This window comes from Bradyrhizobium sp. 25ACV (assembly GCF_054863005.1).
Map to the genome: position 1 here is coordinate 57,225 of NZ_JAVAYO010000007.1, position 56,832 is coordinate 114,056.

The window sequence follows — 56,832 nt, forward strand, 5'->3', positions numbered from 1 at the left end:
CATTTGATCCAGGGGCTGTCGAAATCGGTCCGCGATGCAGCAAAGCTCTGCGCCGCTCGCACCTCGACCATCGGAAAGCCCCTCTGGACAAGGTGCGCGCGGACCGCCTCGATCAGGCCGCCGACCTCGGTGCCGACCACGAAACGCAGTTGCAGCACGGCATTGGCATGGCCTGGAATGGCGTTGGCCGGCTTCTCGATATTGCCCGATGACATCGCCAGCACTTCCAGCGTGTTCCAGGCGTAAAGCCGCTCGGCGGCCGACAGCCCCTCCTCGCCCCAGCTCTCGGCAAGCGCCGGCTCGTCCTCGGTCGGCACCACCTGTACGTCGGCAAGATAGCTGCGGATCTGGTTGCTGAGACGCGGCGGCTTCAGCGCGTCGAGCTGCAGGCGGCCATGGCCGTCGACCAGCGTCGAGATCGCATTGACCAGAATGGTCGCGGGGTTGGCGAGCACGCCGCCCCAATTGCCGGAATGGTGGCCGCCATCGCGCAGGTTCACATCGAGATGAATGCGGATGCCGCCGCGGCATCCCAGGAACAGCGTCGGGCGGTCGGCGGACAGGCGCGGCCCGTCGGAGGCCATGAACAGATCGGCCTTGAGCGCGTCGCGATTGAGGTCGCAGACCTTGCCCAGATCGGGCGAGCCGATCTCCTCGCCCATCTCGACGATGAACTTGGCGTTGAAGCCGAGCTTGCCGCCACGGGCGTCGCGCACCGCGCGGAGTGCCGCCATGTTGATGCTATGCTGGCCCTTGTTGTCAGCGGTGCCGCGGCCATAGAGCCGCGTGCCCGCAACCGTCGTGCGCCAGGGATCGCGGCCCTCGCGCCACTCGCCCTCCATGCCGTCGACGACGTCGCCATGGCCGTAGATCAGCACGGTCGGCGCGGAGGCGCTTTCGTGATGCTCGGCGAACAGGAACGGCGACTTGCCACTGGGGGACTCGACGATGCGGCTGGTGAAATCGAGCGCCGCGAAGGCCGGCACCATCTCCTGTTCCAGATAGGCGCGCAGCTCGGGACCGCGCGAGGGATTCTGGCTTTCGGTCTTGAAGGCGACGCGGCGGTCGAGTTCAGCGAGAAACGCACCGGATTTGAAATCCTCACGGGCGCGGGCGATGGCGTCGGCTCTGGTCATGACTTGCTTTTCGAGACTTTGAGACGAAGGACCCTACCCGAGACAGGGTGGCCTTCGAAAGTGGCGGGGACGTCGATAGTTCTTGGAGTTCTCTTGAACTTCTCTTGTGATTTCGTTCTTGCTCTCTTGAGACTGGCTTGCCAAGGGCGGCAGCCCGCTGATTTTGGCCTTGCCAAGCGCAGGTTATATGCAAGAACTTCGCCAAGTTCGGGCGCACATCTACCATTCGAAGAGCGCTCAGTATAGAGCGCCGGGGAACGATCATGGCCAAGCAGATCAGGCTCAACGCCTTTGCGATGAACTGCGTCGCGCACCAGTCGCCGGGCCTGTGGACCCATCCGCGCGACCGCACCGCCGAGTATAACCGCCTGCCCTATTGGATCGATCTCGCCAGGACGCTGGAGCGCGGCCGTTTCGACGGACTGTTCCTGGCCGATGTGCTCGGCGTCTACGACGTCTACGGCAACAGCCCTGACGCGGCCTTGCGCAACGCAGCACAGACGCCGTCGAACGAGCCGCTGCTGCTGCTCTCGGCGATGGCCGCGGTGACGAAAGACCTCGGCTTCGGCGTCACCAGCAATCTGTCGTTCGAGCCGCCCTACCCGTTCGCGCGGCGGATGTCGACGCTGGATCATCTCACCGAGGGGCGGATCGGCTGGAATGTCGTCACCGGCTACCTCGACAGTGCCGCGCGTGGCGCCGGCAAGGACAAGCAGACCGGGCATGATGACCGCTACGACATCGCGGACGAATATATGGAGGTGGTCTACAAATTATGGGAAGGGAGCTGGGAGGACGACGCCGTGCTGCGCGACCGCAAGCGCGGCATCTTCACCGATCCCGCCAAAGTCCATCGCATCAATCACGAGAGCGCGAACTACCGCATCAACAACACCATTCACCTCAGCGAGCCCTCGCCCCAGCGCACGCCGGTGCTGTACCAGGCCGGCACCTCGCCGCGTGGCCGCCAGTTCGCGGCCAAGCATGCCGAATGCGTGTTCATGTCGGGACCGTCAGCCAAGATCATTGCCCCGCGCGTGTCGGCGATCCGCCAGGAGGCCGCCGCGGTCGGCCGCAATCCGGCTGAGATCCTGATGTTCAACATGATGACGATCATCCTCGGCAACACGGAAGCGGAAGCTGCGGCGAAATATGCCGACTACCGGTCGCATATCAGTCCGGAAGGCGCGCTGGCCCTGATGTCGGGATGGACCGGCATCGACTTTTCCGGCTACGAGCTCGACCAGCAGGTGCGTCACGTCCAGAACGATGCCGGTCGCAGCGCCCTCGACAACGTCACCCGGGGCGATCCGGACCGCGTCTGGACCGTGCGCGACGTCATCGAGCATGTCGGCATCGGCGGCGCCGGCCCTGTCGTGGTCGGCACGCCGGAGATGGTCGCAGACAAGATCGAGGACTGGTTCGAGAAGACCGATGTCGACGGCCTCAACGTCGCGTTTGCGATCTCGCCCGGCGATTTCGAGGATATCGCCGACATGCTGGTGCCGGAGCTGACGCGGCGCGGACGTTACAAGCCGGAATATGCGAAGGGCACGCTGCGGGAGAAGCTGTTCGGCGCCGGCCACGCAAGGCTCGATGCGCCGCATCCGGCGGCGGGGTATCGAGTGGGGAAGAAGGGGTAGGCGCCACACTCCATGTCGTCCCGGCGAACGCCGGGACCCATAACCCCAGGGAGTAATTTGGCGAAGACTGGTCGTTCGGGATTGGTAGCACCCGCAATCGATAGATCGCGCGGTATGGGTCCCGGCGTTCGCCGGGACGACGCCGTGGAGGCAGCCTGCCCTACACCTTCCCGTCCACCATCACCTCGATCAGCTTCGTCCCCGGCCGGCCAAACGCCGACGCCAGCGTCGCCTTCAGCTCGCGGGGATCGCTCACCTTGATTGCCTCGCAGCCGAGCGCCTTGGCGACGCCGGCGAAATCCACGGGCGGATCGACGAAATCCATGCCGACATAATTGTCGTCGCCATGGAAGGCGAGCAGTCGCTGCTTGATGATGCGGTAGCCACCATTGTTGGCGATGACGACGTTGAGCGGCAGCTTGTGATGCGCCGCGGTCCATAGCGACTGGATCGAATACATCGCACTGCCATCGCCCGAGAAGCAGACGACGGGGCGATCAGGATTGGCGATGCTGGCGCCGACCGAGGCCGGCAGGCCCCAGCCGATGCCGCCCGAGGCAAGACCGTGATAGCCGTAGCGATCGCGATGCGGCCGCAGCGCCGTGACCTGACGGCTGGAGGTGAGGCCTTCGTCGACGAGGATGGCGTTATCCGGCATGGCCTCGACCATCTGCAGCACCAGAAAATCCGGATCGATCGGCGCACGTCCCGCGCTCTTGCCGATCTGCTCGACCAGCGCGGCACGCCGCCCGGTCCAGTTCTTCGGCGCGAGTTCGGCGAGACGCTGCTTGGCGCGGCTCGCAAGTGCTGCACCACCCATCTCCTTCAGCACCGGGATCAACGCGTGCAGCGTTTCCTTCAGATCCGCCTTGAGCGCGATTTCGGCGCCGTAATTCTTGGCGATCTCCCAATCGACGAGACCGATCTGCACGACGCCGAGTCCATCGGGCAGCGCATCGACCTCGCTATAGACAGACATCCGCAAGGGATCGCCGCCGAGCGCGATCAGGAGGTCGTATGGCGCGAGCGTATCGCGCGCGACCTTCTGCACGCGCGCCAGCGTGCCGACGAAGCTCGGGCTCTCCGACAGGAAGTGCGAGCCGTAGGGCGTCGAGGACTGGTAAGCGGCCGCGCCGAGCAGCTCGGCGAGTTCGGCGGCCTCCTTCAGCGCATCGCTCTTGACCACCTCGTCCATGGTGACGATCACGGGGCGCTCCGCCCTGAGCAGGCGCGCAGCAAACGCCTTGAGCGCTTCGTCCGACGGTCTCGTCCGCGCGTCGATGCGGGTGGAGCGGCCGAGATCGATCCCGGCTTCGCTGTTCAGGATGTCGCCGGGCAGCGAGATGAACACCGGCCCCGTCGGCGGCGTCGTCGCAATCTTGGCGGCACGGCGCACGATGCGCGGCAGATCCTCCAGCCGCGTCACCTCCACCGCCCACTTCACCAGCGGCTCGGCCATCCGCACCAGCGGCCCATACAGCACCGGCTCCATCAGGCCATGGCCCTGCTCCTGCTGGCCGGCGGTCAGGATCATCGGCGTGCCCGTGAACTGGGCGTTGTAGAGCGAGCCCATCGCGTTGCCGAGGCCGGGCGCGACGTGCACGTTGCAGGCGACGAGCTTTCCCGAGGCGCGGCTATAGCCATCGGCGATCGCCACCACCAGGCTCTCCTGCATCGCCATCACATAGGTGAGGTCGGGATGATCCTTCAGCGCATGCATGATCGGCAGCTCGGTGGTGCCGGGGTTGCCGAACAGATGCGTGATGCCCTCGTCCTTGAGCAGCGCGAGAAAGGCGGAGCGACCGGTGATCTTGTTCTTCATGTTTCCTCCAGGAGCGGACGTTGCCGCAAGGACTGAAAGCATGATGGCCGAAGTCGCGGGAGGCGCGCAAGGAAGCGTGGTCATGGCTGCGTTGCGCGGGCGCACAAACCGCGCTCTCGTGTCCCGGACGCGACGCAGCGCGAAGCGTTGCGGCGCAGAGCCGGGACCCAGTTGCTCACCGCATTCTCCGCCGCATGGGCCCCGGCTCAGCAGCGCGGCACTCCGCGCCGCACTGCGTCCGGGGCATGAGAGTGGAGCTACATTTCCTCCCGCCCCAGCTCGAACGGGTCCTCGCCACCTGCCCGCTTCTTCTTTTTCGAGCGCTGCCAGACCACGCCGGGGAAGCCTTTCAGCGGCACCAGCGGCTCGCCGGTATAGGCCCATTCCTGCAGCTCCTCGATCGCGATGTGATAGAGCGGCTGGCGGCCGGTGCGCTCCCTAAAGAGCGCACGCGGGATGTTGACCATGTGCGGACCGCGCGGACGTTCATAGGCAATCGGCGTGCCGCATTGCGAGCAGAAGCTACGCGTGGTCTTGGTCGCCTTGTCCTCGTAACGCGCAAGCGCCGTCTTGCCTGACGTGATGCGAAACCGCTTCTTCCAGCTGCCGACATAGGTCGCATAGGCCGCGCCGTGGGCACGGCGACTGGCGGCGGAGTGATCGTGCCAGGCCCAGCGCGCAGGGATGTCGATCTCGAAAGTCACCTTGCCGCAGAGGCATTGGCCGGTGGCAATCCCTGCGGCGGCTGCGGCTTTGGCCATTTGTGTTTTCCCTGCTGTCATTCCGGGATGGTGCGAAGCACCAGACCCGGAATCTCGAGATTCTCCGGTGCGCAATTGCGCACTATAGTTCGATGCTGCGCATCGCCCCGGAATGACAAGAGAACCTACGCCGGCGTCAGCTCGTCATAAACAGGATAATCCGTATACCCCTTCTCCTCACCGCCGTAGAACGTCGCACGGTTGTACGGCGTGATCGGATAGTCGTGCTGCAGGCGGCGCGGCAGATCGGGATTGGAGATGAAGATGCGGCCGAAGGCGATGATGTCGGCATGGCCGTCGGCGATCGCCGCATTCGCGGTCTCGCCGGTAAAGCCGCCGGCGGTCATCAGCACGCCGCTGTAGAGTGGGCGGAACAGCAGCATCGCGGACGGCACATTCTGCCAGTTGACCTCGGCGCGACCCGAGCCGCTGGAGCGCGGCTCGATGAAGTGCAGATAGGCGAGACCGAGCTTGTCGAGCGCCTTCACGACATGGGTATAGAGCGGCATCGGATCGGGCTCGCCGGAATCATTGGCAATGCCGTGCGGCGACAGCCGCACGGCGACGCGGTTCGCGCCCCAAACGTCGATCGCGGCCTGCGTCACCTCGAGCAGCAGCCGGGCGCGGTTCTCGATCGATCCGCCATATTGATCGGTGCGCTGGTTGCTGCGTGATTGCAGGAATTGCTCGAGCAGATAGCCGTTGGCACCGTGGATCTCGACACCGTCGAAACCGGCCGCGAGCGCATTCTTAGCGCCTTGCCTGAAGGCCTCGACGATACCCTTGACCTCGTCGGTCTCCAGCGCGCGCGGCGTCTCATAGTCCGAGATCTTGCCGTCGGCCGTCATCGCCCTCATGCCTTCCGCCTTGATCGGGATCGCCGAGGCCGAGACCGGCAGCTCGCCGCCATGGAAGGAGGAATGCGAGACGCGGCCGACATGCCAGAGCTGGAGGAAGATGACGCCGCCCTTGGCGTGCACGGCATCCGTCACCTTGCGCCAGCCGGCGATCTGCGCCTCGGAATAGATGCCGGGCGTCGCAGGATTGCCGCGGCCGTGCGAGAGCACAGGCGAGGCCTCGGCGATGAGCAGGCCGCCTTGCGTCGCACGCTGGCCGTAATATTCGGCGTTGAGCGGCCTCGGAGAAAAGCTCTCGCGCTCGGCCCGCATGCGCGTCAGCGGTGCCATCGCGACGCGATGCGCAAGCTTGTACGGACCGACCTGCAACGGTCTAAACAACGCCTCAAATTTCATGCTGACCCCGAGTTTCTTTGGAAGGATGCGGATCATATAGCGAGGGGCGGCACCCGGAAAAGGCGCCGCCCCACAAAAGCAGATATTCCCTCCCGCGGAAGGCGGGAGAGAACAAGTGCTAGGCCGTCTTGATCCAGACGGACTTCACGTTGAGATATTCCTCGACATGCTGCTTGCCGGACTCGCGGCCATAGCCGCTCATCTTGTAGCCGCCGAAGGGCACGGCCGGGTCCATCGCCTGGTAGCAGTTCACCCACACCGAGCCGGCGCGCAGCGACTTTGCAACCGCATGCGCCTTGCTGACGTCGCGCGTCCACAGGCCCGAGCCCAGGCCGAAGGTGGTGTTGTTGGCGCGCTTCACCAGCTCGTCCATGTCCTTGAACGCGATCGCGGAGATGACGGGGCCAAAAATCTCCTCCTGCGCGATGCGCATGTTGTCCTGCACGCCCGCGAACACGGTCGGCGAGACGAAGAAGCCCTTCGACAGCGCGCCTTCGGTGACGCGGCCGCCGCCGGCGAGCGCCTTCGCGCCTTCCTTCTGGCCGATGTCGAGATAGCCGGTGACGCGCTCGAGCTGCTGCTCGGACACCAGCGGGCCGATCTGCACATTGGGATCGAGACCGTTGCCGACCTGCAGCTTCTTGCCGAACTCGGCGACGCGGCCGACGAACTCCTCGTAGATCGACTGCTCGACGAACAGGCGCGTGCCGGCGCTGCAGATCTGCCCCGAATTGGCGAACACCGCCATCGCCGCGCCCGGCACTGCGGCGTCGAGATCGGCGTCGGCGAACACGATGTCCGGCGACTTGCCGCCGAGCTCGAGCGAAACACGCTTGAGGTTGCCGGCGGAGGCGCGGATGATCGACTGACCCGTGACGTGCGAGCCGGTGAAGGCGACCTTGTCGACGTCATGATGCGAGGCGAGCGCGGCGCCCGCGGTCTCACCGTAGCCGGGCACGACGTTGACGACGCCGGGGGGAATGCCCGCCTCCATCGCCAGCTCGGCGATGCGCAGCGAGGTCAGCGGCGCCTCTTCGGCGGGCTTGAGCACCACGGTGCAGCCGGTCGCGATCGCGGGACCGATCTTCCAGATCGTCGCGGTGAGCGGCCCGTTCCAGGGAATGATGGCGCCGACGACGCCGATCGGCTCCTTCAGCGTGTAGGAGAAGATCTCGCCGGGCAGCGAGTTCTCGATGGTCTCGCCATGGATCGCCGTGGTCTGGCCGGCGTAATAGCGCAGCATGCCGACGGCGCGCAGGCGATAGGCGCGGGTGCGGCTGAGAGGCGCACCCATGTCGAGTGTATCAAGCTGCGACAATTCGTCGAAATTCTTCTCGACGAGATCGGCGAGCTTGAGCAGCAGATTCTGCCGCTCAAACGGTTTCACCTTGCTCCAGGGCCCCTCGAAGGCGCGGCGGGCAGCGGCAACCGCGCGATCGATGTCTTCCTTGTCGCCCTCGGCGACGGTTGCGAGCAATTCGCCGGTGGCAGGGTTATGAGTCTCGAAGCGCTTGCCTGAGGCCGCGTCGACCCACTTCCCGTCGATCAGCATCTGCTTGTAGGACCCATTCGCGAACGGATGGCGCGTGATCGGAATAGCCTGCGACACAGCCATGGCTGCACTCCCTGTCAGGTGATTGATTGGTTCGATCTGGGCGGGATCGTTGGGATGAAGGATACAGCCGTGTCGGATAGGCGTAAAGGCAGCGCCGAACGAAGACCTCCCATGCCAACTTGTGCAGGGTCGGATTGTCGCCATGTTATAGCGCGACGAAGAGTCCTCCCCGGAGATGATCCATGTCCCATCCCGCCATCGTCAAAGACAATGTCGCCGTGATCACAGGCGGCGCATCCGGAATCGGATTTGCCGCCGCTGCGGCCTTCGCGCGTGCCGGCATGAAGGTGTGTATCGCCGACGTGGACCGGGAACGGCTGGCGGACGCCGCAGCAAGACTGTCATCCGTCACGTCTGCCACAAACGTGATGACCTCAGTCGTCGATGTCAGCAGCGCGGAAAGCGTGAGGGAACTGGAACGCGCCGTGGCTGCGCAGTTCGGCGGAACGGACCTGCTCATGAACAATGCCGGCATCCAGCCGGGCAGCACGCTGTTCGGCGAACCCGACAATTGGCAGCGCGTCATCGCCGTCAACATGTGGGGCATCATCAACGGCTCGCGCATCTTCGCGCCCAGCATGATCGCACGCGGCAAGACCGGCCTCATCATCAACACGGGCTCGAAGCAGGGCATCACCACGCCACCGGGCGATCCCGCCTACAATGTCTCCAAGGCCGGCGTGAAGGCATTTACCGAAGCCCTCCAGCACGAGCTGCGGAACACGAGAGATTGTCGCGTCACGGCACATATGCTGATCCCCGGCTTCGTCTTCACGGGCCTCACAGCGAAGGGCCGCACCGAAAAGCCGGCCGGCGCCTGGACGCCGGAGCAGACGGTCGAGTTCATGCTGGCGCGGCTTGAGGTGGGCGATTTCTACATCCTGTGCCCGGACAACGACGTGCCGCGCGCGCTCGACGAGAAGCGCATGCAATGGGCCGCCGGCGACATCGTCGAGAACCGGCCGCCGCTGTCGCGCTGGCACCCGGATTACGCGGATGCGTTCGCGAGGTTCGTGGAAGGCAGCTAGGCGCGGATCACAGCGTCTCTTGCTGGTGCCCGCAATTCTTGCAGGCGAACTTGACCCGGGTCTGGCCTTTCTCCGCCTGGACCCGGTTCGGCGCGCCGCACTTGCCGCAGACGGCCTCGATGCGGGTCGCGCCCTGCTTGACGACGATGGTCTTCTTTTCCATCGATTCGCGGATCAGGCGCTCGGCCCCTCACGCAGCGATTGTTTCGACAAAGCTCGTCTCCGCCTCTGGAAAGCGCGAGAGCCATAACGCACCTGCGTTCGAAGTACAATGCGGGATGCGGATCGGAAGGCCCGATCAAAACGTCATTCCGGGTGGTCGCGGACGTGAGAGCCGCGGAGCGACGCTCCGCGGCTCTCTTGCTCGTCGTCCGATTGGCGCAAGGCACATTTTTCAAGCCGCCTTGGAAACCTCCATCAGCAAACGCTCGGCCTTGGCATCCTCGATGCGGTTCACCAGCCGGCTGCTCTCGTGATTGTCGCGCACGGTCTTGGTCAGGGTGATGCAGGTCTGGATCAGCATGACGATGCCCATGGTGAGATAGCCCTTCATCCAGAAGTCGATCGGCAGGAAGAAGATGCCGATGGCGATGAGGAACGCGGAGGCTGCGAAGGACGCGTAAGTGAAGGTCACCCAGGCGCTGCTATGGGGTTGGCCGTTCTGGTTCATGATGGTCTCCTGTTGGTTCGAATGATGATGGGGTTGGGGATCAGGCAGTCGGCGCGCGCTTGGACTTCAACCGGACCAGCACGTCGTCCGCAGTCGTCTTCAACCGGGGGCCAAAACCCTGCTCGGCGAGTCTCTCGGCGGTGGCGAGCGGACCGGTGGCCGCATCGAGCTCGACCAGCGCATCATCGGCGGCCTGGGTTTCCATCTGCCGCTCGCGCAGGCGCCGCAGGGTGCTCTCCGCCTCCGGCAGCGTGGATTCGTAAGGGCGTGCCGCCTCGATGCCGCTGCGGCGAAGCGAGCGCACCGCCTCCGAGGCTCGGGCGACGCGGCGGCCGCGATCGAGCTCGGTGATGCGGGCCTGCGCGGTTGCGACGTGCCGCTTCAGCCGGGCGATCTCGGTCGCGAACAAGGCGCGGGCCGTCATTGCCGCATCGCGGTCGGCCTCCAAGCCTGCGATGGCTTCGGCGGCGTCCCTGGCGAGATCCTCGCGGCCGCCGTCGAGCGCCGCAACCGCGCGCGTCTCGAGATCGGCAATGCGGGCGACGGTCGCCTCGAGCTTGCGGCCTTCCTGCTGATCCTGCGCGATCGCCAGCGCCAGCGTCCGCTTGCTGCGCTCGACGGCGGCTGCCGCATCGCGCATCTGCTGGTCGAGAATGAGGAGGGCCGTGCGGTCCTCCAGCTCTTCGCCCGCGGCGGCCACGCTGCCGCGGAAAAGTGTCACGACGGTCTTGAACATCTGTTGCTCCCTGTTATGAGCGTTGCTCACAGATACTTTGTAGCAACAACCTTGAACATTGTTCAAGAGAAATTTGAGCAACGCTCAAAAATTTGACCGACGCATGTCTAAAGCCTTGGAACGTCGAGAGAAACTTCGATCCGCGCTCGTCCTGGCGGCGGAGCGTATGATCGCCGACCGCGGATTGCCGGGCCTGAAGACCCGCGATCTCGCCCGCGAGATCGGCTGCGCCAATGGTGCGGTCTATAATCTCGTGGCCGATATGGACGAGCTGATCCTGCGTGTGGGGTCGCGCACGCTGCTCCGGCTCGACGAGGCGCTGAGCGCGGCGGAAAGTGCGGGCGCTCCCTCGCCGCAGGAGACCCTGGTCCGCATCGCCATCGCCTATTGCGATTTCGCGGCGGAAAATCTCCAGCTCTGGCGCGCGCTGTTCGAGCACCGCATGGAGGCCGAGAAGGTCGTCCCCGACTGGTCCGTCGACGACCAGCTGCGGCTGTTCCGCCACATCTACCAACCGCTGGCCGCGCTGTTTCCAAAGCGCGGCCCGGAGGAGCTCGTCATCACAGCACGCAGCCTGTTCTCGGCGGTGCATGGCATGGTGGCGCTGGGGTTGGAGCAGAAGCTGGTCGCCGTGCCGCTGCCGGCGCTGCGCAAGGAAATCGCAGGCCTCGTGCGCGCGATGATTGACGGACTGATCGCGCGAGCGGCGTAGAGGCGCGAAGCGGTGGGACCGTAGAGATCTCGTCGACACCAACCAACGCGTAGACCCGCTCCGCTTCACTCCTTCGCGCAGCACCGGATCTGAATCTCGACGAGAGCTAGGAACGAACATTCCGAGGGTCGGTTGACGCGCATAGTTTCCCTCAGAGCGCGAGCCTTCCCATGTATCACCACGTCAAAAAACTGATGTTCACCGTGCGTGTCGACGAACCCGATCCTCGCTTCGGCAATATGCTGCTCGAGCAGTTCGGCGGCGCCAACGGGGAACTCGCGGCCGCGATGCAATATTCAATTCAAGGTCTGAATTGCGAGGACCCCGACCGCAAGGATCTCTTGATGGATATCGGCACCGAAGAGCTGAGCCATCTCGAAGTCGTCGGTTGTCTCGCGCGGATGCATCTTGCGCCTTCGAAGAATGACCGCCAGGCGGCGGAAGCCGATCCGCTGATCGCGATCGCCGGCGGCGGCGGCGTCAACCTGTTCAATTCGCAAGGCAATCCCTGGACCGCCGACTATCTCAAGATCACCGGTGAGCTCGACGTCGATCTCCGCAGCAACATCGCCGCCGAGGCGCGCGCGAAGATCGTCTATGAACGGCTGATCAATTTCTGCGACGACGCCGGCAGCAAGGACGCGCTCCAGTTCCTGATGACGCGGGAGATCACTCATATGAAGGCGTTCGCGCGAGCGCTCGAAAGCTTGTCGAAGCCGGCCTTCAGCGTCGGCAGGATCGCGCCGACGCCCGGCCTCGTGAACCAGTACTTCAACGACTCCACCGGCAGCGGTGACCACGGCGAAATCGACACCCGCGGTCCCTGGAACGAGGGTGAGGACTGGGTGTTCACGGAATCGCCTGCGCTGCAGTCCGCCGATCTCGGCGCCAGCATGCCGATCGTCACGGAGAGCTCACCGCCCGTCGACGAAGCCGGCCTGACCGATCTCCTGCTCCATGAACTGCGCGACATTCTCCATGCCGAGAAGCAGTTGACCAAGGCGCTTCCCAAGATGGCGCAGGCCGCGCGCTTCGACCAGCTGCGGGAATTGTTCGAGCAGCATCTGGCCGAGACCGAGAATCAGATCGAGCGCATCAACGAATGCTTCGAGCTGCTCGGCGAGAACGCGCGCGCCAAGCCCTGCAAGGGCATGATGGGCCTGATCGAGGAAGGCCAGGAGGTCATGAAGGAAGGCGAAGAAAAGGAGGACGCGGCCGCCGACCTCGCGCTGATTTCTGCGGCTCAACGCGTCGAACATTACGAGATGTCCGGCTACACCACGGCGCGCAACCTGGCGCAGCAGCTCCGGCATAGCGCAGTGGTCGCCCTGCTCTCCAAATCCCTCGCCGAAGAGGAAAACGCCGATCTCCTGCTCAATCAGGTCGCGCGATCGCTGATGTCGGTGGCGAAGATGCCTGCCGCGCTGGAGCAGGCCGAATAGGAAGCGCCGGGCGCGCGCACAGAGGCACCGAATGAAACCGTCTCGCGCCATCGCGCGGGGCGGCCGGCTACGGACACGGTACGATCATTCGTGCCGGTGGCACACACCTTGCCTCTCGATGCCGGACAATTGCCGGACAGGAGGCCCCCATGAGCAGTTCACCCTTCCATATGAGTCGCCGCAGCGTGGTGCTCGGCGGCGTGGGTGCCGCCGGCATCAGTGCCGTCACCCCTTCCTTCGCCTGGGCGCAGGGCCGGAGCGAGACGCTGCTGGTGGTGCAGGAGCTGGGTCCGAACTCGCTGGACATGCAGGGCGTCGGCTCCAACCAGACCGTGAACGGGCTATCGTGGAATTGCTACGACCGCCTGCTCTCCTACGCCTCCAAGACGCTGCCGGACGGAACGCTCTCGTATGATCGCGAGAAGCTCGCGCCCGAACTCGCCGAGAGCTGGGAGGTCGCGGCCGACGGCATGTCCTGCACCTTCAAGCTTCGCAAGGAGGCAAAATTCCACGACGGGACGCCGGTGACGGCCAAGGACGTCAAATGGTCGTTCGACCGCGCGGTGAAGGTCGGCGGCTTTCCGACCTTCCAGATGTCCGCCGGATCGCTGGAAAAGCCCGAGCAGTTCGTGGTCGTCGACGATCACACCTTCCGCATCGACTACGTCCGCAAGGACAAGATGCTGCTGTTCAACGTCGCCGTCGTGGTGCCGTTCATCATCAATTCCGAGCTGGCGAAGAAGAATGCGACGGCCGAAGACCCGTGGGCGCTGGCGTGGCTGAAGAACAACGAGGCCGGCGGCGGCGCCTACAGGATCGAGAGCTGGAAGCCCGGCAGCGAGACCGTGCTGGCGCGCTTCGACGACTGGAAGAGCGGACCGTTGCCGAAGATCAGGCGTGTGATCGCACGCGACGTTCCCTCCGGCGGGACCCGCCGCGCCATGCTGGAGCGAGGCGATGCGGACTTGTCGAGCGGCTTTGCGCCGCGGGATTTCGACCAGCTCATCAGGGAAGGCAAGGTCAAGGTGTCGGGCGTGCCCATCCCGAATGCGCTCTGGTACGTTGCTCTGAACACCGCAAAGCCGCCGTTCGACAACGTCAAGCTGCGGCAGGCCATCGCCTGGGCGATGCCGTATGAGCAGATCCAGAGCAGCGCGTTCTTCGGCCGTGCCGTTCCCATGTATGGCGGCGCCGCCGACGTATCAAAGCCGGTCTGGCCGCAGCCGTTTCCCTATGTCACCGATCTCGACAAGGCCAAGGCGTTGATGAAGGAAGCTGGCTTCGACTCCGGCCTGGAGACGACCTTATCGCTCGACACAGGCACCGCGACCGTCGGCGAGCCGACCGCGATCCTGATCCAGGAGAATCTCGCCGAGATCGGGATCAAGGCGGGAATCGAGAAGATCCCCGGCGCGAACTGGCGCACGACGCTGAACAAGAAGGAGCTGTCGCTCGCGCTCAACCGCTTCAGCGGCTGGCTCGATTATCCCGAATATTACTTCTACTGGAATTTCCACGGCAACAACTCGATCTTCAACATCTCCTCCTATCAGAACAAGGAGATGGACGCGCTGATCGACAAGGCCCGCTTCACCGCGGACGCAGCCGAGTACGACCGGTGCGTGAAGGACTTCATCGCGCTCTGCATCCGCGACCTGCCGATCGTTCCGCTCAACCAGCCGATCCACGACGTCGCCATGCAGAAGGGCATCACCGGCTACGAGTTCTGGTTTCACCGCGAGCCGGACTACCGTCAGTACGTGAAAGGCTAGTCCTGACGGGCGAGGCTGATCCCGCCCGAGCCTGCGCGTGCCTGCTCGATCGGAAATCCTCTTTCCAGCCGTGTGGCGCTTGCGCGCAGTATCGCCGCGTCGAGCCGGCCCTGCCGCAGGCCGTCCAGAGCGCAGGCGAACACGCGGTAGAACTGCGCGCCGTCATAAGCGACCAGCAGCAGGTCGACGCCAGCATTGATCGCCTCGACCACGGCCTTGCAGACGTCGTTCTGGTAGATCGCCCCCATCACGAGGTCGTCGGTCATCACCATGCCCTGGTAGCCCCATTTGTCCCGGATAATGCCATCGACGACGCGCTTGGAATGCGAGGCGGCGCGGTCGGGATCGACCGCGGTCAGCGTGACATGGCCGACCATCAGCGCGCTGCGCGAATGCGACAGCACCTCGCGGAACGGAAGCCAGTCGGTGGCTTCCAATTCCCCGACCGGCGTATCGAGATTGGCACTGAAATGATGCGTGTCGGTGCGCACGCGGCCGATGCCCGGAAAATGCTTGAGCGTGGCACCGACGCCGGATTCTTCCAGCCCGTGGACATAGGCACTTGCGATCGTGCTGACGACGGCAGGATCGGTTGCAATTGCGCGCTGGCCGATCAGCGTGTGAAAATCTAGACGGTTGCGCCTCGCCGGCGGCTTAAGGTCGAGCACCGGCGCGAGATTGAGGTTGACGCCAAGCGCACCGAGCTCGTGTCCGTGAATGCGGCCGAATTCTTCGGCTTTGGCTTGCTGGTCGTCGGGAGCCAGTCCGGTGAGCGTCGCCAGCGCCGGCACCTTGGTCAGGGGCGGGGCAAGATGCCCGACGATGCCGCCTTCCTGGTCCGCGGCCACGACCAGCGGCGGCAGGCCCGCCCCGCGCCGCTTGTCCTGAAGCGCCGAGATCTCGGTCCGCAGGGCCTCGACGCTCCGGCCCCGGATGTTGTGCCGGGTCACATAGACACCGCCGATCAATCCCTGCTCGGCAAGCCGCGCGACCTCGGGAAACGAGGAATAGCCGACCATGAAATGAGGCCCGAGCTGTCGCGCCTCGGCGGCACTTGCGCCGAGAACGTCGTGCTTGCACAGCTCGAACTTCAGATGCGCCGCGGACATCACGACCGGCGGCAGGCACCAGAGCGTGACCAGCAGCTTGCCCGCGATGGTGCGCCACCGCCCTCTGCGCAGCAGGAGGATGACGATCGCGATGCTTGCGACGACAAGCGCGATGTTTCCTGCGCCGCGCAACGGAACCAGATAGGGATCGTTCTTGTTCGCGGCCGCGAATGCGACGACAGGCGCGGCAAGCCAGAGCAGAATGAGACCGATACGGCGGAGGAATTGCATGATGCATCACGCGCTGGGAGTGGCGATGCTTCGCACCTATCAAAGTGATTTGCGCTCCGCGAGAGGCAAACGCGCGCCTGCACGAAATCTGCAAAAGACTCCTGAAACCGTGCAGACGATGATCCCGGCTTCTGCACAAGCACCGTTCAGACTTCGTGATGCCACCCATCACGAAAGGTCTTCCGGACATGACGAGCCTGGCTTCGACGATAGCAGCGGACCTCCAGCCGCTCAGGCACTCCACCATTCCGGCCAAGCTCGGCCTCGCGCTGGCGCTGGCCGCACTGGCGGACTGGCTGTTCTATGGCCACCGGATCGGCCTGTCGCTCGCCCTCTTTGCCGTCGCCACCGCTTGCGTGTCGGTGCTCTTCAATCACGCGGCCCTGAACCTGCGGCGCGCCCTGAGCAGCACAGCCATTCTCATTGCCGGCATCGCTCCGGCCGTCGAGGAGCTCAACGCGCTCTCGTTGCTGATTCTCGTCGCGGCGCTGCTTATCGCCCTGCTGCTTGCGACCAATCCGGAGGCGACCGGGCTCGCCGACCGCGTCCGCGCGCTGCGCAACTTCGTCCTGCTCGGTCCCTTCAGGTTCTTCCTCGATGCGCCCCAGCTGTTCAACGCGTCGGCGCTGACCCGCGGCATCGCGCGGTGGCTGCTCCCTGCAGCCCTCAGCACGGTCTTCGTCGCGCTGTTCGCCGCGGCGAATCCGGTGATCGAGCAATGGGTGCTTCTGCTCAATCCGAGGCTCATCCTCCAATATATCAGCATCCCGCGCGTACTGTTCTGGGCCTTGATGCTGGCGCTGGTCTGGCCGTTCATCCATGTGCGCTGGCGGCGCAAGACGATCGTCACCACCGCCGTCGCGGGCGGACCCGTGCCGCCGCCGCTCCCGCCTCTGGTCTCGGCAGAGTTTCTTGGTCCCTCCACCATCCTGCGCTCGCTGATCCTGTTCAACCTGCTGTTCGCGGCGCAGTCCATTCTCGACGGCATCTATCTCTGGGGCCATATGGCGCTGCCGGACAATCTGACCTATGCGGGCTATGCGCATCGCGGCGCCTATCCGCTGATCGTAACCGCCCTGCTCGCCGCGGCCTTCGTGCTGGTGGCGATGCGCCCGGGCGGGCCGGCGGAGAAATCGAAGATCATCCGGCCGCTGGTGTACGTCTGGGTCGGACAGAACGTGCTTCTCGTCGCCTCCTCCATCCTTCGGCTCGATCTCTATGTCGACATCTATATGCTGACCTATTGGCGGATCGCGGCCTTCATCTGGATGGGGCTGGTGGCGCTGGGACTAATCCTGATCGTCGCCCGAATCGTGCTCGACAGGTCCAACCAATGGCTGGTCGGCGTCAATCTGATCGCGCTCGCGATCGTGCTCTATGGTTGCTCGCTCGTGAACTTCGACGCCTTCATTGCCGACTACAATGTCACCCACAGCCGGGAGGCATCTGGCAACGGCGTGCAAATCGACATCAACTATCTCCTGACACTCGGACCGCAGGCACTGCCGGCGATCGACAAGACGATTGAACTTTTGACCAACTCTAACGAGAGAGATCTTTCTGCGCGGGGCTACCACCTTGTGTCACGGCGCGACCACCTTGTAGAACAGCTGCGACAGGATCTGACATGGCGGGCCTGGGGCTTTCGGAGCTGGCGACTGCAACACAGGCTGGAGGCACACACAGGCGACAAATCGGCCGGCCCAGCCGGCAGGGTGAGCGGAGAACTTTTTGGCGCATCGCATTCTCATCGTCGACGACGAGGGCCATATCCGCGAGGTCATCCGTGTTGCGCTGAAGAAGGCCGGCATGGACGTGATCGAGGCCCGCGACGGCAAGGAGGCGCTCAGCCGCTTTGCCGCCGACAGGCCCGATCTGATCGTGCTCGACATCGGCATGCCCGAATTCGACGGCCTCGACGTCTGCCGCGAGATCCGCAAGACGTCGGACGTGCCGATCCTGTTCCTGTCGGCGCGCGACGAGGAGATCGACCGCATCCTCGGTCTCGAGATCGGCGGCGACGACTACGTGACGAAGCCGTTCAGCCCGCGCGAGCTGGTGGCGCGGGTCAACGTGATCCTGCGCCGCCTCAGTCCGCGCAATGGCGAGATCAAGGCGGGTCCCGCCGCGCTGTCGCAAGGCGGCCTGCTGATCGACCCCGAGCAGCATGTCGCGACCTTTGCCGGCACGCCGCTGAAGCTGACCGCGATCGAGTTCGGCATCCTGCGCGCGTTCCTGACCCGGCCGACCTCGGTGTTCAACCGGGAGCAGCTGATGCGGGCGGCCTATCAGCTCAACATCCAGGTCTCCGACCGCACCATCGACAGCCACATCCGCAACATCCGCGCCAAGCTCGCAGTGCTGGCCTGCGACAACGCGATCGAGACCATCCACGGCGTCGGCTTCAAGCTCGGCCGCTGCGAGAAAGCGGCATGAGCGTGGCGCCCGACAAATGGCGGCCGTCGCTCGCCCTCGTGATCTTCACGGTGCTGACCACCGTTGGCGTGCTGCCGCTGGTCGGCCTGTTCTTCTTCCGCCTCTACGACAACCAGCTGATCCGCCAGACCCAGGCCGAGCTGATCGCGCAAAGCCGCGTGCTGGCGACGATCTATGCGCAGGAGGTCACGGCCAGGCTCGACAGCGGCCTGACGCTCGGCGCCGAGGTGCCGCCGAACGTGCTGCCCGATCCTGGCGACCAGGTCACCCCGATCCGCCCCGCGCTCGACCTCACCGCCAACGATCTGCTGCGGCGGCGGCCGGATGCGCAAGCCGCGTCTCATCCGGCGCAGGCGGCCTATGTCGAGATCGGCGCAAGGCTGACGCCGATCATCCGCGAGACCCAGAAGGTAACACTGGCGGGCTTCCGCATCCTCGATCCGCAAGGCGTCGTCATCGCCGGGCGGCAAGAGGTCGGCCAATCGCTCGCCCATATCGAGGAGGTCGCGGACGCGCTGCACGGGCAATACCGCGCCACCTTGCGCAACCGCGTGCCGGACAAGCCGCCGCCGCCGATCTATTCTTTCAGCCGCGGCCTCGGCGTACACGTGTTCTCGGCGATGCCCGTCATCGTCAACAACCGCGTCGCGGGCGTGATCTACACCACGCGAACGCCGAGCAACATCTTCGACCATCTCTATCAGGAGCGGGGCAAGTTCGTGCTGGCGGGGCTCGCCGTCATCCTCGGCACGATCGCGATCGGCCTCGTATTCTCGCGCACCATCACCCTGCCGATGCGCGAGCTGATCGACCGCGCCGCACGGATTGGCCGCGGCGACCGCGAGGCCTTTCAGCCGCTCCGGCATTACGGTACGCGTGAGTTCGCCCAGCTCTCACACAGCTTCCTCGGCATGGCCGAGCAGCTGGCGCGCCGTTCCGACTATATCGCGACGTTCTCGGCCCATCTCACCCACGAGCTGAAATCGCCGCTGACTTCGATCAAGGGCGCGGCCGAGCTGCTGCAGGATTCCTATCAAGGCAGGTCTGACGGACTGACGCCGGCCGAGCAGAAGATGTTCATCGCCAACATCCTGTCGGATACCCAGCGGCTGGAGGCGATGGCGCAGCGGCTGCGCGATCTGGCGCGCGCCGAGAGCCTGCCCCAGAACGAGCGCACGGAGCTGGCGCCTGTGATCGCCGACCTCAGAAGCCGGTTTCCGGCAAGCGATATCTCGGCCAGCGGCAGCCTCGACCGCCCGATCGGCATGTCCGCAGAGAAGGCGCTGATCGTGCTGTCGCATCTCGCCGACAACGCGATGCGGCACAAGGCCGGGACGATCAGGCTGGAGGCTGTGGACGAGCGCACGACCTTGCGTCTGACGGTGAGCAATGACGGCGAGCCGATCTCGGCACCGAACCGCGACAGGATTTTTGATGCCTTCTTCACCACCCGCCGCGACCAGGGCGGCACCGGGATGGGGCTTGCGATCGCGCGCGCGGTGATGGCGAGCCATGGCGGCTCGATCAGGCTCAAGCCGACCGACGAGGGCGCGGCCTTCGAGCTGCAATTCCCTGTCGCCTGAGGCGCGATGAGGTCATCGCCCCTCAGCTTTTATTTGGGCATGATCTGTTCGGAAAACCGCTTCACACTTTTCCGGATCATGCCCTAGATCGCGAATACCCACACCGCGACGATGGTGCCGATGGTGACGAGACCAGCGATGGTCCAGCCGGCGGCATATTCCAGCTCAGGATGACCGGTCGCCCGCATGATCTCTGCAGGATCGGCGGTATGCTTGTGTGCCATGACAGCCTCGCACGTTTCTTCCCGCGTCATATGTAAGTCGCATCAGCCGCCATTAGGTTCCATCACGGAAATGCGAGGAATGACGCAGCTTGGGTTGTTCGGCGTCCCTGACGAAGGCCCGACTGGACTTCGCTACACGGACAATTTTATCGAAGCCGCCGTCGAGCAATCCTTGATCGGCCGCATCGCAGCATTGCCGCTCGAGCGCTTCCAGTTCGGGGCGTTCGAGGGCAACCGCCGGGTGGCGTCGTTCGGCTATCGCTATGACTACACGCTGCAGCGGCTCACCGAGGCGGAGCCGATCCCGGACTGGCTGTTGCCCATCGCGCGTCAGGCCGAAGCCTGGGCGGGGCTGCCGGAGGCCAGCGTCCGGCAGGTGCTCTGCACCGAGTATGAGGCCGGCGTCGGCATCGGCTGGCACCGCGACAAGCCGCACTTCGACAAGATCCTCGGCCTGTCGCTCGGCTCGGCATGCAAATTCCGCTTCCGCCGCCGCAGCGGCGACAAATGGCAGCGCCACACGCTCGAGGCCCAGCCGCGCTCGCTGTACATGATGGAGGGCGAGGCGCGCTCGCAATGGGAGCACAGTATCCCGCCGGTCGAGGCGCGGCGTTACTCCATCACGTTCCGGACGATGAAGCGGGCCTAACGCGGCCGGCCAGACAAAAAATGCGAAAACAACCCCATGCAAAGTAGAACGCCCGTTCCGCCCGAGCCGCGGCGGCGCCGCACAAGGGTCTGACACATCGGTGCAAAACCGCCGCCTTGCGCAATCACCGCACGGCTTGCGTCTTGCCTTCCGAATCCGGTTGCATGCTAGATTGGCAGCACGCATTCCGCGGCAGGAGGGAAGCATGGCCGACAACAAGGCAAAGCGCGGCGGGGCCGATCGGGCGCTGATTGCGCTCACGGAAAAATATGAAGTCGCCTACTGGTCGAAGAAGTTCAAGGTGACCCCGGCCAAGCTGAAATACGCCGTCAAGAAGGTCGGCAGTTCCGCCAAGAAGGTCGAGGCCTATCTCGCCGCCCGGAAGACGGCAAAGAAGAAATCGGCCAGGAAGACGACAAAGAAGACGACGAAGAAGGCAGGCCAAGCGCAAGAGCGCCGCCTGAGACCTCGGAAGCCATGGACGCGGGGCCCGCAACCTATCCTCACATGGGCCACGTCGTCGCCAGTGCGCCCGAAGGCCGCTGGCGGCAGGCGCCAGCCGAGAATCTCGCATGCGACGGCGGTGGGGCTTTCCGGGTGATCGCTTTGCTGTCGCCGAACCAAAGGTGCCGTGAAATCGCCTCAAGGCGGACGAATAAGGCGAATTGAAAAGACAGGCCAAACCGGCGAACCAATATGGGGGGCGCAAAGGCCGGCACCAAATGAAGAATTATCTCGCTTTTTTCCTGCTTCTGACCATTACGACAGCCTCTGCGCATGGCCCGTTGCCGGCGCGGCTGGCGGCGCCCTCCGACCTTATCCCGACAGGCCTGACCGATTCCGACACCACCGCCGGCGGCACCGCGCGGCTGTGCGAGCAGGTCACCTTCTCGCGGGGCCTGCGCTACGGCGAAAACGAGGCCAACGTGCTCGACGTCGCCGCCAGCACGACCAAGGCGGATACGCCGCGGCCGGTGCTGCTGTTCGTGACCGGCGACAGTTTCACCGGCGACCGCGCCGCGCCCGAGCTATCGCGCCAGATCCAGGACCAGGCCATGTGCTTTGCCGCCCGCAACGACATGATCGGGGTGCGCGTCAATTATCGCCTGGCGCCCGCAGCGACCTGGCCGATGGGAGCGACCGACGTGGCTGCCGCGCTGTCCTGGGTCCACGGCAATATCGACCTGTTCAACGGCGATGCCCGCGAGATCGTCGCGGTCGGCTACGGCGCCGGCGCGTTCCACGTCGCAACCCTGCTGGCGCATCCCGAACTCCAGGCCGACCGTGCCGATGTCGCGGCCGTCGTGCTGGTGTCCGGCATCTACCGCGCCGGCAAGGACGCCAGCGACAGCGAGAAGGCCTATCTCGGCGGAGACGCCAGCCAGTACAACGCGCGCTCGGTATTCCCCGGCATCCTCAATGTCGATGTGCCGATCGTGCTGGCTTGGGCCGCGGACGATTCGCCTGGCCTCGTGACGCAGGGAGAGACCTTGAAGAAGACGCTCTGCGGCGCCGGCCATTGTCCACGCAGCGCGCTGCTGCGCAGCCGCGACGGCATCGCCTCCGCCTTCGGATTGGATGGCTCCGGCGACAGCCTCGCCGAGCCAACCCTGCTGCTGGTGCATCAGCTCGAGGCGCGGGGGCTGCCGTAACGCGTGTCAGCACGCCTGCCATTTCGTGCGGACCTGCGCTGTATTGAAGCGGGCTGCCAAGTCACACGATTGCCAAACGCCTGATCTAGATCAACTCGCCTTGGTGCGGACTGAGCCGAACCTCGTTGGGGGCCAACGACAAGGTGTCGAGCATGCGCGTCACCGGCAGACTGCTGTTCGTTTTGATCGCCGCACTCGCGTCGCTTGGCGCGATGTCCGAGCAACGCGCGGACCAACCCACAAGCGACAAGGAAATCCGCATCGGCAATGTCATGCCGTATTCGGGAGCGCTCTCTGAATTTGGCGCGATCGGTCAGGCGGAGGCCGCCTATTTCGACATGGTCAACGCGCGCGGCGGCATCAACGGCCGCAAGATCCGCTTCATCACGCGCGACGACAATTCCGATCCCACGACCGCGCTGGAGCTGACGCGCAATCTGGTCGAGAAGGACGACGTGCATTTGATGTTCGGATCGTTCGGCACGCCCGGCAATCTCGCCACGCGCTGGTACCTGAACGAGAAGAAGGTGCCGCAGCTTTTCGTCGCCTCCGGCGACGAGGAGCTGAGCCAGGCCAGGGCTTTCCCCTGGACCATGGGCTGGCAGCCGTCGATCCGGTCGGAGGGGCGCATCTACGCCAACTACATTCAGGCCTATTATCCCAGGAAGAAGATCGTCGTGCTCTGGCAGAACGACCAGTTCGGACGCATGCTCTACAAGGGGATCCAGGAAGGCCTCGGCGACCTGAACCGCCATGTCCTCGTCGACATCGCCTTTGACATCGGCGACGAGCATCTCGACGGGCACGTCTCGATCCTCAAGCGCGCGGGTGCCGATATCTTCGTCTTTCTCGGCGTGCCGTCGACGGCATCCAAGGTGATCAGGCTCGCAGCTTCGCTCAACTGGCGCCCGGTCTTCATCGTCAACGATACCTCCGCCTCGATCGCCAATGCGATGGCGCCCGCGGGCTTGGAGAATTCGTCTGGCGTGATCTCGGCGGCTTTTTTGAAGGACCCGAGTGATCCCGCATGGAAAGACGACCCTGCCATGAAGGACTGGTTCGCCTTCATGGACAAATATCATCACGTCGAAAGCACCAACAGCAGTGCCGCGCTCTATGGCTACGCCGCGGCCGAGGCGCTGACGCAGGTATTGAAGCAATGCGGCGACGACCTCTCACGCGAGAACATCATGCATCAGGCGGCTTCGCTGAAGGGTTATCAGCCCTCGGTCGCGCTGCCCAACATCAGGATGAACACCTCGCCGACCAGTTATCTGCCGATCAAGCAGATGCGGCTGGTCCAGTTCGACGGGCGATCGTGGCAACCGTTCGGTGAGGTGATCGAGACCGCCTTCACCGAAGGCGCGGCGCGGTAACCCCGTCCTCACGCCGGCTCCCGTCACCGGGCAGGCGCGCTATGCGGCGACACAGTGTTACCGAGTACCGGCTGGCCTGGTGCTCGGTCCAGTGGCGGATGTGGCTTTGCGAGGCCCATCGTACCGGGCGGAGCCGCATTGCTCGCCGTCCTTGTGTCGACCCCATCGAGCGTCGTGACGAACGCCGCGAGTATTGCGACGATTACCGCAAGAGCGAAAAGGACGACTGAGGTGCGGTGGCTATTCCACTCTTTACTCATGAGGGGCCTCCACAACCAACAGAAACGCAAAGCGACGTGGACGGTTCCTCATGCGCTACCGGCAGGAAGACTTCCCGCTCGATATGCAAAGGCCCCGCTCGGCTTCAGCCGCAGCGGGGCCGGTCTAGAGATAGTCTCATGTAGTTGGTGCCAAAAGTTCATTTGGTCGGATCAGGTCGCGAACTTCCGACGGTCGCCGGAATTTTGTACTCGCCGCGGAGCTCATCCCACAAGGCCGTGTCGCTGACCAGCACGACGTGGTACTCACCGCGGCCCGTGATCCCTGCATATTTTCCCGTGCCGCCCGTGAACTCGAAGGTGCCGCGGAACTCTTTCGGCTTCGCGTCTTTCAGGACGTACTTGGCAAAGACCTTGGATCCGTCTGCTTCTGTGAAGGTCTTGTGGCCGCCGCTGGAACTGCCAGCATCCGTCAGATCGACAACCTGATATCGAGCTTTGTCGAGGAATGGCTTGCCATCAGCATTGAACACGGCGCCGTCGAATTCGGTGACCGAGACCGTATGGTCAGCCCTGTCTTCCAGCTTCACGCTCTTACTGGACAGGGTGACCAGAACGGCTCGACCGAACCATTGGCCCGCTTCTTCGGCCAAGGCCGGGACAGCGGCCGACGGGACCGCCAAAGCAAGCACAACACAACCGCACATCCACGATGAATTGAGATGACACCTCATGGTTTCCTCCCAGATGGGTTGCAGGTCAAAATTTTGGTCGGAGCAAGTACCTCCATCAACGAGTTTCCACGTGCCAATCATACCACTGCTCCCAAGCAGAAATCGCACAAACGGCGTTTGGATAATGCGTCGATTAGACGCGTGATCATGCATGTTTCCATTGAGATGCGGCGCAGCCGAAGGCGATCATGATAGTCGCGGCAGGCGGCTTTTCGTTTCGTCACAGATGTTTAAGATCGGCATGAACCTGCATCCACTCCGCCGGGAGATCCCATGACCGAGACCATCCGCATCAAGCGCTTTGTCGCGCGGCCCGTGATCGTGCCGATGAACCTGCCGCTGCAGACCTCGACCGGCGCTGTCGCCAAGGCCCCGCTGGTGCTGATCGACTGCGAGACCGACCAGGGCGCGGTCGGGCACGCCTATCTGTTCTCGATCACGCCGTCGGCATTGAAGCCGCTGACGGCGATGGTCACGGAAATGTCGGACCTGCTTGCCGGCGACGAGCTGCTGCCGTTCGAGATCGAGCGCAAGCTGACCCAGCGCTTCACCCTGCTGGGGCTCGCCGGCCTGCAGCGGCTGGCGCAATCCGGCATCGACATGGCGGCCTGGGACGCGCTTGCCCGCAGCAGAGGCCTGCCGCTGGCACGGCTGCTCGGCGGCGCGCCGAAGCCGGTCAAGGCCTACAATTCGAAGGGGCTCGGCATCATGCCGGCGCGCGCCGCGGTCGAGGAGGCGCACAAGCTGCTGGCCGAGGGGTTTCAGGCCGCCAAGATCCGCGTCGGCCGGCCCGATGCGCGGGAGGATCTCGCCGTCGTCCGCGCGGTGAGAAAGGCCGTCGGCGACGAGGTGACGCTGATGTGCGACTACAACCAGGCACTGACGGTGACCGAGGCCATCCAACGCGGCGAGATGCTCGACGACGAGGGGCTGAGCTGGATCGAAGAGCCGATCCGCCACGACGATTATGCCGGCTGTGCCCGCATTGCCGACGCACTGCATACGCCCGTCCAGATCGGCGAGAATTTTGACAGCGCCTTTTCGATGCAGACAGCGCTCTCGGCTGAGGCCTGCGACTACGTGATGCCCGACGTGCAGCGCATCGGTGGCGTGACCGGATGGCTGCGCGCGGCCGCACTCGCGCATGCCGCCGGCATCGAAATGTCGACCCACCTGTTCTCGGAAGTCAGCGCGCATCTGCTCTGCGTGACGCCGACCGCGCATTGGCTGGAATATGTCGACTGGGCCGACGCGGTGCTTTCGACGCGGCTGAAGATCAAGGACGGCTTTGCGCTGCCGAGCGGGGAGCCCGGCAACGGGATTGCGTGGGACGAGGCGGCGGTCGCCAAATATCTCGTCACATAGGGCCGCCGCTACGACCTAACAGCGGCGATCATGTTCAGCTCGACCGGCGCCCCTCGCGGCAACTCGGCGACGCCGACCGACGTACGCGTATGACGACCGCGCTCGCCAAGGCGTTCGATCAGTCGGTCGGAGGCACCGTTCATGACTTGCGACTGCTGGGTGAATCCAGGCGCTGAAGCGACGTATCCAACGAGCTGCAGGACCTGGACGATCCGGTCCTCTCCGCCTGTGGCGTGATTGATGGCGGAAATGCAGAGATCAGCGCAAAGCGCAGCAGCTTCTTGTGCGGCCGCGATATCGACGCCTGCTCCGACCTTGCCCACATAAAGCAGGTCTTCGCCGCGACGCGGCAGCTGGCCACTGACATAGGCGAGCCCACCATGGATGATCACCGGCAAGTAGTTGCCGCCGGGCTTATTCACGCTGCTCATCTCAATAGCCTGCCTTCTCTTCACATCCGGCGAGGCGATGCATTTCGCCGTACGCGATAGCTCGACCGCACCAGCTCGTTGCCGTGGTGAATGAACGGACAATGGCAGGCGGCGAATGATGGATCAAGCCTGCGAAGCTGATCAGGCCTGGTGACAAGACCTGGCCTGACAAGACCTGACCGCCACGCATTGCACCACGGCGGCGCGCGGGATAACGATCCGCCATGGCCATTTGGCGCCCTCATCCCCACATCCGCGTTGTCGCGATCGGCCTCAATTGGCGGGACGGGCGGCTGCTGGCGGCCGAAATTCGCGACGATGCCGGGTGGATCAAGGGCGTTCGGCCGCTCGGCGGCGAGCTCGAATTCGGCGAAAGCTGGCGCACTGCCCTGATGCGCGAGTTCAACGAGGAGCTCGGCATCGACGTCACCATCACAAGCGAGCCGTTGGTGCTGGAGAACATTTTCGTGCACGAGGGCGCAACCGGGCACGAGGTGATGTTCGTCTGCGAGGTGGGGTTTCCTGACGGCGCCTTCGCCGGGCAGGACCGCATCGACTTCCTCGAGGACAATGGAGAGCCGATCGTCGCGCGCTGGTTCGACCTTGCCGACCTCGACGTGGACGGCGGACCGAGCCTCTATCCGGCCGGGTTGAAGGATGTGCTGCTCGCGAGCAAGGACGGGGCGAAGACCTTCATCCCGTCATCCTGAAATGTGCGCCTTGCAAAGCAGGGCAGCCTCGAAGGATGAACGGCCCGGATGGAGCCGAGCCGTCGCCCTTCGAGGGCCGCTGAAGAAGCGGCCACCTCCAGCGACAACGGCTTCGCCGTTGCGCGGGGGTGACGGTTATGGAGCTGCAGGCGTCGCTCCCTCCACGCCGTCATGACGGAGCGCTACCACGCTTCCGCGCCCGGGATTTTCTTCCGTACCGCCATGCGCTGGATCCAGATGCAGCGACGGACGGATCGGTTGGAGCGGCCGACGGCGGATATCCCCTCGCCGGCCTGAAGCAGCGGCGCCACGCTCGCGCGCAGCTCACGGCAGCGCTGAAGTTCGGCCTGCCAGTCGATGATTGCGGCATCGGCGCGCGAGGCGATCAGCGACAGCGCCGCTGCGGCAAGACAGCTCGCCCGCGTCAGGCCCTTCACTGTGATGCGCCTCCGTCGCGCCTGTAGCGGAAGTCGCAATGGGACGCGCCTTGCATGATCGTCTGCGTCCGCGTGAGCTTGATGTCGGGACCAAAGCCTTCCGCGGTCGCAAAGTCGGCCGTGCAGATCAGGAGGAAGCCGAGCTCCGGTTCGCCGAGCGCCTTGTAGAATTCGGCATAGGCGCAGCGCTTGACGTCGAAGGCAAAGGCATCATGCGACTGCTCGATGACGTCATAAGCGAGCGCGTCGTCGCGAGAGTAGGTCTTGAAGGCAGACGATACGGCCTTGCCGAGATCGGCTTCGCTCTCGCCCTGGTTCTTGGCCTTCCAGAATTCCTCGCCGAAGCCGCGATAGAGATCGCCGAGCGCCTTGCGCACCAGCGTGTTGGCGCGCGCCTCGCCGAGCTCGGCCTGGAGCGCCTTGACCAGCGGCACCAGCACCTGGGCCTGGATTTTTGCTTGCTCGATGACGGATATGCTCATGGGCGGGCTCGCGTCGGAAGGCCACATCGTAGCCAGGCTGGGGCGCAAGCATAATCCCCGCGGCGAGGATTGGCTAACTCTCGGCCGGGTAGGCCAGGCGGCCGTCAGCCACGCCCCTCGCCGCCGGATTCATTTCGGCCGGTTTGACCTGTCCCGGCCCGAGAATGTGGAACACCGTCTCGCCGGCGGCGAGCAGATAATCCGTGATGATCCGACGGTGACATCGCCACCACAATGTCTCCGCGCACATGATGGCGCAGCGCTCCATCTGCCCGACGGCGCGCAGATGTGCGAGCCCTTCGTGAAAGGCCGCGCCCATCGCGTGGTCGGCGTAATTGTGAAAGCTGCCGTTCTGCCAGAAGGCATTGGTCTCGCGCGGCACCTCGCGCTTGCGGCTGCGCAGGCCGCCGAGCGAGGCAATGTGCTCGTAGCCGATCGAAGCAGCCGCGAGCGATTGCGGCAGGGTCTCGCGATTGTACTGCGGGTTGGTACGGGAGCGGGGCACGGTCCGAACGTCAGCCACGAAGGTGACCGCGCTGTCCTGCAACAATTCGACGAATTCCTCGATCGAACGTGTGGCGTGGCCGATGGTGAAGAACGGATGAGCCATGGTGACACCTCGACCGCTCGGCTCGCGGGCCGTCAGCTTTTCAACGACCGCAATGCGCGGCCCTTGTGCAGGGCGACGTGATCGGTCTTGTCGCTCCTGATCTCGTACTGCGGATCGTCGGGCGTAGCGTGATGGACGTAGCCCTTGTAATCGACGTCGGCGGTGTGCACGCGCAGGATATGGCCGCGCACCCGGCCGGCCTCGGAATTCCAGCTGACGTGGTCGCCGACGGCAAACTTTTTTCCGGGGGTCTTGGACATGGCGGATCAATGCGCGGCAGCACCGGCCTGTTCCAGGGGGCAGCCCCCGACCGCGCGAGGGCAGGCTAAATCCCTGCGGCAATCCACCAAGGCGTGGGCAACGAAGACGTGATGCAGCGGCGACCGCGGATCGCGCGATCCTGAAAGGTCGGCGAGGCGATTGATGATATTACGACTATCATTCAAAACGAGAGGCGACCATGCCCCCTTCCGAGATGTCTCGCGGCTCGATCAGGCCACGGCCATTTGCGCGATGCCGTCGTCGTACTGCGGCAGTGACCGCCGCGCTGCTGCTCGCCGCAACGTTCGGGTCAGCAGGAGGCGCGCAAGCTGCCGCAAATGATGCGGAGGCACGAGGCATCTTCGAAAAATTCATCGCCGCGCAGAATGCGCATGATGCGAACGATGTGAAGGCGATGCTCTGGAATTCGCCCGGCACGCTGTTGTTTGCGAGAGGCATCGAGACGCGAGGCCGCGATGCGGTCGCCACCCGGTTCAAGACGTATTACGAGGGCACCTGGCACCTCGAGCCCGACATGACGAAATTCCACGTTGCGGTGATCTCGAACGAGGTGATGCAGATCCTCGTTCCCATCGCTTTCACACGCGGCCTTCCGGGCAAGCCGTCGCAACAAAATACGTTTCTGATCAGCCAGACCTACGTTCAGGATGCGACCGGCTGGCACGTCGCCTCCATCCTGCCGGTGGCGAACACGGAACTGAAGTGATGGCCGAAATGGGCCTCTGAAGGTGCATCCCGGATTGCGCTTCGCTCCATCCGGGCTACGGGCTGTCCAGCGAAACCGAGCAAGACGCCCCAGTCCGTCTACGCTCTTCGAGCTACGCCGGACACGCTTCGCCGCAATTTTCCAGGCTGTGCCACCCGAAGCCGAAGGCGAAGCGTGGTGGGCACGACAGGGATCGAACCTGTGACCCCTACCATGTCAAGGTAGTGCTCTCCCGCTGAGCTACGTGCCCTAATAGTCCACTTACGTCGGGTGGGGTCCCTATAACGGACGAGGGGACCCTGCGCAAGGACGGAACGGGGCCGATTTAGGCCGCCAGCATCTTGTTCACTTCGCTGACCAATTCGCGCAAATGCACGGGCTTGGACAGCACCTTGGCGTTCTTGGGGGCGTCCGAATCCGAGTTCAGGGCGACCGCGGCGAAGCCGGTGATGAACATGATCTTGATGTCGGGGTCGAGTTCCGAGGCCCGGCGGGCGAGCTCGATGCCGTCCATCTCCGGCATCACGATGTCGGTGAGCAGCATCTCGAACGGCTCTTCCCGCAACCGCTGATAGGCGGCCATGCCGTTGTCATGGGAGGAGACCTGAAAACCGGCGTTTTCCAGCGCCTTGACCAGGAAACGGCGCATGTCGTTGTCGTCTTCGGCGAGGAGGATCTTTGGCATGGCAGGAAAGTCGACTCCCCAGAGGATATCAGCAAAGGTTACTAAGCCCGATAGAGGGTAAATTTGGGGTGAAAATCTTAACCCCAAGCGGGCTGCGTTGCCGGTCCTTGTGAACCGGAATGCGGCTCGAAGCAATCGAGCCGCGCCGGCGCGTCCCCGCTTCCCTACCCACACGGTTAAGACATGTTCCAGCGCCAATCACATCTTTTCGCTTGGCAGAATGGTTGCGATTCCGGACAATGACGACACATAAGAGCCGCATCGATCGGCCGAATCAATTCGATCCGAGGCCCGGATCCTGCCGCTAAGGGACGAAGCCTGAGAAGATGACCCGGTTTGACGGCGAGGTGTCGCCAGCCTTCGAGATCGTTGAGCCCGCGCAATGGCGCGCGCCTGTCATCTTCAACTCGCCCCATTCCGGCTCGACCTATCCGGACGAATTCCTCGCGGCGTCCAGGATCGACCTGCCGACGCTGCGGCGGTCCGAAGATTCCTTCATGGACGAGCTGATCGGCCACTTGAGCGAGCGTGGCTTTCCGACCGTGCGGGTCAACTTTCCCCGCTCCTATGTCGACGTCAATCGCGAGCCCTATGAGCTCGATCCCCGCATGTTCAGCGGACGGCTGCCGAGCTTTGCCAATACCCGCTCGATGCGGGTCGCCGGTGGCCTCGGCACCATTCCGCGCGTGGTCGGCGACGGCCAGGAGATCTACCGCGACCGCATCCTGGTCGACGATGCGCTGGGGCGGATCGAGACGCTGTACAAGCCCTACCACCGCGCACTGCGCCGGCTGATCAACAAGGTGCACCAGATGTTCGGCACCGTGGTGCTGGTCGACTGCCATTCGATGCCCTCGGTCGGCGTCAGCAGGGACGAGCCGCGCCGGCCCGACGTCGTGATCGGCGACCGCTATGGCACGAGCTGCACCCCGCTTCTGCCCGACCGGGTCGAGGAGACCATGACCGGGCTCGGCTATTCGATCGGCCGCAACAAGCCCTATGCCGGCGGCTTCATCACCGAGCATTACGGCAATCCCGCGAGCGGCCTGCACGCGGTGCAGCTCGAGCTCAACCGCGCGATCTATATGGACGAGCGGCGACGCGAGCGGAGTGCACGCTTTGCGCAGGTGGCATCCGACTTCGGCGTTCTCGCCGACGTGCTGGCGACCACGATTCCCTTCGGCGATCTCGGCCCATTCCAGGCCGCGGCGGAATAGGCACCGGCTTTTCTTCGTCAGATCGATTGTCTGTGATTGGCGCGAGCGCGCCTTCGCTTCGCTTTCGCTGCGCGCTTCGAAACGAAGCCAGAGCAGCAAGAAAAAAGGGCCGCTCGCGAATGACGCAAGCGGCCCAAGTCTAGGGAGGAAACGCCCAAGGAGGGCAGCGGTAACGCCAAGCGCTACCGCACCGCAACAATATGCGACCGCGACGCACAAAGCGCAAGGGCTTTTGAGCCGTTTCCCATGCAATACGCACATGGCTCAATTGCTTCTATGGAAACCCAGATTCAGTTTCTTTAATAAGGAAATTCAATGGGTTGATAGCCATTTGCATACGAACAAGGCATACTCGGAACTAAGTTTTCAACTCTGTGATCGATATTTGGCCAGCAGATGACTTGGATGGGGCAGCGGGCTTCGGCATCCGAAATACCAGGGTGCAAGATCAAGACAGCGCTGCACGCGAGAGGCGAATTGAGCTAGGCAGAAGGGGAGCTTCATTCAACCTTCGCTTTGAGGATTTGGCCTGTGACGGTGATCGACTTTTCCGCCTTCATCGGACGGCTCGCCACCGCCTCCGGCGAAACCATCCTGCCGTTCTTCCGCACCTCGCTGTCGATCGACGACAAGAGCAAGACCAAGGATTTCGACCCCGTCACGGAGGCCGATCGCGCCGCGGAGGCGGTGATGCGGCGGCTGATCAAGGCCAACTTCCCTCAGCACGGCATCGTCGGCGAGGAATTCGGCAACGAGCGCGAGGAGGCCGACTATGTCTGGGTGCTCGACCCCATCGACGGCACCAAATCCTTCATCGGCGGCTTTCCGATCTGGGGGACGCTGATCGCACTGTTGCACAAGGGCGCGCCGGTCTACGGCATGATGCACCAGCCCTTCATCGGCGAGCGCTTCTCCGGCGACAACGGTTCGGCCAACTACAAGGGCCCGTCCGGCGAGCGCCGGCTCCAGGTTCGCCGCTGCGCCTCGCTTTCGGAAGCCACGACCTACACCACCAGCCCGCTCCTGATGAACGAGCGCGACCGCGCCATTTTCAGCCGTATCGAGAAGGGCGCGCGTCTGTCGCGCTATGGCGGCGACTGCTACTCCTATTGCATGCTGGCGGCCGGCCACGTCGATCTCGTGGTCGAGACCGAGCTGAAGCCTTACGACATCGCCGCGCTGATCCCGATCGTGACCGGCGCCGGCGGCGTCGTCACCACCTGGGAAGGCAAACCTGCCCAGGGCGGCGGCCGCATCGTCGCGGCCGGCGACGCCAGGGTTCACGAAGAAGCACTGAAGCTGCTCAACCAATAACAAACGCGAGCGGAGGCTTGCATGACCATCTCACGCAGGCTTCTTCTTGGATTATTGCTCCTGCTGCCATCAGTGGCGTCCGCGCAGAATTTTCCGGCGAAGCCGATCAAGCTGATCGTGCCGTTCCCGGCCGGCGGTCCCAACGACATCATCGCGCGTGTAATCGGCCAGCGCATGTCGGAGCTGTCAGGACAGCCGGTGCTGATCGACAATCGCGGCGGCCAGGGCGGCGTGCTCGGCACCGATGCCGTCTCCAAGGCCGCCCCCGACGGCTACACCATCGCGATCTCCTCAGCCGGCGCGCTCGCGATCAGCCCGAGCATGGAGAAAGTCGCCTACGACACCTTGAGCGACCTCACGCCGGTGACGCTGGTTGCGACGGTGCCGGAGATGCTCGTGGTCGCCACCAACGTGCCCGCCAAGGACATCGGCGAATTGATCGCTCTCGCCAAGGCACAGCCCGGAAAACTCAACTTCGCCTCCTCCGGCCCCGGCAGCCTGCCGCATCTGGCCGGTGAATTGTTCAAGCTGACGGCCAGGATCGACATCGTGCACGTGCCCTATCGCGGCGCCGCTCCCGCGGTGAACGATCTCTTGGGCCAGCAGGTGCAGATGACGTTCCTGGATCTTCCGGTGCTGTTGCCGCAGGTCAAGGCGGGCGCGCTGCGTCCCATTGCGGTCGGCTCGGCCGCGCGGGCGCCGACCGCGCCCGATGTGCCGACCACCGCGGAAGCAGGTTTTGCCGGCCTCCACATCGAGAACTGGTACGGCATGGTTGCGCCGAAGGGCACACCGAAGGAGATCGTCGCGGCGCTGCATGCTCTCGCCACCAAGGCAATGGCGGATCCGGCGGTGAAGGAGAAGCTTAGCCAGCAGGGCGCGACGCTGGTCGGCGACGAGCCGGAACATTTTCGCCAGTTCATCGCGGATGAGACCGCGAAATGGACCAAGGTGATCAAGGACGCGGGCGTGGAGACGGCGAAGTAGCTCCTTCTTACCCTCCCCTCACACCGCCGCCGCCCGCAAATGCTCCACCAGCATCTTGGCCGGCCGCGGCAGCGCCTTGAAGCTGCGCGCGCAGATCACGAGGCGGCGATTGGCGAAGGCATCGCGCAGGCGGACGATGGCGAGCGGCATCAGCTTGGCGCAGCGGCGGGCGGCGGATTCGGGCACGAGGGCAACGCCGACATCGGCGGCGACCATCTGGCAGATCGCGTCGAAATCGCGCAGGCGTGCGCGGAAATGCGGGCGCATGCCGAGCCGCGCCGCGTGCTTCGAAATATGCATCTGGAGCGCGGTGGCGCTGGTCAGGCCAACGAAGTCGCACGCCCCCGCCTCCTGGAAATCGATCTGGCGGCGGCCGGCGAACGGGCCGCGGCGCGAGGTCACCAGCGTCAGGCGATCCTCGCTGAACACAAAACGCTCGATATGGTCGGGCAGCGCGTGCTCGGCGGCGAAGCCGAGATCGGCGGCACCCGCAGTGATCGCCGCCGCGATGTCGGTGCTCTCGCGCTCCTCGATGTCGATGGCGACGTCGCGGTGCTCGCGCAGGAAGCCGGCCAGCGCCTTCGGCAGATGCTCCGACAGGCCGGAGGTGTTGGCGAGGAAATGCACGCTGGCGCGCACGCCAGAGGCAAAGCCGGCGAGATCGCCGCGCATGGCGTCGATCTGGTGGATGACCAGCCGCGCATGGTCGAGCAGGCTTTCGCCGGCCGCGGTCAGCTCGACGCCGCGCCGACCGCGCTTGAGCAGCGCGACGCCGAGCGCGTCCTCGAGCCCCTTGATGCGCGCGCTGGCCGAGGCCAGCGCCAGATGCGACCGCTCCGCGCCGCGGGTGATGCTGCGCTGGTCGGCGACCGCGATGAAGAGCTGAAGGTCGACGAGGTCGAAACGCATGGCAGGTCTCCCCAGCCTTCGTAGTTCACGAAGGCTGTCTGCGTAACCTCCAGATTGTGCCTGATCGCCGCTTAGGTCAATGTGCCGACATGATCGACCCGCTTCTCATTGTCATCGCCGCCGTCTTCCTGATCGCCGGATTCGTCAAGGGCGTGGTCGGGCTCGGCCTGCCGACCGTGTCCATGGGCCTGCTCGCGGTGAGCATGACGCCCAGCCGCGCGATCGCCATCGTCATCGTGCCTGCCATCGTCACCAACATCTGGCAGACCTTCGTCGGCCCGCATCTGCGCGACATCCTGAAGCGACTGTGGCCGCTGATGATCGGCACCGTGATCGGATGCTGGCTCAATGCGGGCGCGCTGACCGGGCCGCATGCGCGCTACGGCACGATCGTGCTCGGCGTCCTGCTCGTCATCTATGCCGTGATCGGACTGAACAAGCTCCAATTCCGCGTCGCGCCGCAAAACGAGAAATGGGTGGGCGGCGTGGTCGGTGTCGTCACCGGCGTGATCTCGGCCTCGACCGGCGTGCAGGTGATCCCCTCGATGCCGTTCATGCAGGCGATCGGCATGGAGAAGGACGAGCTGGTGCAGGCGCTCGGCGTGTTCTTCACGACGGCGACACTGGCGCTCGCCTTCAACCTCACCGCCGTTGGGCTGTTGACGCCAGCCAATGTCGTGCCGGGCGCGGTGGGCATGGCCATGGCTTTTGCCGGCATGTTCGTGGGACAGTCGGTGCGGGCAAGGATGCCGGCCGAAGCGTTTCGCCGCTGGTTCCTGATCGCGATGATCCTGCTCGGCCTTTATCTCGCCGGCAGCGCGCTGGCGAAAGAGTTCGCATGAGGCAGATCGTAGGGTGGGTTAGCGAAGCGTAACCCACCTCTTCTGCCGCCCGCGGATACGAACAGTGGTGGGTTACGCCTTCGGCTACCCACCCTACGCACCTACGCGGTCATCATTCGTTCGAACGAGCTACCGAGTCTCCAGCATGGCGACGCGGATGCCGAGATAGATGAAGAGGCCGCCGAGCGCGCGGTTGACCCAGGCGATCGCCCCTTCGGATTCGCGCAGCCGGTGGGCGGCCTTCGCCGCGAACGCGGCCAGCACCAGGCACCATAGCGTCCCTGTAGAGATGAAGATCAGGCCGAGCGTCAGGAAGGCGAGCGGCTTGTGCGGTGAATCGGCCGCAACGAATTGCGGCAGGAAGGCCAGAAAGAACAGCGCGACCTTGGGATTGAGCGCGTTGGTGAAGACCCCTTGGAGGAAGACCCGCCGCAGCGAGCTCCGCACCGGCTCGTCGATCGCCGCCGCCAGCACCGGGCGCGACCACAGCATCTGAAGCCCGGTGAACACGAGATAGGCCGCGCCGACCAGCTTCAGGATCGAAAAGGCGGTCGACGAGGCCATCAGCAGGGCCGAAAGGCCGATCGCGGCGGCCGCGACATGGACAAAACAGCCGCAACTGATGCCGAATGCGGCCGCGGCGCCGCCCCGCCAGCCCATCTGCATGCTGCGACCGATGACGTAGACGGAATCAGGCCCCGGCGTGATGTTGAGCAGTACGCCCGACAGGATGAAGAGCCCGATTTCATGAATGCCCAGCATGCAAAGGTGCCCCCTGCCGCCCGTTCCGGCGGGCGCAATTCCGCTTAGTTGGTTCGGCGGTCGCCGTCCACCGCCGGGATTGCGGAGGATTTACCTCGAATTTGCAATGCGGATCATGCTTCCGCTGGGCCACATCTGCTTTATAAAGGCGAGGTTCTTGAAATGCGGGATTCGGGTCGACTTGTCACGCTGTGGCCAGTCCCAGATCCCTTCTCGATCCCTTCACGATCCCTTGGAGCTTCCGGGATATGGAAAGACGTCTGGCCGCCATCGTCTGCGCCGATGTCGCCGGCTATTCGCGCATGATGGGCAGCGACGAGGCCGGCACCCATGCCGCCTTCAAGGCCCATCGCAGCGCGATCCACCCGATCATCCTCAATCACGGCGGTCGCGTCGTGAAGAATACCGGCGACGGCTTCCTGCTGGAGTTCCCCTCGATCGTCGGCGCCACCGAGGCCGCGATCGCGATGCAGACGCTGATGGCGGAGCGTAACCACCATCTGCCGGCCGACCGCGCCATGCAGTTCCGCCTCGGCATCCACATGGGCGACGTCATCGCCGATGAGGACGAGGTATTCGGTGACGATGTCAACATTGCCGTCCGTCTGGAATCGGTGGCGAGCCCCGGCGGCTTTGCGATCTCGGCCAAGGCTTACAAGGAGGCGAGCAAGCATCTCAGCGTGCCGCTGGTCGATGCCGGCAATCATCGCTTCAAGAACATCAAGGATGCGGTCGGGGTCTGGGCCTGGACACCCGAGGGTGCACCGGCGCTCGCGCCCGAGCTCCGGGAGGCGTCCGCCCTCTCGCAACAGTACCGCACCGCGATCGTCGGCGTGCTGCCCTTTGCCAATCTCAGCGATGCCCAGGACGAATATTTCTCCGACGGCCTCACCGAGGATCTGATCCACGCGCTGTCGCTGCAATCCTTCTATCGCGTGCTGAGCCGCAACTCGACCTTCGCCTTCAAGGGCAGAAACACCAGCACCCGCCTGATCGCGCGCGAGATCGACGCCACCTATTTGATCCAGGGTTCGGTACGGCGCGCCGGAGCCAAGATCCGCGTCACCGCCGAGCTGATCGCGCCGGAGACCGGCGAGCAGCTCTGGACCGGCCGTTACGACCGCGACATCGGCGACTTCTTCGCGATGCAGGACGAGATCACGACCAATCTGTCCGCCGCCATCGCCACCGAGATCGTCCGTGCGGAAGCCTCGGCGCCCGCGCGGCTCTCGACGGACGTCACCGCCTGGGATCGCTTCCTCAAGGGGCTGTCGCACTACTACCGGCAGACCAAGGAGGACCTGACTGCCGCCGTCGACCTGTTCCGGGAAGCCATCAGGGTCGATCCCAAACTGTCGATCGCGCACGCCTATCTCGCCACGATCCAGATCCAGAGCATCCAGTTCGGCTGGGTCAAGGGCACGCGAGAGATGTGGGCCGAGGCGATGAACCTCGCCGAAACCAGCGTCCGGCTCGACCCGCGCTCGTCCTTTGCGTTCTCGATCCTGTCCTGGGCGCACGCCATGGAAGGGCATTACGAGGCGGCGATGGACGCGGCCAAGCGCGCGGTCGCGCTCAATCCCTACGACATGGGCGCGCGCGGCGTGCTCGGCATCTGCCATTTCGTCATCGGCGAGCACCGGGAGGCGATCGAGCTGTTTTCGATGGCCGCGCAGCGCGACAACAGCGACCCGCGCTACCAATGGGCGGCGCTGAACGCCTTCAGTCATTATCTGTTGCGCCAATATGACGCGACCCTGTCATGGGCGCGCGAGCAGCTTTACATCAACCCCAACCACATGCAGGCGCTGGCGATCCGCGCCGCGGCCCTGGCACAATTGGGGCGGAGTGCCGAGGCGAGCGAGGCGACCGGCGTGCTGATGGGCAACTACCCGACCCTCAATGTCGATCGTCACTTGCGCAACTTCCACTGGAAGCGGCCCGAGGATCTCGCCCATTATCGCGAGGGGCTGCTGAAGGCGGGCGTGCCGCTCGGCAAGCTGACCCTGGTTCAGAGCGACGTCAAACGCGTCGCCGAGTCCTGACCGGCAGGCCGCGGTCTTCCGCAACCGTTCCCCTAGGTCTTTAGCCAGAACCGCCTGCACTTGTTGACAGGACAGTGAATTCGGCCACACTTCGCCACACGCTGAAGTAGTATAATCTGATGTCGGTTTGTTAGGACTTTCCGCGCTTGATCGGCGCCTCATTTCACGATTCGCTGTTTTCAGGATTTTGGGCCATGCATGACCCCGCTTCGAAACCGCCGCTCGACCCCTCGATCCAGGTCTCGCCGAACAATCCCTGCCCATTCCTGCGCGGCCTCGTCGGCGAGGGCTTTGTCGACGGCGGCACTGTCCCGCTCGGCAAGTTGTCGGAGACGATCGCGAATGCGACCGGCGAAACCGGGCTGAAGAAGGCGTCTGCCCGGTTCCAGGTCCGCGGCGTGGCGCTCATCGCCAACGGTCTCGGTCACATCCTCAAGAGCATCTTTTCGGGCGCGCAGCTCGATGCGCTGCGCGGCGGCCCGCTGGACAAGCGCGGTGCCGGCTCGCGCATCCTCGGCGTCGACGGCAAGGTCAATGAGGAGGAGATCGCGCGGTTCGCGAGTTTCGGCCGGACTTACGCGGATCCGAGCGGCGGCTCCGAGCTGGGCCTCAACGCCTCGGAAATCGAAATCTTCATGCGTGACAACCTCAAGCGCGCCGGCAGCGCCGCGCGCTGGTACTACCCGCTGCTGATGAAGTTCGAATGGCCAATCCTCCTGAAGATCATCGGCAAGGGCACGGGCGAGGATCGCTATCTCAGCGTTGCTGACGTGCGCACGCTGTTCAACGAGCGCCAATTCCCTGACAGCATCAATCAGCGGCTCGTATCGCAACCGGTGCTATCGACCTGCCAGCGCGTGGTGCGGGGCACGCTTAAGCTTGCAGCACTTCTCATCGGCCTCGGTCTTGTCGCCCTCGTCGCGGTCGCCGAATTCCCCAATCAAGTTCGCGCCATGCTGCCGCAGAAGGGAATTCTCGTAAATCTCTTGCCGCCGCCCTTGCCCGCGGTGGCGGAGACGAAGGCGGCTTTCTGGCTCGAGCAGAACTGGTCGCTGAAGGATCGGCACTGGTTCCATCATGCCAGCCAGGGCACCGCGACCTTCCCCGTACCGTATGAATGGTTCATGGCGCTGGAGCAGCCACGCCTTCATCTGTTCTCGAAGCCCGGCATGATGAAGGAGAGCGCCTATCTCGAAGGCTTCGGCTTCATCCCGAGCCCGCAATCGATCCAGACTGACACGACGACACTGCGCCGCTTCGGTTACGCCAATGTCTACGAGACGACGCAGGCGGCGGACTGGTCGACCAGATGGACGCCGGTGGAGAACGTCGACGGCCTGCCGGTCGGCTTCGCGCGGATGACCGGCGTCGTCGATCCCGCGACCGGCCGTCGTGAGGAAGACAAGATCGGGCTGACCTGCGCGGCCTGCCATACCGGCCAGATCCATTACCAGGGCGTGGACGTGCGCTTCGACGGCGGCCCGGCCATGACCGACCTGAAGAAGCTCGAGCTCTCGACCGGTCTGTCGATCGCCTACACCCTGTATGTCCCGTTCCGCTTCCAGCGCTTTGCCGATCGCGTGCTCGGCCCCGATGCCAGCAAGACGGACCGCGCCGCGCTCAAGCAGAAGCTCAGCGCGATCGGCACGTTCCTGATCGACTGGGCGAAAACCCAGCAAAAGACCGTTGAAAGCAAGAAGACCTGGAACGGCAGGCAGCAGCAGGACACGGAGGAAGGGTTCGGCCGCCTCGACGCTCTCAATCGTATCGGCAACCAGGTCTTCTCCCAGGATCTCGCGCTGAGCGGGATCAAGGGCTTCGAGAAGAACCTGCATGCCCAGGATGCCCCGGTCAGCTACCCCGCGATCTGGACCGTGCCCTGGTTCAAATTCGCCCAGTACGACGCGTCGATCGAGCAGCCGTTGATCCGCAACGCCGGCGAAGCGCTCGGCGTGACCGCGCTGCTCAACCTGTCCGACGCCTATCCGGAGGACCGGCTGTGGCGGTCCTCGGTCAATATCAGGACACTCGGCTGGATCGAGGACATGCTCCGAGGCCCTGATCCGTTCAAGTCGCCCGATCCGAAATTCGGCGGCCTGCTGGCGCCGAAATGGCCCTCGCAGATCCTCGGCGATGCCTGGAGGATCGATCAGAAGAAGGTCGACAATGGTCGCAAGATCTACGCCGAGATGTGTTCCGGATGCCATTTGCCTGCCATCGACACCCCTGCTTTCTGGTCCTCGACACATTGGGAGCCGAGCGGCGACAGCAAGGTCCTGAACGCGGTCACGATTCCCCTCAAGGAGATCAACACGGATCCCGAACAATCCCTTGTTCTCAGCAACAGGATCGTCGATGTGCCCGGCTTCCTGAAGGTGAATACGGCCGACCTCCAGAAATGGTGGCAATGCGACATCCCGACCGCGAGCAAATCGCCCAATGAGATGGTCTATGCGCTCGGCCTGATGACGGTGGTCGACCTCGTCGCCCGCAAATGGATGGACGACGAGAAGGTCCCGGAGGCCGAACGGGCGAAAATGTGGAATCTCGCGCGCAAGAACTGTCTCAATCCGGCGCCCGATCCGCGCTATCGCGCGCGACCGCTGAACGGCATCTGGGCTACCGCGCCTTACCTCCACAACGGTTCGGTGCCTTCGCTGTACTGGTTGCTGAAGCCGGCGAACGAGCGCCCAACCAAATTCTGCATGGGCCGCCGCGACTATGATCCCGTCACCGTCGGCTTTGCGGTGACCGCGGATGAGAAATGCAAGACGGGCGAAACGCAGTTCTCGGCGGGATCGGAGAAGGACCCGATCCAGGGCAACAGCGTGCTCGGCCATTCCTTCGAGCGCAAGGAAGGCGAACCGAAGCGCGATGGCGTCATCGGACGCATGTTCAAGGACGATGCCGAGCGCTACGATCTGATCGAGTATTTGAAGACGCTGTAGATGATCTTCACCTCTCCCCGCTTGCGGCGCGAGGGAGAAGACCGTCCTCACTTAAACAGCGGCGTGCCCGGCACGAAGGCGTCGAAGGCGGCCCAGAACTGGGAGCGGTAGCGGTCCTGCTCCTGGAGGATCTCGTGCTTGGCGCCGGCGATCACGAGGTGGGAGCCGGCGCGCAGATGATAGGCGAACTCCTCGATCGCCGCGGTCGAGACCACCGCGTCGCTGGAGGCCGCCAGCATCAGGATCGGCTGGCGGATCTGCGAGGGGTAGTTCTTGCCCTTGAAGGTGTTCATGGCGCGGAAGGCGGTATCGGCCCAGGCCACGGTCGGTGATGCCAGCCCGAGCGTCGGGTCCTCCTCCAGGATCGCGGCATTGCGGGCATAGCGCACCGGATCGCTGGTCACGGGATTGTTGATGAAGGGATCTAGCCCGGTGAGACGGTCGCTGCCGCCGGGGACATAACGGCCGCCCTGCCCGAGCAGGCGCATGGTCTTGAGCAGCGCACGCACCGGAAGCGAGGTGGTGCGCCCGGGCAGGTCGATCATCGGCGCCGACAACACCATGCGGTCGAACCAGCGCTTGCCCGCATGCGCCACCCGTAGCATCACCGTGCCGCCCATGGAATGGGCCAGCGCGAAGAACGGCGGCGGGCAATCCGGCAGCACGACCTGCTGCACGAAGGCCTCCACGTCGACCTCGAAATCGGAGAAGTCGCGCACATAGCCCTTGCGCGGGTCGCGCAGGCGACGCGAGGAATGGCCCTGCCCGCGCCAGTCGATCATCGCCACCGCAAAGCCGCGGTCGCGCAAATCGCGCACGGTCTCGAAATACTTCTCGATCTGCTCGCTGCGTCCGGTGAAGACGCAGACGGTGCCCTTGCGGTTCGCTGGCGGCGCCCAACGCGCAAAGCGCAGCTCGGCACCATCGGGCGTCTTGATGGTACCGCTGACGACGTCTTCGGGGACGGGATTGGACGGGATCGAGACCAGCGTCATGGTTGGAAGTGCTTGGGCGCGAAGTGCTGCAAATCAAGGGGCGGGAGCGCCGAAAAGGCGCTGATTGCCGCCCTCTTGAACGCCGTCTCGTTCCACCCATATCATCTTCGTGCAGGCCGCTACCAGTGTTTCGGAACCGGAACATCAGGCTGCACACAGACTAAAGCCCGGCCCGATTGGCGGGCGGGTTACCCAACAGTCGCTCAATGGAGGACTTGACCATGCGTAGCTATGATCTCACCCCGTTCTATCGTTCCACCGTCGGCTTCGACCGCCTCTTCAGCCTGCTCGACCAGGCCAGCTCGGACGGCAGCCCCGGTTATCCCCCCTACAACATCGAGCGTACCGGCGAGAACGCCTACCGCATCACCGTTGCGGTCTCGGGCTTCGCCAGGGATGAGCTCTCCATCGTCGCGAAGGAAAATACGCTGACGATCAAGGGCGAGAAAGTCGCCAACGAGAACAGCAAGAACGAAGTGCTCTACCGCGGCATCGCCGCGCGTGCCTTCGAGCGCGCCTTCCAGCTCGCCGACTTCGTGCAGGTGAAGGACGCTTCGCTCGAGAACGGGCTGCTTCACGTCGACCTCGTCCGCGAGATTCCCGAGGCGAAGAAGCCGCGCCAGATCGCGATCAACACCAACGCACCGAAGGCGCAGGTGATCGAGAACTCGGCCGCCGCCTAAGCATAGGCCACTTCCAGGTTGCGAAAACGCCCCGGTGCCCCGGGGCGTTTTTTTTCGTGCTCAGTCCGTGGCTTTTGTTTTCGGTCGAAATGGAAATACAGGTTCGGCTCATCATTCTAAGTCTGAGTCCGGCTCACACGCGCCTGCGACAAACCAGAGATAGCTGCATCGATCGTGCAATCACGATGCCCGACCAGACGCTTGTCACAGGTTGGTGACCGCGCGTAACGCCGACCCTCCACGTGCCGTCCTTTTCGATATCGAATCCAAGACGGAGAAAGATCATGTCACTCTGGCGCAGCCTTTTTGTCGCCGCGAGCCTTTTGGCGGCTCCCCTCACCCTTGCTCATGCGCAGACGTCGCAAACGGTGAAGGCGAAAAACGTCGTGCTGGTGCACGGTGCCTGGGCCGACGGCTCGAGCTGGTCGGAGGTGATTCCGATCCTCCAGGCCGCAGGGCTGCACGTCACCGCGGTGCAGAATCCGCTGTCGTCGCTTGCGGACTCGGTCGAGGCGACCAAGCGCGCGCTGGCCGAGCAGGACGGACCGACGGTGCTGGTCGCGCATTCCTGGGGCGGCACCGTTATCAGCCAGGTCGGCACCGATCCAAAAGTCACCGGGCTCGTCTATGTCGCCGCACGCGCGCCCGATGCGAACGAGGATTTCGTCGCGCTGTCGAAGCAGTTTCCGGCCGGCCCGGTGCGTGCCGGCGTCGTCGAACGCGACGGCTATACAAAACTGTCGGAAGACGCCTTCCTGAAATATTTCGCCAATGGCGTGAAGCCGGAGCAAGCCAGGGAGCTTTATGCCGTGCAATGGCCGACCGCGGCGTCGATCTTCGCCGGCCGCACCACGGAAGCGGCGTGGCATTCGAAGCCGAGCTGGTATGCGGTGTCGAAGAACGACTACACCATCAATCCCGATTTGGAGCGGTTCCTCGCCAAGCGCATGAACGCCACCACGATCGAACTCGATGCCGGCCATCTCTCCCTGGTGTCGCATCCGAAGGAGGTGGCGAATTTGATCCTGGAAGCGGCGGGGTATCCGCGGAGCTGAGGCTTCGCCCCAACAACGCAAAAGCGCCCGGGATCCTCGGGCGCTTTTTGTTTTGCTCACTCTCTCCCGGATGTCATCCCCGCGAACGCAGGGACCCATAACCCCAGGGAGCAGTTTGGCGAAGGCCAGAGGTCCGGTACTCGCACCTCATCCGCACCGATAGATCACGCGCTGGGTCCCTGCGTTCGCAGGGACGACGGCGTGGGTGCGGCCGGCGCGATCGCATCAAACTCACAGTGCTAATCCAGCCCCTGCGCGGCCGGCATCTCCTGGGTCGGCAGAATCGTTGGGGCCGGCTTGGCCTGGCCGACGGTTGGCGCAATGGCTTGTGGCGCGGCCTCGACAGGCTTGGCCTGCGCGGCAGCGGTCTGCGGCGGTGCCTGTGCCTGCGGCGCCTGCGCCTGCTGCGCCACCGGCTCCGCCGGCTTGGCGGCGGCGACCGGCGTCTCGCCGCGTCGCGGGGCGGCCCTCGGAAGCGGCACGGCGCGGCTCGCCACGTGCGGGATCAAGGCCGGCGGCCGCGGCGGGCCGCTGCGGATCACGGTCGGCGGCGGCAGCGCGCTTTGCGGACCGTAAGGCGTGGCTGCGCGCTCGTCATAGGCGGGCGCCATGCCGTAGGCGTCGGCGGCGGGCATGAAACGGATGATCCGTCCGTCGCGGGCATCGATCACGAGCCGGCCGTCATCGCCGCGGGGGTCGATCACCGCGATGGTGTAGACGCTGCCGCGCAGGCGCGGGATGCCGAGCGGCGAGAAGCCGTTTTCGCGCAAAACCGCGTAGACCTCGGTCGACGGCAGCAACGCCGGACCGCGCTCTTCATAGCCGTAACCGTAGCCTTGGCCGTAAAGCGGCGGCGATGGCGGGGCGGCTTCGGGGGGCGCATAGGGTCCGTCGAAATCCGACACCGCGATAGCCGCCCCTCCTGCGATACCTTTCGCGGGAACTTGCGCCGAAACCTGCCCATGCCCGGCGCTGATGGCGAGCACCAGCGTGGCGGCAGCCACACATCCTGTGAAAAACTTCATCGTCGACACGCTCCTGTCAGGCCCCCGAATGCCTCGCGCTCTTTCGCTTCTTGCGGCGTGGCGCGCCTTTCGAAGGGTTGATCCGAAGCTTCATTTGGGATTTCGGCGCCCACAGGGCCGAATCGGGGCGCGTTGCTTCAAAACCGGGACCGCGCAACTTTCGGAAAGCGATTGATTGACATATCGGGAATCGGGACTTCCACGCGCTTGTGTGATAGACAAAAATTTGGCAAGGTGACGGTTAGGACAGGAAGACTGTCTCAATTTTGCTTGCGGTTCCGGCATAGGGATTGCAACGAAAGTCGGTGCTTTCGAGCACCATAAGGCAACAGGCAAAGCCGTTCTCGGGGACGAAGAACGCCTAGGCCTGAATTTAAGAAAATGCGGCTCGCAGCGGACGAGCGGTGACCCAGAGGCGGGTGCCGCGGAACGCCCAAGGTGCGCCGAAGATGGCGGTGAGGCAGCTTGCCGCACGGAGAGGATTGGAACAATGAACGGGTCGCAATTCGAGAGCGCAAACATCGTGGCAGAAGAGCTGTCGGCGACGGTCGCCTCGAAAACGACCGATCCGATTCAGGAACACAATTCGCGCCCGCCGGCCGTTGGCCTCTACGATCCGAGCCTGGAAAAGGATTCCTGCGGCGTCGGCTTCATCGCCAATATCAAGGGCAAGAAGTCGCACGAGATCGTCGCGGACGCGCTGAGCATCCTGTGCAATCTCGAGCATCGTGGCGCCGTCGGCGCCGACCCGCGCGCCGGTGATGGCGCCGGCATCCTGGTGCAGATCCCGCACGCCTTCTTCAGCCGCAAGGCCGGGGAGCTCGGCTTCGCGCTGCCAGCGCCCGGCGAATACGCCATCGGCGCGCTGTTCATGCCGCGCGACACCGCATGGCGCAACGTCATCAAGAGCATCATCGCCGACCAGATCAAGGAGGAGGGCCTGACCCTGCTCGGCTGGCGCGACGTGCCGACCGACAATTCCTCGCTCGGCGTCACCGTGAAGCCGACCGAGCCCGCCTGCATGCAGGTGTTCATCGGCCGCAACGGCACCGCCAAGACCGAGGACGAGTTCGAGCGCCGGCTCTACATCCTGCGCAAGTCGATCTCGCAGGCGATCTATCAGCGCCGCGACCGCGGGCTTGCCGGCTATTACCCCTGCTCGATGTCCTGCCGCACCGTGATCTACAAGGGCATGTTCCTCGCCGACCAGCTCGGCAAGTACTATCCCGATCTGCACGAGAAGGATTTCGAGAGCGCGCTCGCACTCGTTCACCAGCGCTTCTCGACCAACACCTTCCCGGCCTGGTCGCTGGCGCATCCCTATCGCATGATCGCGCATAACGGCGAGATCAACACGCTGCGCGGCAACACCAACTGGATGGCGGCGCGCCAGGCCTCCGTGAGCTCCGAGCTCTACGGCAAGGACATCAACCGGCTCTGGCCGATCTCGTACGAAGGACAGTCGGACACCGCCTGCTTCGACAACGCGCTCGAATTCCTGGTGCAGGGCGGCTACTCGCTGCCGCACGCCGTCATGATGATGATTCCGGAGGCGTGGGCCGGCAATCCTCTGATGGATGAGAAGCGCCGCGCCTTCTACGAATATCACGCCGCGCTGATGGAGCCGTGGGACGGCCCCGCCGCGATCGCCTTCACCGACGGCCGCCAGATCGGCGCCACGCTCGACCGCAACGGCCTGCGGCCCGCGCGCTATCTCGTGACCAAGGACGACCGCATCGTGATGGCGTCCGAAATGGGCGTGCTGACGATCCCCGAAGACCAGATCATCACCAAGTGGCGCCTGCAGCCCGGCAAGATGCTGCTGGTCGACCTCGAACAGGGCCGCCTCATCCCGGACGACGAGATCAAGGCCGAGCTCGCCAGGAGCCACCCCTACAAGGAGTGGCTGGAGCGGACCCAGATCGTGCTGGAAGAGCTGCCGAAGGTGCCGACCACCGGCGTGCGCTCCAATTTGTCGCTGCTCGATCGCCAGCAGGCGTTCGGCTACAGCCAGGAAGACATCGCCATCCTGATGACGCCGATGGCGGCCACGGGCGAGGAAGCCGCGGGCTCGATGGGCAACGACACGCCGATCTCGGCGCTGTCGGACAAGTCCAAGCCGCTGTTCACCTACTTCAAGCAGAACTTTGCGCAGGTCACCAACCCGCCGATCGACCCGATCCGCGAGGAGCTGGTGATGAGCCTCGTCTCCATCATCGGACCGCGGCCGAACCTGTTCGATCTGCAGGGGCTTGCCACCACCAAGCGTCTCGAAGCGCGCCAGCCGATCCTGACCGACGCGGATCTCGAAAAGATCCGCTCGATCTCGGATGTTGCCGAGTCGCACTTCAAGTCGCGCACGCTGGACACCACCTTCCACGCCGGTCTCGGCGCGGCAGGCATGGACCAGGTGCTCGACGAGCTCTGCGCGCGCGCCGAAAGCGCGGTGCGCGAGGGCGTCAACATCATCATCCTGTCCGACCGCATGGTCGGCACCGACCGGGTGCCGATTCCGGCACTGCTGGCCTGCGCCGCCGTGCATCATCATCTGATCCGCGTCGGACTGCGTACCTCGGTCGGTCTCGTCGTCGAATCCGGCGAGCCGCGCGAAGTACATCACTTCGCCTGCCTGGCCGGCTACGGCGCCGAAGCGATCAATCCTTACCTCGCGTTCGAGACCATCGTCGCGATGAAGGATCGCCTGCCCGGCTCGCTCGACGATTACGAGATCGTCAAGCGCTACATCAAGTCGATCGGCAAGGGCCTTTTGAAGGTGATGTCCAAGATGGGCATCTCGACCTACCAGTCCTATTGCGGCGCGCAGATCTTCGACGCGGTCGGCCTCAAGGCCGACTTCGTCGCAAAGTTCTTCGCCGGCACGCATACCCGCGTCGAAGGCGTCGGCCTTGGCGAGATCGCCGAGGAAGCTGTGCGCCGTCATGCCGACGCGTTCGGCGAGGCGCAGGTCTACAAGACCGCGCTCGACGTCGGCGGCGAATACGCCTATCGCAGCCGCGGCGAGGACCATGCCTGGACTGCCGAGTCGGTCGGGCTGTTGCAGCACGCCGCACGCGGCAACTCGCTGGAGCGCTATCGCGCCTTCGCAAAGATCCTCAACGAGCAGTCGGAGCGGCTGCTGACGCTGCGCGGCCTGTTCCGGATCAAGAACGCGGACGAGGAGAAGCGCAAGCCGATCCCGCTCGACCAGGTCGAGCCCGCCAAGGACATCGTCAGGCGCTTCGCCACGGGCGCGATGAGCTTCGGCTCGATCTCGCGCGAGGCCCACACCACGCTCGCGATCGCCATGAACCGGATCGGCGGCAAGTCGAATACCGGCGAAGGCGGCGAGGAAGCCGACCGCTTCAAGCCGATGCCGAACGGCGATTCCATGCGTTCGGCGATCAAGCAGGTGGCCTCGGGCCGCTTCGGCGTCACCACGGAGTATCTCGTCAACTCCGACATGATGCAGATCAAGATGGCCCAGGGCGCCAAGCCCGGCGAAGGCGGCCAGCTGCCGGGCCACAAGGTCGATGCGACCATCGCCAAGGTCCGGCACTCGACGCCGGGCGTCGGCCTGATCTCGCCGCCGCCGCACCACGACATCTACTCGATCGAGGATCTGGCGCAGCTCATCTACGACCTCAAGAACGTCAACCCGACGGGCGACGTCTCGGTCAAGCTCGTCTCAGAGATCGGCGTCGGCACGGTGGCCGCGGGCGTCGCCAAGGCGCGCGCCGACCATGTCACCATCGCGGGCTTCGAAGGCGGCACTGGTGCATCGCCCCTGACGTCGATCAAGCACGCCGGCTCGCCCTGGGAGATTGGGCTAGCCGAAACCCACCAGACGCTGGTGCGCGAGCGGCTGCGCAGCCGCATCGTGGTCCAGGTCGATGGCGGCTTCCGCACCGGCCGTGACGTCGTGATCGGCGCACTGTTAGGGGCCGACGAGTTCGGGTTCGCCACCGCCCCCTTGATCGCGGCCGGCTGCATCATGATGCGCAAGTGCCATCTCAACACCTGCCCGGTCGGCGTCGCGACCCAGGACCCCGTGCTGCGCAAGCGCTTCACCGGCCAGCCCGAGCACGTGATCAACTACTTCTTCTTTGTCGCCGAAGAAGTCCGCGAGATCATGGCATCGCTCGGCTTCCGCACCTTCAATGAGATGGTCGGCCAGGTTCAGCTGCTCGACCAGACCAGGCTGGTCGCGCATTGGAAGGCCAAGGGCCTCGACTTCTCGAAGCTGTTCGTCAAGCAGAAGGAAGAGAAGGGCCAGAAGATCTATCACTCCGAGCGCCAGAACCATCATCTGGAGGCGGTGCTCGACCGCACGCTGATCGAGAAGGCGACGCCTGCGCTCGATCGCGGCGCGCCGGTGAAGATCGAGGCCAATATCAACAGCACCAACCGCTCCGCGGGCGCGATGCTGTCGGGCGCGGTCGCCAAGATCTACGGCCATGCCGGCCTGCCGCACGACACCATCCATGTCAGCCTCAAGGGCACCGCGGGCCAGGCCTTCGGCGCGTGGCTCGCCCACGGCGTCACCTTCGAGCTCGAAGGTGAAGGCAACGACTATGTCGGCAAGGGTCTCTCGGGCGGCAAGATCATCGTCAAGCCGCCGAAGAACTCCGCGATCGTGCCGGAAGAGAGCATCATCGTCGGCAACACCGTGATGTACGGCGCGATCGAGGGTGAGTGCTACTTCCGCGGCATCGCCGGCGAACGCTTTGCCGTGCGCAACTCGGGCGCGGTCGCCGTGGTCGAGGGCGCCGGCGATCATTGCTGCGAATACATGACCGGCGGCATCGTGGTCGTGCTCGGCAAGACCGGACGCAACTTTGCGGCCGGCATGTCCGGCGGCATCGCCTACGTGCTGGACGAGACCGGCGATTTCGACAGGCTGTGCAACATGTCGATGGTCGACCTCGAGCCCGTGCTGTCGGAGGAGCTGATCAACGCCGGCACCTACCACCACTCCGGTGACCTCGAGGCGCACGGCCGGGTCGACGTGTTCAACAACCTGCTCGCCTCCGACGTCGAGCGGCTGCACGTGCTGATCTCGCGCCATGCGAAAGCCACCGGCTCCAAGCGCGCCGCCGACATTCTTGCCAATTGGAAGGAATGGCTGCCCAAATTCCGCAAGGTGATGCCGGTCGAGTACCGGCGCGCGCTGCGCGAAATGGCCGCCAACGCGGACGCCGAGCCGAAAATCGCTATCGGGGCGTAAAAAAGAAGCCTCATGGTGAGGAGGCGCGGAAAGCGCCGCCTCGAACCATGAGACCACCATCCGGGCCTCTATCCTTCGAGACGCGGCGCGAAGAGCGCGCCGCTCCTCAGGATGAGGAGTGAGAGAACAAAGAACTTAAGCGGCAGGGACTTCGGGTTTAATGGGCAAGATCACGGGTTTTCTGGAAATCGAACGGCACGACCGCAAGTACACCCCGGTCGCCGAACGCGTGAAGCATTACAACGAGTTCGTCGTTCCCTTGACCGAGAAGGAAACGCGCGACCAGGCCGCGCGCTGCATGAATTGCGGCATTCCCTATTGCCACGGCACCGGCTCGGTCGCGCCCGGCACGCCCGGCTGCCCGGTCAACAACCAGATCCCCGACTGGAACGACCTCGTCTACCAGGGCAATTGGGAAGAAGCCTCGCGCAATCTGCACTCGACCAACAATTTCCCGGAGTTCACGGGGCGCATCTGCCCCGCGCCGTGCGAGGCCTCCTGCACGCTCAACATCGACGACAACCCCGTCACCATCAAGACCATCGAATGCGCGATCGTCGACCGCGCCTGGGACAATGGCTGGCTGAAGCCGGAAGTCGCAGCCATCAAGACCGGCAAGAAGGTCGCGGTGATCGGCTCGGGTCCGGCCGGCATGGCCTGCGCCCAGCAGCTGGCGCGCGCCGGCCACGACGTGCACCTGTTCGAGAAGTACGCCAAGGCCGGCGGCCTGCTGCGCTACGGCATTCCCGACTTCAAGATGGAGAAGGGCGTCATCGACCGCCGCGTCAAGCAGATGGAAGGCGAAGGCGTCACCTTCCACTACAACAGCCATGTCGGCGTCGACGGCAATGTCGATCCGCGCGAGATGCTCAACGAATATGACGCCGTCGCGCTGACCGGCGGCGCGGAAGCCCCGCGCGACCTGCCGATTCCCGGCCGGGACCTCGCCGGCATCCACTACGCCATGGACTTCTTGCCGCAGCAGAACCGCCGCGTCTCCAGCGAACCTCAGAACGGCGTCCAGGAGATCCTGGCCGGCGGCAAGCACGTCGTCGTCATCGGCGGCGGCGACACCGGATCCGACTGCATCGGCACCTCGCTGCGCCAGGGCGCGCTCTCGGTGACCCAGCTCGAGATCATGCCCGCCCCGCCCGAGCGCGAGAACAAGGGCCTCACCTGGCCGAACTGGCCGCTGAAGATGCGGACGTCCTCCAGCCAGGCCGAAGGCGCCGTGCGCGAATACGCGGTGCTGACCCAGAAGTTTTCAGGCGAGAACGGGCAGGTCAAGAAGCTCCACTGCGTGCACGTCGACGACAAGTTCAAGCCGATCGCCGGCACCGAGTTCGAGCTCGATGCCGAGCTCGTCCTGCTCGCCATGGGCTTCGTCCATCCCGTGCACGAGGGCCTGCTCAAGATGCTCGCGGTCGAACTCGACCCCCGCGGCAACGTCAAGGCCAACACGCTGGACTACCAGACCTCCCGTCCGAACGTCTTCACCGCCGGCGACATGCGCCGCGGCCAGTCGCTGGTGGTCTGGGCGATCCGCGAGGGTCGGCTGTGTGCAAGGTCGATCGACACGTTCCTGATGGGGAAGACGGATCTGCCGCGGTAGGTGAGGCGCGAGCTAGCAGCCCAACCGAGACTGTCATCGCCCGCCTTGTGCGCACTTGCGCACTGGAGCGGGCGATCCTGTATTCCAGAGAAGCTAAACGTATACGGATAAACCGCGGCGTACTGGATGCTCCGCCTTCGCGGAGCATGACAGCGGAATCAATTCTGCAACCTCACACCCACCATCACCACCGTCCCCTGCGAGCTCGATCCCGGCTGGTTCGAATCCAGGATGTCGTGGCGCAGCGTGCCCTTGACCCAGATGTTGCGGTTGAGCTTGTAGATCAGGTTGCTCTCGAACGAGTAGGTCTTGTCGTTGCGGTTCTGGCCCTGGTAGTCGAGCGTGCCGTAGGTGAACTTGCCCACGGCGGTCAGCCAGCGACGGAAGTCGTGGTCGACTTCGGCCGAATAGGTGCGCACCAGCACACCCGAGGAGCCGGGGATGGTGGTCTCGGCGATCTGCGTGTCGGTGAAGAATTTCACCGTGGTCAGGCCACTCGCATTCCAGATCAGCGAGCCCGAGGTGAGGAAGCCCGCGAGCTGGCTAAGGCGCGGGTCGGTATAGTTGCGCGCGGAATAGCCGACCGAGATTTCGCCGGTGAGGATGCGCGAGAACTCGAAGGACGAGCCGACCTTGGCGTAGCCGCCGTTTGAATCGCGGAAATAGCCGTTGCGGTCGGCGGCCTGGTCATGGACGCGGGTGTCGCCCTGGATCTCGACGAACGGCTTCAGGCCCGGCTTGAGGTCGTAGGAGAAGCGCCCGATGCCGCCATACTGGTTGAAGTCGCGATCGCCGTTGCTGAAGGTCGAGCCGTCGGTGAGCTTGGAGTCCGTGTAGGCGGTGCGATCGACGGTGGCGCCGGCGGCGACCTGGAAACGATTGAAGGTCTGATCAAAGCCGACAGTGGTGCCATAGGCGGCGTAGACCGGATATTTCTGTAGGCCGGCCTGCACGTTCGGGCTGCCGGGATTGTCGGTGGCGAGCCGCAGGCGCAGCTGCGAGGTCAGCTTGAGATCGCGGTCGACGTCGAGGCGGCCGTCGACATGGCCGGTGAAGTCAGGACGATTGATCTCGACCGGCGAAGGCGAGGCAAAGCCGTCGATCGTCGCCGGCATGTTGTTGGTGTAGCCGGAGAACGAGCCGCGCAGATCGGCGACCAGCGCGTGGCGCTCCCAGTCGGACATCACCAGCAGATCGGGTGCGACGACGTAGACCGGCGAGCCGATCGGCTTGTTGAGACGCGCAGGATTGGTGTCGTAGCCGGTGGAGAGCTCGAGGCCACCCTTGATCAGGAAGCTGCCGGCGTAATCGCCGACGGCTCCGAACGCATCGTCATCTGCCTTGAGGCGGCGGCGCAGCGGCTGTCCGGGCACGGTGCCCGCCATCGCCGCCGGCACCGGCGCCTTGTTGGCGGATGCGGATGGCGGCGGCGCGATTCTGGGCAGCCCGAGCGTCGACGGCGGCGGCACGGTGGTCGGCGCCGGCGAGCCGGGACCGGCCGCACGCTTCGGCTTCGGCTGGCCCGGATAGAGCTTGGGCTGCTGTCGCTTGCGGTTGAGCGAATCATAGCCGGAGCTGCTCGCGCCGGTGGCGGCGGGCAGTCCGTAGGTCGGGACCTGACCGACGCGCGAGGTCGCCGGCCGTTCGCGGGCCCTGCGCGGATCGGCATTGGGATCGGGCAGCACGGGCAATGCATCCGGCGGCGCCTGCGGCACGCCCGCCGTGCGGCGCGTCGGCAGCGTCTCGGGCGCGGCGAAGCCGCCGCGATTGGGATTGAACAGATCGGACGTGAGGCTCTGGGCGGCCGCGGGCACGCTTGTGAGGGCCGTCAGCGCAAGACCCGGCACAAGGCACGGCAATGCCGCGCGCAGGAACTGCGCGCGTTTGCTCCGGCCGGTGCCTGGAGACGACCCCACGATGGAAGAACTCCAACGAAATCAAACACTTTCACGGTGACCTCCGCCGGCTGGCGGGAACCATCGTTAATGGAGTTAAAACAATTATGGTTAATGACCGGTTGAGGGCTTAGGCGCGCTCGTCGCCTCCACCGCCGCGGCGTGCTAATGAGGCGCCGACCGGGCAAACGCCCCCTCCTCCCTGGACCAGTACATGCCGAGTTCGAAACCGCTGATGACCGCATCATCCGGCCCCATCCCCGACAGCGTCGAATCCGCGCTCCGCACCCTGGAGACGGAGAGCGGCGGCATCAACGCGCTCGCAGCCGCCCTGCGCGGCCCGCTCGGCGCGACATTTTCGAAAGCAGTCGACCTGATCCGCAACGCCAAGGGCCGCGTCATCGTCACCGGGCTCGGCAAGTCAGGCCATATGGGGCGCAAGATCGCCGCGACGCTGGCCTCGACCGGCACGCCCGCCTTCTTCGTGCACGCCGCCGAGGCCGGCCACGGCGACCTCGGCATGATCACCACCGACGACGTCATCATGGCGCTGTCCTGGTCCGGAGAGCAGCCGGAGATGAAGAACCTCGTGAACTACTCAGCACGGTTCGCCATTCCCATGATCGCGGTGACGTCGAACGCGGCGTCCTCGCTGGGACAAGCTGCCGACCTCGTGATCGAGCTGCCGAAGGCGCGCGAGGCCTGCCCGCACAATCTGGCGCCGACCACCTCGACCCTGATGCAGGCCGCGATCGGCGATGCCCTCGCGATCGCGCTGCTCGAAGGCCGCGGCTTCACCGCGCTGGAGTTCGCGCATTTCCACCCGGGCGGCAAGCTGGGCGCGATGCTGAAATTCGTCCGCGACTACATGCGCACCGGCGCCGAGATCCCGGTCAAGCCCCTGGGCACCAAGATGTCGGAGGCCGTGGTCGAGATGTCGGCCAAGGGTCTCGGCTGCGTCTGCATCGTCAACGAAGCGAACGAGGTCGCAGGCATCATCACCGACGGCGACCTGCGCCGCCACATGCGTCCCGACTTGCTGACGGCGTCAGTCGACGAGATCATGACGAAGCGGCCGAAGACCGTGCCGCCGTCCATGCTCGCCACCGAGATGATCGAGGTGCTGAACACAAGCAAGATCACGACGCTGGTCGTGACCGAGGCCGGCAAGGTGGTGGGCATCGTGCATCTGCACGATTTGTTGCGGGCTGGCGTGGCGTAGGACTCCGGTCTCTCCACCGTCATTCCGGGGCGACGCGAAGCATCGAACTATGGTGCGCAGTTGCGCACCTGAGAATCTCGAGATTCCGGGTTCACGCTACGCGTGCCCCGGAATGACAGCGAGAGTGAGCGCGCAGCTCCTTCTTCCGTCAGAGCGGGGTCGGAAACCGCGCCGTGTTCTCCTCCAGCGGCAGCCGCAGCCCGTTCGCCAGATAAGACACCGTGCGATAGAAGCCGCACAGCAGCATGATCTCCAGAATCTGCGCCTCGTCGTAATGCGCCGAGAGCGCGGCAAACTCTTCATCTCTGAACGTCGCGCGGTGATGCAGCGCGTCGACTGCCGCGATCAGCGCCTGTTCGGCCGGCGACCAGCACGGTGACGTCGCATCGCCCTGCACTGTGGCACGCACCTCGTCTTCGGCGAACTTCGCCGGCCCGGCGAAAACCGCGACATGTACGCCCCATTCATACTCGCATCTGTTCAGCGCGCAGGTGCGGTCGATGACGATCTCGCGCTGGCGCAGGGAGAGCGGGCCGGGATCGAGCAGGCCGCCGGCGCGAAACTTGTCCCAGGCGCGGCTGTGGCCCGCCATCACCCGGAACAGCACCAGCGGCGGCGCGCCGCGCATGATGCGATCGAACTGCGCCTGGATCTCCGGGGGATAAGGCGGGGTGAGCGGGGCAATGCGCGGCGTGGACTGGGACATCGGCCGCCTCCTTTGCTACATTTATTGTAGCAATACGCTACACTATCTGTAGCACGACGCAAGAGGGCCGCGATGGCAAAACAGGCAGCATCAGGAAGCGTCCGCGGCTCGCGCACCGGGCGGCCGATCATGGCGCTGCTGGACCTGCTCGGCCGGCGCTGGAGCCTGCGAATATTGTGGGAGTTGCGCGGCGAGCCCCTCACCTCCCGCGCATTGCGCACCGCCTGCGACGAGGCCTCACCAACGGTGCTGCAAGCGCGGCTGACGGAGCTGCGCGAGGCGGGATTCGTGGAGCTGGGTGAAGGCGGAGGCTATGGGCTGACGCCGCTCGGGCGGGAATTGTGCGAGACGTTCATGCCGCTGCACCGGTTTGCGGAGAGGTGGAAGGGGTGAACGCGAGAGCGGCCCCCACTTCCTTCTCCCCTTGTGGGAGAAGGTGGCGCGAAGCGCCGGATGAGGGGTACGTCTCCACTCGCAAGATAGTTCGTGAGGATGGAGACCCCTCACCCGTCTCGCCGCTACGCGGCGAGCCACCCTCTCCCACAAGGGGAGAGGGAAGAAATCCTCACGCCGCCACCGTCAGGTTGGCACCGTCCACCTGCACCACCTTCACCCGCGTCCCCGCCGGCGTATCCGGGCCAGCGACGCGCCACACGGTGTCGCCGATGCGCACGGTGCCGCTGCCGTCGATGATCGGCTTCTCCAGCGTGAACTCGCGGCCGAGCAGTGCCTCGGTTCGCTTGTTGAGGAACGGGCTGGCGCTTGCTTCCGACTTCGGCCGCGCAAGGCGGCGCCATATCGGAACGGCGGCGGCGGCGAACACCGCGAACATCACGAGCTGGATCTGCCACGATATGACGACGGTGAACGAGATCAGGCCG

General features: G+C 64.6%; 50 protein-coding genes, 1 tRNA gene and 2 pseudogenes (2 of these 53 running past the window's edge). 27 read left to right on the forward strand and 26 right to left on the reverse strand.

What is annotated here, in order from left to right; all coding sequences use genetic code 11:
* Positions 1-1,136 carry the 5' portion of a M20 family metallopeptidase gene (locus RAD04_RS17675; RefSeq protein WP_461624780.1) on the reverse strand. It extends 250 nt beyond the left edge of the window, so 1,136 of the gene's 1,386 nt are visible here — the first part of the coding sequence; it begins with the start codon at positions 1,134-1,136; its stop codon lies beyond the left edge, outside the window.
* 263 nt (positions 1,137-1,399) lie between these two features.
* On the opposite strand from RAD04_RS17675, the gene RAD04_RS17680 reads away from it, so the two are divergent.
* Entirely contained in the window at positions 1,400-2,779 is a 1,380-nt protein-coding gene (locus tag RAD04_RS17680; protein ID WP_461624781.1) for an LLM class flavin-dependent oxidoreductase, read from the forward strand.
* 160 nt (positions 2,780-2,939) lie between these two features.
* Here the strand turns inward: RAD04_RS17680 and RAD04_RS17685 are convergent, their stop codons facing one another.
* The 4 genes from RAD04_RS17685 to RAD04_RS17700 all read right to left on the reverse strand — a co-directional run bounded on the left by RAD04_RS17685 (position 2,940) and on the right by RAD04_RS17700 (position 8,230).
* Positions 2,940-4,601: a thiamine pyrophosphate-binding protein gene (locus RAD04_RS17685; protein WP_461624782.1), complete on the reverse strand. Its 1,662-nt coding sequence runs from the start codon at positions 4,599-4,601 to the stop codon at positions 2,940-2,942.
* Between the two features lie 257 nt (positions 4,602-4,858).
* A complete protein-coding gene (locus RAD04_RS17690; protein WP_461624783.1) occupies positions 4,859-5,362 on the reverse strand; it encodes a GFA family protein in 504 nt (167 codons plus the stop codon).
* A gap of 125 nt (positions 5,363-5,487) precedes the next feature.
* Complete coding sequence (locus RAD04_RS17695; RefSeq protein WP_461624784.1) at positions 5,488-6,615, reverse strand: alkene reductase; 1,128 nt, start codon at positions 6,613-6,615, stop codon at positions 5,488-5,490.
* Between the two features lie 118 nt (positions 6,616-6,733).
* Positions 6,734-8,230: an aldehyde dehydrogenase family protein gene (locus tag RAD04_RS17700; RefSeq protein ID WP_104464879.1), complete on the reverse strand. Its 1,497-nt coding sequence runs from the start codon at positions 8,228-8,230 to the stop codon at positions 6,734-6,736.
* A gap of 182 nt (positions 8,231-8,412) precedes the next feature.
* Here RAD04_RS17700 and RAD04_RS17705 point away from each other — a divergent pair, with 182 nt between their 5' ends.
* Entirely contained in the window at positions 8,413-9,258 is an 846-nt protein-coding gene (locus RAD04_RS17705; RefSeq protein WP_461624785.1) for an SDR family NAD(P)-dependent oxidoreductase, read from the forward strand.
* 7 nt (positions 9,259-9,265) lie between these two features.
* Here the strand turns inward: RAD04_RS17705 and RAD04_RS17710 are convergent.
* From RAD04_RS17710 to RAD04_RS17720, 3 genes and pseudogenes are all read right to left on the reverse strand, one after another.
* A pseudogene (locus RAD04_RS17710) lies at positions 9,266-9,471 on the reverse strand (hypothetical protein).
* 181 nt (positions 9,472-9,652) lie between these two features.
* Complete coding sequence (locus RAD04_RS17715; RefSeq protein WP_091966026.1) at positions 9,653-9,928, reverse strand: YiaA/YiaB family inner membrane protein; 276 nt, start codon at positions 9,926-9,928, stop codon at positions 9,653-9,655.
* 40 nt (positions 9,929-9,968) lie between these two features.
* Positions 9,969-10,664, reverse strand: coding sequence for a PspA/IM30 family protein (locus RAD04_RS17720; protein WP_461624786.1), 696 nt, complete (start codon positions 10,662-10,664; stop codon positions 9,969-9,971).
* A gap of 103 nt (positions 10,665-10,767) precedes the next feature.
* On the opposite strand from RAD04_RS17720, the gene RAD04_RS17725 reads away from it, so the two are divergent.
* The 3 genes from RAD04_RS17725 to RAD04_RS17735 all read left to right on the forward strand — a co-directional run bounded on the left by RAD04_RS17725 (position 10,768) and on the right by RAD04_RS17735 (position 14,590).
* Positions 10,768-11,376, forward strand: coding sequence for a TetR/AcrR family transcriptional regulator (locus tag RAD04_RS17725; protein ID WP_461624787.1), 609 nt, complete (start codon positions 10,768-10,770; stop codon positions 11,374-11,376).
* Between the two features lie 170 nt (positions 11,377-11,546).
* Positions 11,547-12,818, forward strand: coding sequence for a DUF892 family protein (locus tag RAD04_RS17730; protein WP_461624788.1), 1,272 nt, complete (start codon positions 11,547-11,549; stop codon positions 12,816-12,818).
* A gap of 149 nt (positions 12,819-12,967) precedes the next feature.
* Positions 12,968-14,590 carry an ABC transporter substrate-binding protein gene (locus tag RAD04_RS17735; RefSeq protein ID WP_461624789.1) on the forward strand — a complete coding sequence of 541 codons (1,623 nt, stop codon included), beginning with the start codon at positions 12,968-12,970 and terminating at the stop codon, positions 14,588-14,590.
* On the opposite strand, the gene RAD04_RS17740 is transcribed toward RAD04_RS17735, so the two are convergent.
* Entirely contained in the window at positions 14,587-15,930 is a 1,344-nt protein-coding gene (locus RAD04_RS17740; protein ID WP_461624790.1) for a glycoside hydrolase family 3 N-terminal domain-containing protein, read from the reverse strand. The two genes, RAD04_RS17735 and RAD04_RS17740, sit on opposite strands and share 4 nt — an antisense overlap.
* Positions 15,931-16,118: 188 nt before the next feature.
* Between RAD04_RS17740 and RAD04_RS17745 the strand changes: the two are divergent.
* From RAD04_RS17745 to RAD04_RS17755, 3 genes and pseudogenes are all read left to right on the forward strand, one after another.
* Positions 16,119-17,390: pseudogene (locus RAD04_RS17745) on the forward strand (DUF4153 domain-containing protein); the annotation flags it as partial.
* Between the two features lie 271 nt (positions 17,391-17,661).
* On the forward strand, positions 17,662-18,366 hold the full coding sequence (locus tag RAD04_RS17750; protein ID WP_461625021.1) for a response regulator: 705 nt from the start codon (positions 17,662-17,664) through the stop codon (positions 18,364-18,366).
* Positions 18,363-19,949 carry an ATP-binding protein gene (locus RAD04_RS17755; RefSeq protein WP_461625022.1) on the forward strand — a complete coding sequence of 529 codons (1,587 nt, stop codon included), beginning with the start codon at positions 18,363-18,365 and terminating at the stop codon, positions 19,947-19,949. The genes RAD04_RS17750 and RAD04_RS17755 overlap by 4 nt, the downstream gene beginning before the upstream one ends.
* 83 nt (positions 19,950-20,032) lie before the next feature.
* On the opposite strand, the gene RAD04_RS17760 is transcribed toward RAD04_RS17755, so the two are convergent.
* Positions 20,033-20,173, reverse strand: coding sequence for a hypothetical protein (locus RAD04_RS17760; protein WP_461624791.1), 141 nt, complete (start codon positions 20,171-20,173; stop codon positions 20,033-20,035).
* Between the two features lie 79 nt (positions 20,174-20,252).
* Between RAD04_RS17760 and RAD04_RS17765 the strand changes: the two genes are divergently transcribed.
* The 4 genes from RAD04_RS17765 (at position 20,253) to RAD04_RS17780 (ending at position 23,850) form a co-directional block, all read left to right on the forward strand.
* Entirely contained in the window at positions 20,253-20,822 is a 570-nt protein-coding gene (locus tag RAD04_RS17765; RefSeq protein ID WP_461624792.1) for an alpha-ketoglutarate-dependent dioxygenase AlkB, read from the forward strand.
* Between the two features lie 205 nt (positions 20,823-21,027).
* Positions 21,028-21,423: a DUF3606 domain-containing protein gene (locus RAD04_RS17770; protein WP_461624793.1), complete on the forward strand. Its 396-nt coding sequence runs from the start codon at positions 21,028-21,030 to the stop codon at positions 21,421-21,423.
* 121 nt (positions 21,424-21,544) lie between these two features.
* Complete coding sequence (locus RAD04_RS17775; protein ID WP_461624794.1) at positions 21,545-22,474, forward strand: alpha/beta hydrolase; 930 nt, start codon at positions 21,545-21,547, stop codon at positions 22,472-22,474.
* Between the two features lie 152 nt (positions 22,475-22,626).
* Positions 22,627-23,850 (forward strand): ABC transporter substrate-binding protein, encoded by a 1,224-nt coding sequence (locus RAD04_RS17780; protein WP_461624795.1) that lies wholly within the window; start codon positions 22,627-22,629, stop codon positions 23,848-23,850.
* Positions 23,851-24,268: 418 nt separating this feature from the next.
* On the opposite strand, the gene RAD04_RS17785 is transcribed toward RAD04_RS17780, so the two are convergent.
* Positions 24,269-24,802, reverse strand: a complete 534-nt coding sequence (locus RAD04_RS17785; RefSeq protein ID WP_461624796.1) for a hypothetical protein — start codon at positions 24,800-24,802, stop codon at positions 24,269-24,271.
* A gap of 273 nt (positions 24,803-25,075) precedes the next feature.
* On the opposite strand from RAD04_RS17785, the gene RAD04_RS17790 reads away from it, so the two are divergent.
* Positions 25,076-26,167: an enolase C-terminal domain-like protein gene (locus RAD04_RS17790; protein WP_461624797.1), complete on the forward strand. Its 1,092-nt coding sequence runs from the start codon at positions 25,076-25,078 to the stop codon at positions 26,165-26,167.
* An 8-nt stretch (positions 26,168-26,175) separates the two neighbouring features.
* Here the strand turns inward: RAD04_RS17790 and RAD04_RS17795 are convergent, their stop codons facing one another.
* Both RAD04_RS17795 and RAD04_RS17800 read right to left on the reverse strand, forming a co-directional pair.
* Complete coding sequence (locus tag RAD04_RS17795; RefSeq protein ID WP_018316149.1) at positions 26,176-26,598, reverse strand: RidA family protein; 423 nt, start codon at positions 26,596-26,598, stop codon at positions 26,176-26,178.
* Position 26,599: 1 nt separating this feature from the next.
* Positions 26,600-26,830 carry a hypothetical protein gene (locus RAD04_RS17800; RefSeq protein ID WP_461624798.1) on the reverse strand — a complete coding sequence of 77 codons (231 nt, stop codon included), beginning with the start codon at positions 26,828-26,830 and terminating at the stop codon, positions 26,600-26,602.
* Here RAD04_RS17800 and RAD04_RS17805 point away from each other — a divergent pair.
* The gene (locus RAD04_RS17805; RefSeq protein WP_461624799.1) at positions 26,823-27,308 is read left to right on the forward strand and encodes an NUDIX hydrolase; all 486 of its coding nucleotides are present in this window, start codon (positions 26,823-26,825) and stop codon (positions 27,306-27,308) included. The genes RAD04_RS17800 and RAD04_RS17805 overlap by 8 nt on opposite strands.
* Before the next feature lie 182 nt (positions 27,309-27,490).
* Here RAD04_RS17805 and RAD04_RS17810 read toward each other — a convergent pair whose 3' ends face one another.
* The 4 genes from RAD04_RS17810 to RAD04_RS17825 form a co-directional block, all read right to left on the reverse strand.
* On the reverse strand, positions 27,491-27,736 hold the full coding sequence (locus RAD04_RS17810) for a hypothetical protein (protein ID WP_091967294.1): 246 nt from the start codon (positions 27,734-27,736) through the stop codon (positions 27,491-27,493).
* 5 nt (positions 27,737-27,741) lie between these two features.
* The gene (locus RAD04_RS17815; RefSeq protein WP_461624800.1) at positions 27,742-28,227 is read right to left on the reverse strand and encodes an L-2-amino-thiazoline-4-carboxylic acid hydrolase; all 486 of its coding nucleotides are present in this window, start codon (positions 28,225-28,227) and stop codon (positions 27,742-27,744) included.
* A 73-nt stretch (positions 28,228-28,300) separates the two neighbouring features.
* A complete protein-coding gene (locus RAD04_RS17820) occupies positions 28,301-28,837 on the reverse strand; it encodes a DUF488 domain-containing protein (RefSeq protein WP_461624801.1) in 537 nt (178 codons plus the stop codon).
* Positions 28,838-28,869: 32 nt separating this feature from the next.
* Positions 28,870-29,097 (reverse strand): hypervirulence associated TUDOR domain-containing protein, encoded by a 228-nt coding sequence (locus RAD04_RS17825; RefSeq protein WP_461624802.1) that lies wholly within the window; start codon positions 29,095-29,097, stop codon positions 28,870-28,872.
* Between the two features lie 275 nt (positions 29,098-29,372).
* On the opposite strand from RAD04_RS17825, the gene RAD04_RS17830 reads away from it, so the two are divergent.
* A complete protein-coding gene (locus tag RAD04_RS17830) occupies positions 29,373-29,825 on the forward strand; it encodes a DUF4440 domain-containing protein (protein ID WP_461624803.1) in 453 nt (150 codons plus the stop codon).
* 175 nt (positions 29,826-30,000) lie between these two features.
* Here the strand turns inward: RAD04_RS17830 and RAD04_RS17835 are convergent.
* Together RAD04_RS17835 and cpdR are read right to left on the reverse strand one after the other, a co-directional pair.
* Positions 30,001-30,075, reverse strand: a tRNA-Val gene (locus RAD04_RS17835).
* A 75-nt stretch (positions 30,076-30,150) separates the two neighbouring features.
* Positions 30,151-30,510, reverse strand: coding sequence for a cell cycle two-component system response regulator CpdR (gene cpdR / locus RAD04_RS17840; protein WP_007597092.1), 360 nt, complete (start codon positions 30,508-30,510; stop codon positions 30,151-30,153).
* Between the two features lie 326 nt (positions 30,511-30,836).
* Between cpdR and RAD04_RS17845 the strand changes: the two genes are divergently transcribed.
* The 3 genes from RAD04_RS17845 to RAD04_RS17855 all read left to right on the forward strand — a co-directional run bounded on the left by RAD04_RS17845 (position 30,837) and on the right by RAD04_RS17855 (position 34,028).
* Positions 30,837-31,727, forward strand: coding sequence for an N-formylglutamate amidohydrolase (locus RAD04_RS17845; protein ID WP_018316156.1), 891 nt, complete (start codon positions 30,837-30,839; stop codon positions 31,725-31,727).
* A 531-nt stretch (positions 31,728-32,258) separates the two neighbouring features.
* Entirely contained in the window at positions 32,259-33,041 is a 783-nt protein-coding gene (gene hisN, locus RAD04_RS17850; RefSeq protein ID WP_028140016.1) for a histidinol-phosphatase, read from the forward strand.
* A 21-nt stretch (positions 33,042-33,062) separates the two neighbouring features.
* A complete protein-coding gene (locus tag RAD04_RS17855) occupies positions 33,063-34,028 on the forward strand; it encodes a Bug family tripartite tricarboxylate transporter substrate binding protein (protein ID WP_461624804.1) in 966 nt (321 codons plus the stop codon).
* A gap of 18 nt (positions 34,029-34,046) precedes the next feature.
* Here the strand turns inward: RAD04_RS17855 and RAD04_RS17860 are convergent, their stop codons facing one another.
* The gene (locus RAD04_RS17860) at positions 34,047-34,937 is read right to left on the reverse strand and encodes a LysR substrate-binding domain-containing protein (RefSeq protein WP_104464861.1); all 891 of its coding nucleotides are present in this window, start codon (positions 34,935-34,937) and stop codon (positions 34,047-34,049) included.
* Positions 34,938-35,026: 89 nt separating this feature from the next.
* Here RAD04_RS17860 and RAD04_RS17865 point away from each other — a divergent pair, with 89 nt between their 5' ends.
* Entirely contained in the window at positions 35,027-35,779 is a 753-nt protein-coding gene (locus RAD04_RS17865) for a sulfite exporter TauE/SafE family protein (RefSeq protein WP_461624805.1), read from the forward strand.
* Positions 35,780-35,908: 129 nt separating this feature from the next.
* On the opposite strand, the gene RAD04_RS17870 is transcribed toward RAD04_RS17865, so the two are convergent.
* Positions 35,909-36,541, reverse strand: a complete 633-nt coding sequence (locus tag RAD04_RS17870) for a LysE family translocator (RefSeq protein ID WP_091967277.1) — start codon at positions 36,539-36,541, stop codon at positions 35,909-35,911.
* Between the two features lie 248 nt (positions 36,542-36,789).
* On the opposite strand from RAD04_RS17870, the gene RAD04_RS17875 reads away from it, so the two are divergent.
* Both RAD04_RS17875 and RAD04_RS17880 read left to right on the forward strand, forming a co-directional pair.
* The gene (locus RAD04_RS17875) at positions 36,790-38,586 is read left to right on the forward strand and encodes an adenylate/guanylate cyclase domain-containing protein (protein WP_461624806.1); all 1,797 of its coding nucleotides are present in this window, start codon (positions 36,790-36,792) and stop codon (positions 38,584-38,586) included.
* 194 nt (positions 38,587-38,780) lie between these two features.
* Positions 38,781-41,534: a di-heme-cytochrome C peroxidase gene (locus RAD04_RS17880; RefSeq protein ID WP_461624807.1), complete on the forward strand. Its 2,754-nt coding sequence runs from the start codon at positions 38,781-38,783 to the stop codon at positions 41,532-41,534.
* Between the two features lie 47 nt (positions 41,535-41,581).
* On the opposite strand, the gene RAD04_RS17885 is transcribed toward RAD04_RS17880, so the two are convergent.
* Positions 41,582-42,529, reverse strand: coding sequence for an alpha/beta fold hydrolase (locus RAD04_RS17885; protein ID WP_461624808.1), 948 nt, complete (start codon positions 42,527-42,529; stop codon positions 41,582-41,584).
* Positions 42,530-42,750: 221 nt separating this feature from the next.
* Here RAD04_RS17885 and RAD04_RS17890 point away from each other — a divergent pair, with 221 nt between their 5' ends.
* Together RAD04_RS17890 and RAD04_RS17895 are read left to right on the forward strand one after the other, a co-directional pair.
* On the forward strand, positions 42,751-43,212 hold the full coding sequence (locus RAD04_RS17890; RefSeq protein ID WP_461624809.1) for an Hsp20 family protein: 462 nt from the start codon (positions 42,751-42,753) through the stop codon (positions 43,210-43,212).
* Between the two features lie 284 nt (positions 43,213-43,496).
* Positions 43,497-44,267, forward strand: coding sequence for an alpha/beta fold hydrolase (locus RAD04_RS17895; RefSeq protein ID WP_461624810.1), 771 nt, complete (start codon positions 43,497-43,499; stop codon positions 44,265-44,267).
* A gap of 239 nt (positions 44,268-44,506) precedes the next feature.
* Here the strand turns inward: RAD04_RS17895 and RAD04_RS17900 are convergent, their stop codons facing one another.
* A complete protein-coding gene (locus RAD04_RS17900; protein ID WP_461624811.1) occupies positions 44,507-45,292 on the reverse strand; it encodes a hypothetical protein in 786 nt (261 codons plus the stop codon).
* 490 nt (positions 45,293-45,782) lie between these two features.
* On the opposite strand from RAD04_RS17900, the gene gltB reads away from it, so the two are divergent.
* Both gltB and RAD04_RS17910 read left to right on the forward strand, forming a co-directional pair.
* Positions 45,783-50,516 (forward strand): glutamate synthase large subunit, encoded by a 4,734-nt coding sequence (gene gltB / locus RAD04_RS17905; RefSeq protein WP_461624812.1) that lies wholly within the window; start codon positions 45,783-45,785, stop codon positions 50,514-50,516.
* 160 nt (positions 50,517-50,676) lie between these two features.
* A complete protein-coding gene (locus tag RAD04_RS17910; protein WP_461624813.1) occupies positions 50,677-52,128 on the forward strand; it encodes a glutamate synthase subunit beta in 1,452 nt (483 codons plus the stop codon).
* Between the two features lie 158 nt (positions 52,129-52,286).
* On the opposite strand, the gene RAD04_RS17915 is transcribed toward RAD04_RS17910, so the two are convergent.
* Positions 52,287-54,044: an outer membrane beta-barrel protein gene (locus tag RAD04_RS17915; protein WP_461624814.1), complete on the reverse strand. Its 1,758-nt coding sequence runs from the start codon at positions 54,042-54,044 to the stop codon at positions 52,287-52,289.
* Between the two features lie 193 nt (positions 54,045-54,237).
* On the opposite strand from RAD04_RS17915, the gene RAD04_RS17920 reads away from it, so the two are divergent.
* Positions 54,238-55,245: a KpsF/GutQ family sugar-phosphate isomerase gene (locus RAD04_RS17920; protein WP_461624815.1), complete on the forward strand. Its 1,008-nt coding sequence runs from the start codon at positions 54,238-54,240 to the stop codon at positions 55,243-55,245.
* Positions 55,246-55,393: 148 nt separating this feature from the next.
* On the opposite strand, the gene RAD04_RS17925 is transcribed toward RAD04_RS17920, so the two are convergent.
* Positions 55,394-55,951 carry a carboxymuconolactone decarboxylase family protein gene (locus RAD04_RS17925; protein ID WP_461624816.1) on the reverse strand — a complete coding sequence of 186 codons (558 nt, stop codon included), beginning with the start codon at positions 55,949-55,951 and terminating at the stop codon, positions 55,394-55,396.
* 72 nt (positions 55,952-56,023) lie between these two features.
* Here RAD04_RS17925 and RAD04_RS17930 point away from each other — a divergent pair, with 72 nt between their 5' ends.
* Positions 56,024-56,344 (forward strand): winged helix-turn-helix transcriptional regulator, encoded by a 321-nt coding sequence (locus RAD04_RS17930; protein WP_461620149.1) that lies wholly within the window; start codon positions 56,024-56,026, stop codon positions 56,342-56,344.
* Between the two features lie 172 nt (positions 56,345-56,516).
* Here RAD04_RS17930 and RAD04_RS17935 read toward each other — a convergent pair whose 3' ends face one another.
* Positions 56,517-56,832, reverse strand: partial view of an NfeD family protein gene (locus tag RAD04_RS17935; protein WP_461624817.1) — the 3' portion only. 125 nt of this gene lie beyond the right edge of the window; the window shows 316 of its 441 coding nt (coding positions 126-441); its start codon lies off the right edge, out of view — the gene reads right to left on this strand; its stop codon occupies positions 56,517-56,519.

Coding starts and splice junctions, on each gene's coding strand:
- RAD04_RS17680 (WP_461624781.1), top strand. CDS start 1,400: ATGGCCAAGCAGATCAGGCTCAACGCCTTTGCGATGAACTGCGTCGCG.
- RAD04_RS17685 (WP_461624782.1), bottom strand. CDS start 4,601: ATGAAGAACAAGATCACCGGTCGCTCCGCCTTTCTCGCGCTGCTCAAG.
- RAD04_RS17690 (WP_461624783.1), bottom strand. CDS start 5,362: ATGGCCAAAGCCGCAGCCGCCGCAGGGATTGCCACCGGCCAATGCCTC.
- RAD04_RS17695 (WP_461624784.1), bottom strand. CDS start 6,615: ATGAAATTTGAGGCGTTGTTTAGACCGTTGCAGGTCGGTCCGTACAAG.
- RAD04_RS17700 (WP_104464879.1), bottom strand. CDS start 8,230: ATGGCTGTGTCGCAGGCTATTCCGATCACGCGCCATCCGTTCGCGAAT.
- RAD04_RS17705 (WP_461624785.1), top strand. CDS start 8,413: ATGTCCCATCCCGCCATCGTCAAAGACAATGTCGCCGTGATCACAGGC.
- RAD04_RS17715 (WP_091966026.1), bottom strand. CDS start 9,928: ATGAACCAGAACGGCCAACCCCATAGCAGCGCCTGGGTGACCTTCACT.
- RAD04_RS17720 (WP_461624786.1), bottom strand. CDS start 10,664: ATGTTCAAGACCGTCGTGACACTTTTCCGCGGCAGCGTGGCCGCCGCG.
- RAD04_RS17725 (WP_461624787.1), top strand. CDS start 10,768: ATGTCTAAAGCCTTGGAACGTCGAGAGAAACTTCGATCCGCGCTCGTC.
- RAD04_RS17730 (WP_461624788.1), top strand. CDS start 11,547: ATGTATCACCACGTCAAAAAACTGATGTTCACCGTGCGTGTCGACGAA.
- RAD04_RS17735 (WP_461624789.1), top strand. CDS start 12,968: ATGAGCAGTTCACCCTTCCATATGAGTCGCCGCAGCGTGGTGCTCGGC.
- RAD04_RS17740 (WP_461624790.1), bottom strand. CDS start 15,930: ATGCAATTCCTCCGCCGTATCGGTCTCATTCTGCTCTGGCTTGCCGCG.
- RAD04_RS17755 (WP_461625022.1), top strand. CDS start 18,363: ATGAGCGTGGCGCCCGACAAATGGCGGCCGTCGCTCGCCCTCGTGATC.
- RAD04_RS17760 (WP_461624791.1), bottom strand. CDS start 20,173: ATGGCACACAAGCATACCGCCGATCCTGCAGAGATCATGCGGGCGACC.
- RAD04_RS17765 (WP_461624792.1), top strand. CDS start 20,253: ATGACGCAGCTTGGGTTGTTCGGCGTCCCTGACGAAGGCCCGACTGGA.
- RAD04_RS17770 (WP_461624793.1), top strand. CDS start 21,028: ATGGCCGACAACAAGGCAAAGCGCGGCGGGGCCGATCGGGCGCTGATT.
- RAD04_RS17775 (WP_461624794.1), top strand. CDS start 21,545: ATGAAGAATTATCTCGCTTTTTTCCTGCTTCTGACCATTACGACAGCC.
- RAD04_RS17780 (WP_461624795.1), top strand. CDS start 22,627: ATGCGCGTCACCGGCAGACTGCTGTTCGTTTTGATCGCCGCACTCGCG.
- RAD04_RS17785 (WP_461624796.1), bottom strand. CDS start 24,802: ATGAGGTGTCATCTCAATTCATCGTGGATGTGCGGTTGTGTTGTGCTT.
- RAD04_RS17790 (WP_461624797.1), top strand. CDS start 25,076: ATGACCGAGACCATCCGCATCAAGCGCTTTGTCGCGCGGCCCGTGATC.
- RAD04_RS17795 (WP_018316149.1), bottom strand. CDS start 26,598: ATGAGCAGCGTGAATAAGCCCGGCGGCAACTACTTGCCGGTGATCATC.
- RAD04_RS17805 (WP_461624799.1), top strand. CDS start 26,823: ATGGCCATTTGGCGCCCTCATCCCCACATCCGCGTTGTCGCGATCGGC.
- RAD04_RS17800 (WP_461624798.1), bottom strand. CDS start 26,830: ATGGCCATGGCGGATCGTTATCCCGCGCGCCGCCGTGGTGCAATGCGT.
- RAD04_RS17815 (WP_461624800.1), bottom strand. CDS start 28,227: ATGAGCATATCCGTCATCGAGCAAGCAAAAATCCAGGCCCAGGTGCTG.
- RAD04_RS17820 (WP_461624801.1), bottom strand. CDS start 28,837: ATGGCTCATCCGTTCTTCACCATCGGCCACGCCACACGTTCGATCGAG.
- RAD04_RS17825 (WP_461624802.1), bottom strand. CDS start 29,097: ATGTCCAAGACCCCCGGAAAAAAGTTTGCCGTCGGCGACCACGTCAGC.
- cpdR (WP_007597092.1), bottom strand. CDS start 30,510: ATGCCAAAGATCCTCCTCGCCGAAGACGACAACGACATGCGCCGTTTC.
- RAD04_RS17845 (WP_018316156.1), top strand. CDS start 30,837: ATGACCCGGTTTGACGGCGAGGTGTCGCCAGCCTTCGAGATCGTTGAG.
- RAD04_RS17855 (WP_461624804.1), top strand. CDS start 33,063: ATGACCATCTCACGCAGGCTTCTTCTTGGATTATTGCTCCTGCTGCCA.
- RAD04_RS17860 (WP_104464861.1), bottom strand. CDS start 34,937: ATGCGTTTCGACCTCGTCGACCTTCAGCTCTTCATCGCGGTCGCCGAC.
- RAD04_RS17865 (WP_461624805.1), top strand. CDS start 35,027: ATGATCGACCCGCTTCTCATTGTCATCGCCGCCGTCTTCCTGATCGCC.
- RAD04_RS17870 (WP_091967277.1), bottom strand. CDS start 36,541: ATGCTGGGCATTCATGAAATCGGGCTCTTCATCCTGTCGGGCGTACTG.
- RAD04_RS17875 (WP_461624806.1), top strand. CDS start 36,790: ATGGAAAGACGTCTGGCCGCCATCGTCTGCGCCGATGTCGCCGGCTAT.
- RAD04_RS17880 (WP_461624807.1), top strand. CDS start 38,781: ATGCATGACCCCGCTTCGAAACCGCCGCTCGACCCCTCGATCCAGGTC.
- RAD04_RS17885 (WP_461624808.1), bottom strand. CDS start 42,529: ATGACGCTGGTCTCGATCCCGTCCAATCCCGTCCCCGAAGACGTCGTC.
- RAD04_RS17890 (WP_461624809.1), top strand. CDS start 42,751: ATGCGTAGCTATGATCTCACCCCGTTCTATCGTTCCACCGTCGGCTTC.
- RAD04_RS17895 (WP_461624810.1), top strand. CDS start 43,497: ATGTCACTCTGGCGCAGCCTTTTTGTCGCCGCGAGCCTTTTGGCGGCT.
- RAD04_RS17900 (WP_461624811.1), bottom strand. CDS start 45,292: ATGAAGTTTTTCACAGGATGTGTGGCTGCCGCCACGCTGGTGCTCGCC.
- gltB (WP_461624812.1), top strand. CDS start 45,783: ATGAACGGGTCGCAATTCGAGAGCGCAAACATCGTGGCAGAAGAGCTG.
- RAD04_RS17910 (WP_461624813.1), top strand. CDS start 50,677: ATGGGCAAGATCACGGGTTTTCTGGAAATCGAACGGCACGACCGCAAG.
- RAD04_RS17920 (WP_461624815.1), top strand. CDS start 54,238: ATGCCGAGTTCGAAACCGCTGATGACCGCATCATCCGGCCCCATCCCC.
- RAD04_RS17925 (WP_461624816.1), bottom strand. CDS start 55,951: ATGTCCCAGTCCACGCCGCGCATTGCCCCGCTCACCCCGCCTTATCCC.
- RAD04_RS17930 (WP_461620149.1), top strand. CDS start 56,024: ATGGCAAAACAGGCAGCATCAGGAAGCGTCCGCGGCTCGCGCACCGGG.